General features: G+C 66.1%; 46 protein-coding genes and 1 riboswitch (2 of these 47 cut by a window edge). Of the genes, 10 read left to right on the top strand and 36 right to left on the bottom strand.

Annotated features, from left to right (window positions below):
- The 4 genes from RZO50_RS09255 to RZO50_RS09240 all read right to left on the bottom strand — a co-directional run.
- Window positions 1-236, bottom strand: the 5' end (the start) of a protein-coding gene (locus RZO50_RS09255) for a sulfatase family protein (protein ID WP_322599421.1). The gene continues 1,285 nt to the left of window position 1, outside the view; 236 of the gene's 1,521 nt are visible here — the first part of the coding sequence; the start codon lies at window positions 234-236; the stop codon falls past the left edge of the window.
- Window positions 237-298: 62 nt separating this feature from the next.
- Window positions 299-1,123, bottom strand: coding sequence for a carbohydrate ABC transporter permease (locus tag RZO50_RS09250; protein WP_322599420.1), 825 nt, complete (start codon window positions 1,121-1,123; stop codon window positions 299-301).
- Window positions 1,120-2,064 carry a carbohydrate ABC transporter permease gene (locus tag RZO50_RS09245; protein ID WP_322599419.1) on the bottom strand — a complete coding sequence of 315 codons (945 nt, stop codon included), beginning with the start codon at window positions 2,062-2,064 and terminating at the stop codon, window positions 1,120-1,122. The genes RZO50_RS09250 and RZO50_RS09245 overlap by 4 nt, the downstream gene beginning before the upstream one ends.
- Window positions 2,064-3,395 (bottom strand): ABC transporter substrate-binding protein, encoded by a 1,332-nt coding sequence (locus tag RZO50_RS09240; protein WP_322599418.1) that lies wholly within the window; start codon window positions 3,393-3,395, stop codon window positions 2,064-2,066. The genes RZO50_RS09245 and RZO50_RS09240 overlap by 1 nt, the downstream gene beginning before the upstream one ends.
- 184 nt (window positions 3,396-3,579) lie before the next feature.
- Between RZO50_RS09240 and RZO50_RS09235 the strand changes: the two genes are divergently transcribed.
- From RZO50_RS09235 to RZO50_RS09225, 3 genes are read left to right on the top strand one after another with little or no spacing between them, the layout of a single operon-like run.
- A complete protein-coding gene (locus RZO50_RS09235; protein WP_322599417.1) occupies window positions 3,580-5,082 on the top strand; it encodes a sulfatase family protein in 1,503 nt (500 codons plus the stop codon).
- Window positions 5,079-6,122: a family 43 glycosylhydrolase gene (locus tag RZO50_RS09230; RefSeq protein ID WP_322599416.1), complete on the top strand. Its 1,044-nt coding sequence runs from the start codon at window positions 5,079-5,081 to the stop codon at window positions 6,120-6,122. Before RZO50_RS09235 ends, RZO50_RS09230 begins: the two co-directional genes overlap by 4 nt.
- Window positions 6,122-6,967 (top strand): aldo/keto reductase, encoded by an 846-nt coding sequence (locus tag RZO50_RS09225; protein WP_322599415.1) that lies wholly within the window; start codon window positions 6,122-6,124, stop codon window positions 6,965-6,967. The genes RZO50_RS09230 and RZO50_RS09225 overlap by 1 nt, the downstream gene beginning before the upstream one ends.
- A gap of 57 nt (window positions 6,968-7,024) precedes the next feature.
- Here the strand turns inward: RZO50_RS09225 and RZO50_RS09220 are convergent, their stop codons facing one another.
- The 19 genes from RZO50_RS09220 to RZO50_RS09130 form a co-directional block, all read right to left on the bottom strand.
- On the bottom strand, window positions 7,025-8,386 hold the full coding sequence (locus RZO50_RS09220; protein ID WP_322599414.1) for a cellulase-like family protein: 1,362 nt from the start codon (window positions 8,384-8,386) through the stop codon (window positions 7,025-7,027).
- On the bottom strand, window positions 8,376-9,863 hold the full coding sequence (locus RZO50_RS09215) for a sulfatase (RefSeq protein ID WP_322599413.1): 1,488 nt from the start codon (window positions 9,861-9,863) through the stop codon (window positions 8,376-8,378). The genes RZO50_RS09220 and RZO50_RS09215 overlap by 11 nt, the downstream gene beginning before the upstream one ends.
- On the bottom strand, window positions 9,860-11,959 hold the full coding sequence (locus RZO50_RS09210) for an ABC transporter ATP-binding protein (protein ID WP_322599412.1): 2,100 nt from the start codon (window positions 11,957-11,959) through the stop codon (window positions 9,860-9,862). The genes RZO50_RS09215 and RZO50_RS09210 overlap by 4 nt, the downstream gene beginning before the upstream one ends.
- 21 nt (window positions 11,960-11,980) lie before the next feature.
- The gene (locus tag RZO50_RS09205) at window positions 11,981-12,841 is read right to left on the bottom strand and encodes an ABC transporter permease (protein ID WP_322599411.1); all 861 of its coding nucleotides are present in this window, start codon (window positions 12,839-12,841) and stop codon (window positions 11,981-11,983) included.
- Complete coding sequence (locus tag RZO50_RS09200) at window positions 12,838-13,791, bottom strand: ABC transporter permease (protein WP_194423502.1); 954 nt, start codon at window positions 13,789-13,791, stop codon at window positions 12,838-12,840. The genes RZO50_RS09205 and RZO50_RS09200 overlap by 4 nt, the downstream gene beginning before the upstream one ends.
- A gap of 96 nt (window positions 13,792-13,887) precedes the next feature.
- On the bottom strand, window positions 13,888-15,444 hold the full coding sequence (locus RZO50_RS09195; protein WP_322599410.1) for an ABC transporter substrate-binding protein: 1,557 nt from the start codon (window positions 15,442-15,444) through the stop codon (window positions 13,888-13,890).
- Window positions 15,445-15,520: 76 nt separating this feature from the next.
- Window positions 15,521-17,071, bottom strand: a complete 1,551-nt coding sequence (locus RZO50_RS09190) for a sulfatase family protein (RefSeq protein ID WP_322599409.1) — start codon at window positions 17,069-17,071, stop codon at window positions 15,521-15,523.
- The gene (locus RZO50_RS09185) at window positions 17,068-18,444 is read right to left on the bottom strand and encodes a GH1 family beta-glucosidase (RefSeq protein ID WP_322599583.1); all 1,377 of its coding nucleotides are present in this window, start codon (window positions 18,442-18,444) and stop codon (window positions 17,068-17,070) included. Before RZO50_RS09185 ends, RZO50_RS09190 begins: the two co-directional genes overlap by 4 nt.
- A gap of 102 nt (window positions 18,445-18,546) precedes the next feature.
- A complete protein-coding gene (locus RZO50_RS09180) occupies window positions 18,547-19,560 on the bottom strand; it encodes a LacI family DNA-binding transcriptional regulator (protein WP_322599408.1) in 1,014 nt (337 codons plus the stop codon).
- Window positions 19,561-19,613: 53 nt separating this feature from the next.
- Window positions 19,614-20,660 (bottom strand): LacI family DNA-binding transcriptional regulator, encoded by a 1,047-nt coding sequence (locus RZO50_RS09175; RefSeq protein WP_322599407.1) that lies wholly within the window; start codon window positions 20,658-20,660, stop codon window positions 19,614-19,616.
- 84 nt (window positions 20,661-20,744) lie between these two features.
- On the bottom strand, window positions 20,745-21,263 hold the full coding sequence (locus tag RZO50_RS09170) for a gluconokinase (protein WP_322599582.1): 519 nt from the start codon (window positions 21,261-21,263) through the stop codon (window positions 20,745-20,747).
- 55 nt (window positions 21,264-21,318) lie between these two features.
- Window positions 21,319-22,557 carry a D-mannonate dehydratase ManD gene (manD, locus tag RZO50_RS09165; protein ID WP_322599406.1) on the bottom strand — a complete coding sequence of 413 codons (1,239 nt, stop codon included), beginning with the start codon at window positions 22,555-22,557 and terminating at the stop codon, window positions 21,319-21,321.
- Window positions 22,554-23,987, bottom strand: coding sequence for a mannitol dehydrogenase family protein (locus tag RZO50_RS09160; RefSeq protein ID WP_322599405.1), 1,434 nt, complete (start codon window positions 23,985-23,987; stop codon window positions 22,554-22,556). The genes manD and RZO50_RS09160 overlap by 4 nt, the downstream gene beginning before the upstream one ends.
- Window positions 23,984-25,369: a glucuronate isomerase gene (uxaC, locus tag RZO50_RS09155; RefSeq protein ID WP_322599404.1), complete on the bottom strand. Its 1,386-nt coding sequence runs from the start codon at window positions 25,367-25,369 to the stop codon at window positions 23,984-23,986. The genes RZO50_RS09160 and uxaC overlap by 4 nt, the downstream gene beginning before the upstream one ends.
- Before the next feature lie 148 nt (window positions 25,370-25,517).
- Window positions 25,518-26,534: a hydroxyacid dehydrogenase gene (locus RZO50_RS09150; protein WP_322599403.1), complete on the bottom strand. Its 1,017-nt coding sequence runs from the start codon at window positions 26,532-26,534 to the stop codon at window positions 25,518-25,520.
- Window positions 26,534-27,382, bottom strand: coding sequence for an ATP-binding cassette domain-containing protein (locus RZO50_RS09145; RefSeq protein WP_416211590.1), 849 nt, complete (start codon window positions 27,380-27,382; stop codon window positions 26,534-26,536). Before RZO50_RS09145 ends, RZO50_RS09150 begins: the two co-directional genes overlap by 1 nt.
- 2 nt (window positions 27,383-27,384) lie before the next feature.
- Window positions 27,385-29,229, bottom strand: a complete 1,845-nt coding sequence (locus RZO50_RS09140; protein WP_322599401.1) for a dipeptide/oligopeptide/nickel ABC transporter permease/ATP-binding protein — start codon at window positions 29,227-29,229, stop codon at window positions 27,385-27,387.
- Window positions 29,226-30,167, bottom strand: coding sequence for an ABC transporter permease (locus RZO50_RS09135; RefSeq protein WP_322599400.1), 942 nt, complete (start codon window positions 30,165-30,167; stop codon window positions 29,226-29,228). The genes RZO50_RS09140 and RZO50_RS09135 overlap by 4 nt, the downstream gene beginning before the upstream one ends.
- Before the next feature lie 85 nt (window positions 30,168-30,252).
- A complete protein-coding gene (locus RZO50_RS09130) occupies window positions 30,253-31,800 on the bottom strand; it encodes an ABC transporter substrate-binding protein (protein ID WP_322599399.1) in 1,548 nt (515 codons plus the stop codon).
- 258 nt (window positions 31,801-32,058) lie between these two features.
- Between RZO50_RS09130 and RZO50_RS09125 the strand changes: the two genes are divergently transcribed.
- Together RZO50_RS09125 and RZO50_RS09120 are read left to right on the top strand one after the other, a co-directional pair.
- Complete coding sequence (locus RZO50_RS09125) at window positions 32,059-33,540, top strand: sulfatase family protein (RefSeq protein ID WP_322599398.1); 1,482 nt, start codon at window positions 32,059-32,061, stop codon at window positions 33,538-33,540.
- Window positions 33,541-33,751: 211 nt separating this feature from the next.
- Complete coding sequence (locus RZO50_RS09120) at window positions 33,752-35,371, top strand: hypothetical protein (protein ID WP_322599397.1); 1,620 nt, start codon at window positions 33,752-33,754, stop codon at window positions 35,369-35,371.
- A 55-nt stretch (window positions 35,372-35,426) separates the two neighbouring features.
- On the opposite strand, the gene RZO50_RS09115 is transcribed toward RZO50_RS09120, so the two are convergent.
- The 8 genes from RZO50_RS09115 to RZO50_RS09080 all read right to left on the bottom strand — a co-directional run bounded on the left by RZO50_RS09115 (window position 35,427) and on the right by RZO50_RS09080 (window position 47,800).
- The gene (locus RZO50_RS09115) at window positions 35,427-36,962 is read right to left on the bottom strand and encodes an ABC transporter substrate-binding protein (protein ID WP_322599396.1); all 1,536 of its coding nucleotides are present in this window, start codon (window positions 36,960-36,962) and stop codon (window positions 35,427-35,429) included.
- Window positions 36,963-37,083: 121 nt separating this feature from the next.
- The gene (locus RZO50_RS09110; RefSeq protein WP_322599395.1) at window positions 37,084-38,607 is read right to left on the bottom strand and encodes a sulfatase family protein; all 1,524 of its coding nucleotides are present in this window, start codon (window positions 38,605-38,607) and stop codon (window positions 37,084-37,086) included.
- 75 nt (window positions 38,608-38,682) lie between these two features.
- Window positions 38,683-41,706 carry a family 78 glycoside hydrolase catalytic domain gene (locus tag RZO50_RS09105; RefSeq protein WP_322599394.1) on the bottom strand — a complete coding sequence of 1,008 codons (3,024 nt, stop codon included), beginning with the start codon at window positions 41,704-41,706 and terminating at the stop codon, window positions 38,683-38,685.
- Between the two features lie 80 nt (window positions 41,707-41,786).
- Window positions 41,787-42,644 carry a sugar phosphate isomerase/epimerase family protein gene (locus RZO50_RS09100; protein WP_322599393.1) on the bottom strand — a complete coding sequence of 286 codons (858 nt, stop codon included), beginning with the start codon at window positions 42,642-42,644 and terminating at the stop codon, window positions 41,787-41,789.
- On the bottom strand, window positions 42,641-43,834 hold the full coding sequence (locus tag RZO50_RS09095) for a Gfo/Idh/MocA family protein (RefSeq protein ID WP_322599392.1): 1,194 nt from the start codon (window positions 43,832-43,834) through the stop codon (window positions 42,641-42,643). The genes RZO50_RS09100 and RZO50_RS09095 overlap by 4 nt, the downstream gene beginning before the upstream one ends.
- Window positions 43,831-44,880 (bottom strand): Gfo/Idh/MocA family protein, encoded by a 1,050-nt coding sequence (locus RZO50_RS09090; RefSeq protein ID WP_322599391.1) that lies wholly within the window; start codon window positions 44,878-44,880, stop codon window positions 43,831-43,833. Before RZO50_RS09090 ends, RZO50_RS09095 begins: the two co-directional genes overlap by 4 nt.
- The gene (locus RZO50_RS09085) at window positions 44,877-45,716 is read right to left on the bottom strand and encodes a sugar phosphate isomerase/epimerase family protein (RefSeq protein ID WP_322599390.1); all 840 of its coding nucleotides are present in this window, start codon (window positions 45,714-45,716) and stop codon (window positions 44,877-44,879) included. Before RZO50_RS09085 ends, RZO50_RS09090 begins: the two co-directional genes overlap by 4 nt.
- Before the next feature lie 362 nt (window positions 45,717-46,078).
- Window positions 46,079-47,800 (bottom strand): BNR-4 repeat-containing protein, encoded by a 1,722-nt coding sequence (locus tag RZO50_RS09080; RefSeq protein ID WP_322599389.1) that lies wholly within the window; start codon window positions 47,798-47,800, stop codon window positions 46,079-46,081.
- 430 nt (window positions 47,801-48,230) lie between these two features.
- On the opposite strand from RZO50_RS09080, the gene RZO50_RS09075 reads away from it, so the two are divergent.
- Window positions 48,231-49,415, top strand: coding sequence for an ROK family protein (locus tag RZO50_RS09075; protein WP_322599388.1), 1,185 nt, complete (start codon window positions 48,231-48,233; stop codon window positions 49,413-49,415).
- Window positions 49,416-49,542: 127 nt separating this feature from the next.
- Here the strand turns inward: RZO50_RS09075 and RZO50_RS09070 are convergent, their stop codons facing one another.
- From RZO50_RS09070 to RZO50_RS09050, 5 genes are all read right to left on the bottom strand, one after another.
- Window positions 49,543-50,718 (bottom strand): sensor histidine kinase, encoded by a 1,176-nt coding sequence (locus tag RZO50_RS09070; protein ID WP_322599387.1) that lies wholly within the window; start codon window positions 50,716-50,718, stop codon window positions 49,543-49,545.
- A 46-nt stretch (window positions 50,719-50,764) separates the two neighbouring features.
- On the bottom strand, window positions 50,765-51,085 hold the full coding sequence (locus tag RZO50_RS09065) for a DMT family transporter (RefSeq protein ID WP_322599386.1): 321 nt from the start codon (window positions 51,083-51,085) through the stop codon (window positions 50,765-50,767).
- A gap of 12 nt (window positions 51,086-51,097) precedes the next feature.
- Window positions 51,098-51,162: riboswitch (guanidine-III (ykkC-III) riboswitch) on the bottom strand.
- Window positions 51,163-51,219: 57 nt separating this feature from the next.
- Window positions 51,220-52,089 (bottom strand): CPBP family intramembrane glutamic endopeptidase, encoded by an 870-nt coding sequence (locus tag RZO50_RS09060; RefSeq protein ID WP_322599385.1) that lies wholly within the window; start codon window positions 52,087-52,089, stop codon window positions 51,220-51,222.
- Window positions 52,090-52,094: 5 nt separating this feature from the next.
- A complete protein-coding gene (trmB, locus tag RZO50_RS09055; RefSeq protein WP_322599384.1) occupies window positions 52,095-52,829 on the bottom strand; it encodes a tRNA (guanosine(46)-N7)-methyltransferase TrmB in 735 nt (244 codons plus the stop codon).
- Between the two features lie 9 nt (window positions 52,830-52,838).
- Window positions 52,839-53,693: a DUF3097 domain-containing protein gene (locus RZO50_RS09050; protein ID WP_322599383.1), complete on the bottom strand. Its 855-nt coding sequence runs from the start codon at window positions 53,691-53,693 to the stop codon at window positions 52,839-52,841.
- Between the two features lie 151 nt (window positions 53,694-53,844).
- Here RZO50_RS09050 and RZO50_RS09045 point away from each other — a divergent pair, with 151 nt between their 5' ends.
- The 4 genes from RZO50_RS09045 to RZO50_RS09030 all read left to right on the top strand — a co-directional run.
- Window positions 53,845-55,794 (top strand): TPM domain-containing protein, encoded by a 1,950-nt coding sequence (locus tag RZO50_RS09045; RefSeq protein ID WP_322599382.1) that lies wholly within the window; start codon window positions 53,845-53,847, stop codon window positions 55,792-55,794.
- Between the two features lie 73 nt (window positions 55,795-55,867).
- Window positions 55,868-56,605: a PspA/IM30 family protein gene (locus tag RZO50_RS09040; RefSeq protein ID WP_322599381.1), complete on the top strand. Its 738-nt coding sequence runs from the start codon at window positions 55,868-55,870 to the stop codon at window positions 56,603-56,605.
- A gap of 98 nt (window positions 56,606-56,703) precedes the next feature.
- On the top strand, window positions 56,704-57,519 hold the full coding sequence (locus RZO50_RS09035; RefSeq protein WP_322599380.1) for an arginase family protein: 816 nt from the start codon (window positions 56,704-56,706) through the stop codon (window positions 57,517-57,519).
- Window positions 57,516-57,671 carry the beginning of a Fe-S oxidoreductase gene (locus RZO50_RS09030; protein WP_322599379.1) on the top strand. The gene runs 255 nt beyond the window's last position, so 156 of the gene's 411 nt are visible here — the first part of the coding sequence; its start codon is at window positions 57,516-57,518; its stop codon lies off the right edge, out of view. The genes RZO50_RS09035 and RZO50_RS09030 overlap by 4 nt, the downstream gene beginning before the upstream one ends.

Here is a 57,671-nt window from a genome sequence, read left to right as displayed (position 1 = left end):
GTGGCCGATTCGTTCGAACGCACCCCGTTCTGCGACGGGTACATCCCGGTCATCAGGGAATGACGACTCGGCACGCACATCGGCGCCTGACAGGTCGCCTGGGGGAAACGGATCCCGGACTGGATCAGCCGATCCAGGTTCGGGGTCTTGACGAGGGGGTTCTGGACGCCGAGGGCGTCCCAACGCTGCTGGTCCGTCATCAGGAAGATGATGTCGGGCCTGTCATCCGCGGTCATCGTGGATACCTTTCAAGAACATGGCACGCTCACGCGGGCCGGTGCGTCGGTCACGACAGCGGTCACTCGAGGCCGGAGCCGACGATTCCGCGGGTGAACCAGCGCTGGAACAGCACGAAGACCAGCAGGACCGGGATCATGGCCACGACCGCGGCCGCGAACCCGACCGACGGCGAGATATTGCTGAACTCTCCCTGCGCAAGGGGGGCGAGGGCGAGGGTCAGCACGCGCGTGTCGGGTCCGGGAGCGGCCACGAGGGGCCAGATGTACATGTTCCACGCGGTGAGGAAAGTCACCACCGAATAAGACGCGATCACCGGCTTGGCCAGGGGAAGCGCGATCGAGAAGAACGTGCGGAACCACCCCGCGCCGTCGAGCCGCGCTGCCTCGATGAGGCCGCCCGGGAAGGTGACGAAGAACTGCCGGAACAGCAGGATGCCCAATGAAGCATGCCCCACGACCGGCAGGATCAGTCCGGCGAAGGAGCCGACCAAGCCCAACTCGAGCGTCACGATGAACGTCGGGATCAGGGTGAGGTTGGCGGGGAGGAAGATCGGCACCACGAACATGGCCAGCAGCACGCCGGCGCCGCGGATTCGGATCTTCGCCAGCGCGAAACCCGCGGGCAGACAGATCGCCAGCTGAAGCACGAGCACCGATATCACGAAGATGAAGGTGTTCAGGACCGTGCGCGGTGTCAAGTATGCCCAGGCATCGGCGTAGTTTTCCCACACCAGCTCGCTGGGCAAGAGCTTCGGCGGGTACTGCGAAATCTCCTGGAAGGACATCAGCGAACCCGACAGCAGATAGAGCAGCGGGAAGGCGGTGATCAAGCCGAAGACGACGATGGTCGTGTATCGGCCGAACCGCATGGTCGTGGGTTTCATCGGGTCGACCTCGATCCCAGGACGCGCCCCAGGGCGACGATCCCGACGATGAGCAGAAGTTGGAAGATCGACAGGGCGCTGGCGTAGCCGACGTCCTGGAAACTGAAGGCCTGTTCGTATGCCAACAGCGCGAGGCTCCGGGTGGCGCCGAGAGGACCGCCACCGGTCATGATCAAAGAGACGTCGAGAGAGTTGGCGACGAAATTGATGACTTGCAGCACGACGACGACATATGTCGTCGGCATGACGTTCGGCCAGGTCATCGACCACAGCATGCGCCACGGTCCGGCGCCGTCAAGTGCCGCCGCGGAGTAGATGTCCTCGGGGACACGCTGCAGTCCGGCGAGGTAGAAGATGATCACGATGGGCAGGGCGAGCCAGATCATCATCAGCACCAGCGACGGCAGCGCGAGCACCTCGCTGTTGAGGAAGTCGACCGGGGGAAGTCCGAGGAGCCGGAGCAGGGCCGCGATCGGACCCTGTCGAGGGTCGTACATGAACGACCACAGCACGGCCGAGACCGCCACCGAAAGCACCACCGGCACGAAGTAGAGAACGCGCAGGACCGGGACCCCCGGCATGTTCACGTTGATCAGCACGGCGAGCATGAAGCCGACGAGTATCGTCGGAATGACGCCGAGGAAGACGTACTGGATGGTCACGCCCAGCGCCTGCCACATGTCCGGGTCGGCGAACAATCGGCTGTAGTTGTCGAAACCCACGAAAGTCGGGGGATTGAAGAAATCCCACTCCATGAAGCTGAGGGCGATGCCGACCACGGCGGGAATGATGACGAAGACGGTGAACATCACGATGGCCGGGGTGAGCATGCCCCAGGCCGCCATGACGTCGAATCGGCGCGCTCGGCCGCCCGCCGGGCGCGGGGGTTTCCCCGCGCCCGAACGAGTGACGATGCGCTGTGTCGCGCGGGTGTCGGTCATCACGGAAGGAGGGCGTTGAGCTCGTCCTGTGCGGCGGTGAAGGCGACCTCGATCGACTCATCACGCAGCATGACCATCTGGATGGCTTCCTGAAGGGCAGGCAGCACCTCAGGCGCGACCTCAGCCGGGTAGGGCTTCTGCAGGATGGCGTCCTCGATGGAGATCTGGACGGCCGGCACGAAGTTCGACGGTACGGGCGGCGGGTCCTGCTGCCAGGTACCGTTCTCGATTCCGTCGGTGGTCGCCGGAATGACGCCGTCGTCCTTGGCGACCTCGAAGCCGCCGTCGACCGAGTAGAACCACGCGAGGAACTCCCACGCGGCGCTCTTGTTCTCGGACTTCTCGCTCAGTGACAGCGAGTAGGCGCCGCCGCCGGTGGTGCGCACCCCGTCGATGATCGGCATGGGCGCGACATCCCACTCGCTCTGCATCTGCTCGCGCAGGGCGGCGATGCGGGCAGTCGAGGCCACCTCCATCGCGGCCTGCTCGCTCGGGAAGAGATTCTTGCCGGGGTCGTTGGCCAGCGCCGAGTAGGGCACGCCGAACCCGTCCATGTAGGGCTCGAGGAGAGTGGTCCACGCTTCGATCCCCGCGGCGTCGGCGAAGATGAACTCGCCTGCCGCCTCGTCGTACATGTCGCTGCCGTAGGCGCGGATCACCGGGTACCACTGGAAGGGGGTCTCCGCCACACCCAGCGGGGTGACGATACCGTACACGTCGCCGCCGGACCCGTCATAGATCGTGCGTGCGGCGTCGTACATCTCCTCATAGGTCCAGTCGTCGGTCGGCAGCTCCGCACCGTACTCCTCGAACTGGTCGATGTTGTAGACGATCACGCCGCTGTCCGCGCTGACGGGAAGGCCGGTGATACGACCGTCCTCGGTCTCGAACAGACCCAAGAAGTTCGGGGAGAATTCGGCGGAGTCGAGGCCCGAACGGCCCTCCCCGAGCCATTCCGACATGTCCCAGAGAAGTCCGTTCGAGTCGAGGGTCTGGTTCAGTCCGCCGGTGTTGAACAGGACGTCGGGAACGGAGTCGCTGAGGTTTTCCGTGGCGAGCTGCTGAATGTAGTCCGCCGGGGATTCGGCCACCGACTGCACGGTGACCTTGATGTCGGGGTGAGACTCCTCGAAGACCTTGGCGTACTCCTCGAACTGCGGGGTGAGCGACGCGATCATACCCACGCGGATCTCACCGCTGGCTTCCGACGGGTCGGTGTCGTCGGTTGAGGAGGAATCCCCCTCGGTCGAGCATGCGGCGAGCGAGACCGCGAGAGCGAGTGCTCCGGTGCCGGCGACGAGCCGGGATGCTGACTTTCTTGTGGTGGCCACTGTGACAACCTTCTTTGCTTGGGACAGGGATCCGATCATCAATGAATCGGTTCACGAGACGGTAGCAGACAAGTGGCCGATTCGCCTAGCCCCGACACGACCCGAAGGCGACTCGCGTATTGCTTCAGCGTAAAAACGGACGAAACTCCGCTTCTCTCGCCGCGCGTATGACATGATGCAGAATATGAACCGGTTCACAGACGAACTTCAAGGACCCGGCCCGACGATGGACACGCCTCCGCGACCCAACCTCGTGTTCATCTTCTCCGACCAGCAGTCACGCGACATGCTCGGCGCTTACGGACTCAGCGACGTCAAGACGCCGTACCTCGATCGACTCGCCGAGAACGGGCTGCTGTTCGACCACGCCGTCTCCAACTCCCCCGTCTGCACCCCTGCCCGGAGCATGCTGATCTCGGGCGAGCACCCGTTCTGGAACAACTGCTTCACCAATGACCGGCGCCTCGCGACCGACCTCGGCGAATCGTTCGCCGAGGTCACCGGCCGGCACGGCTACCGCAACGGCTATGTGGGCAAGTGGCACCTCTACGGCGGCGACCGGAATCGACCGATCCCGGCGGGCCCCGACCGTCACGGCTTCGACGACGAGTTCCTCTCGAACAACTGCGCCGTCAACTACGACCCCGACAACGCGTTCTATTGGGACGGCGACCGGAAGGTGCTCTTCAACTGCTGGGAAGTGGAAGGGCAGACCGATCAGGCGGTGCGGTTCATCGAGGACCAGACGCCCGACGACCCCTTCACGTTGTTCGTCTCATACCACGCACCGCACAATCACAACGGCGGAGACGACGCGAAGTACACCTCGTTCGATGCCCCCGAGGAGTTCAAAGACCTCTACGACCCCGAAGATCTGACTCTCCGCCCCACCGTCCCGGTCAACGAGCGGACGCGTCTCATGACGCAGGGCTACCTCGCGCTCTGCAGCGAGGTCGACACGAACGTCGGTCGCATCCTGACCGCTCTCGAGGAGCAGGGCCTGCGCGAGAACACGATCATCGTGTACACGAGCGATCACGGCGAAACGTTCGGGGCGTTCAACAACCACGCCCACAAGTCCAGCCCCGAGGACGTGTCAGCCCGTGTTCCGCTGATCATTTCCCTGCCCGACGGAATGGTCGCACCTCGGCGCTCCGAGCTCATCGTCGGGACGATCGACCTGATGCCGACTCTCCTCGGCCTCATGGGGCTGGACATCCCCGACCACGTGCACGGCAAGGACCTGTCGGGGGCCATCCTCGAGGCGGACGACGACGCGGTCGAATCGGCGCCGATGTTCTATTTCACGACGCCTTGGCGCGGCGTGTACACGAAGGACTGGACCTACTCGATCGAGAACATCGATCGCGCGAACCCACGCGAGATCAATCGCGAAGGCGACGTCGGGCGCACGATCCTCCTTCGTCGCATGGACACTCTCTTCCGCCGAGCGGATGATCCCCACCAGCTCGACAATCACTTCGGGCGGATACCGCTGCCCGGGGTGCCCGGGACCGAGGAGATCCAGGCGTACCTGCACAAGAAGACCGAGGAGTGGCTGGCTTACTTCGAGGACCCCTTCCCCGACCAGCACGAGCTGTGGACATACGTCGACTCCGACACCACCCCGCCCATCCACCGGATGCGTGAGCTGAGCCCGATGACGCGCGGTCCTCAGCCCCGATGAGCACCGGCGCGAGGATCACGCCGGGACAGCCGTGGCTCGACACGTCAGGGAAGCGAATCCACGCTCACGGCGGATCGATCATCGCCGTCGACGGAGTCTTCTACTGGTATGGCGAGAACAAGGAGCACTCGTCGCCCGGCAGCGGAATCTGGCATTGCGGTGTGCGGTGCTACTCGTCTGTCGATCTGATGACCTGGGAGGATCGCGGGCTGATCATCCCGCCGTCCGATGATCCGACGTCGCCGCTGCACCCGTCGCAGGCATTGGACCGTCCTCACATCGTCTTCAACGCGAAGACCGGAAAATATGTGTGCTGGGTGAAGGTGATGACCCCCGGGGTCGGTCAGCGATCGACCGTGCTCACGGCCGACACTCTTCTCGGGCCCTACACGATTGTGCGGTCGTGGATGCGTCCGTTGAACATGAACGCAGGTGACTTCGACCTGGTGGTCGACCCTGTCGACGGACGGGGCTACTACTACTTCGAGCGGGTCCACTCCGAGATGATCTGCGCTGACCTCGCCGATGACTACACCGCGGTAACGGGCCAGTACTCGACGCACTTCCCGCATCCGCATCCGCCGGCGGTGCGAGAGGCACCGGCGCACTTCACCCGCAACGGGCTTCACTACCTGGTGACCTCGGGGACGACGGGTTACTACCCCAACCCGAGCGAAGTGGCTGTTGCCCCGACGTATCACGGCCCGTTCACGGTCCTCGGTGACATGCACCCCGAGGATGAGAGTCGTTCCTCCTTCCAGTCGCAGATCTCCTCGGTGTTCCGCCATCCCGGGAAGCGCGACCTGTACATCGCCCTCGCCGACCGGTGGCTCCCCCACTACCGTGAGCACGGTGCGATCGCACAGCGTGCCTTCGCGGCGCACTTCGGACCGAGTGGCCCGGGCGGGCCGATCGAGGAGCTGACCGTGACCGATACGTCGAAGGCCGACTACGTGTGGTTGCCGCTGACGTTCGACGGCGAGCGCCCCTCGATCGCATGGCGCGACAGCTGGAGTCCTGACGAGTACGAGGACGCCTGATGGGCACCTCGGTGACACCTCAGACGCTCCGCGGCCACATCGCAGAGGGCTGCGGGCGCTTCTCGACCGCCGATGCGCGCGACGATGCCAACGCCCTCACCACCATCCGAGCCGCCTACGACGCCGGCGTGCGCGTGTTCGACACCGCGCGCGCGTATGCGACCGTCGACGACGATCTGCACAATGAGCACCTCCTCGCCGAGGCGCTCCGCGGGCGGGAGGACGTGGTGATCATGACCAAGGGCGGCCACTTCCGTACCGGACCCACCACCTGGGGGATCGAGAACACAGTCGATCGCGTTCGGCGCGACGTCGAAGCGAGCCTTCGCGCACTGGGGCGCGAGCGTCTCGACATGTATTACCTGCACCGCGCCGACGGCGCCGGCGACCTCGAAGGCGTCTTCGTTGCGCTGGAGGCTCTTCGACGCGATGGCACGATCGGCGCCATCGGCATCTCCAATGCCACCGTCGAGCAGATTGACCTCGCACGCTCTGTGTGTCGCCTCAGCGCCGTGCAGAATCGCCTGGTGGCCGTCGAGCGCACCGCCGAGCTCGCTCACGCTGAACGCCACGGGCTGGCCTTCTTCGCATACTCGCCGCTGGGCGGGCCGGCACACGCCCGTGATCTGCCGGCACGCCTTCCGGCGCTCGCCTCGCTCGCCCGTGAACGTGGCGTGGGGGTGCACCGCCTGGCGCTTCGCGGGATGCTCGCGAACTCGCCGGCGCTCTCGGTGATCGTCGGGATGGGAACCCCCTGCCGAGCGGCTGAGGGCGCCGCTGCGATGACCGAGGAGTGGGATGCCGCATGCGCTACGGCCTGGAAATCCGACACCGCGCGGGCATGAAGGCCGGCCCGCGCGTGCCCGACGTCACCAGCCGGCAGACACTGCGCGGGAGCTACATCACGAACCCGCTCGTTCGGAGGAGAATCGGGCATTGCACTGCTGCTGGAGTTCGACATCTCCCCACATCGGGTGCTGCGGGGCCGCGTTGGAGCAGACGATGGTCCCCCAGGCGCCCACACGGATCGACTCCTCGACGGCGTGCCGACAGAACGCAGATCCGATCGGACCTTCCTCGAACGTGCCTTCGAGGGGCGTGTAGCCGATCCACCCCTCAGCAAACACCAGCGGAACGTCTCGGGCTGCGGCGAAGTCAGCCGCGACATCCAACCAGAGGCGGAGAATCGCTCGCATCTCGAAGTGGTGCACCTGGTATCGCTCGTAGAGGAACCGGTCGAATGCCCCCTCGTCGATCCAGTCCATGAGGAACGTTTCCGGCTTCCCCATGATCGTGGCATCCATCTTCCACGCGTCCTCCCCCGACAGGACCCACGTCTGCGCGGGCGGCGCGTCGTCGCGAAGGAGACCCAGGGCGCGGACCTGCTGCTCGGGAAACGCCGCGAGATCACCGCGAAGGTCGAAGGCGGCCGTCACTTCGTCGAGCACGCCGTAGACGTACGGGTGAGCGACGAAGACATCGATGTTGCGGGGAACGTACCGCATGGCGTCCACCGGCACTCCGGAGTAGTTGACGGTCACAGGATGTGCCGGATGCCTCTCATGGAAGGTCGAAAGGCCGGCCTCGAGCCTCGGCCGGAGCGCGGCCATGAGGCCGACGGGGTCCTCATACCAATTCGGCAACCCTTCCGTGAGATGTCCGCCCTGGACCTCGTTGTGCAGTTCGGTGAATGCGATGCGGTGCCCCAACCCGGCTTCCTCGACGACGTCCACGAGCGACGCCAGCGCCTCGGCGAGTGCCGTCGGACGGTCCTCGGCGGGAACGCCACGAAGGGCGTCCCACCAATCGCGGGACTCGGCGAACGCCGAAGACTGCTGATATTCCCACGAGGAGAGGATCACGAACAGATCGTGCCGCTCGAGCGTCTCGAACAACTCGAGAAGATGTCGACGCGCATCGATCAGCGTGCGCTCTTTCACGTTGTACCAGCGAACGCGCTGGCCGTACTCGCCCCCCAGCGGCCCGAGCGCGAAGGCCGACGTGTCGATCCCCGAACCGAACAGCAGGAAAGGCATCGCGCAGATGCGCACCGTGTTGTAGCCGCGCTCGACAGCCTCCGCCGCCGCACGATCGAGATCCTCGAATGGTTCACCGGGCCCGGTGCGCACGTACCAGGAGAAGTCCCACAGCGTGATGGTCAGCCGCTCGGGCAGCCCCGGTCGAAGCGGAACCGGGCGATACGGCGCATCGGCGGCGAGGTTCTCCGCCGCGACGGCAGGGGCGAGTGCATCGCTATGAGACATGTACGTCAGCATCCTTTTCTCGTGCGGAGGGGCTTTCCTCAGACGGCGTGGCGCTGGTTGCCGGTGGCCAGATGGCCCGACCCTCAGCGTCTCTCAGCGGGATCCGCCGTCGCGGGATCAAGCCGCCGACGTCCTCGATCCAGGTGTCCATCAGGCGTCGGAGTCGATCCGCCTCCCCGGGGAGGACCGCACAGAGATCATGCTGCTCCGAGACATCCGCTTCGAGGTCGAACAGCAGTTCGGTGTCGTCCTCGTAGAGGCGGATGAGCTTGTATCGCCCGTCGCGAACCGCTGCCCCGGGGGTGCCGCCCTGGTTGGCATAGTGCGGGTAGTGCCAGAAGAGCGGACCCCGCTCCGCTGGTCGCCCCCGCCAATGCGACGACAGGTCGACTCCGTCCACGTGCTGTTCCGGGAGAAGCGGCAGTCCGCACATCCCCAGCACGGTTGGGTAGATGTCTGCGGAGATCGCCGGCACCTCGGAGATGCTCGCGTGCGGCACGACGCCGGGCATGCTGACCAGAAGCGGGATACGGACACCTCCCTCCTGCATCCATCCCTTGCCCTCCACGAAGGGAAGGTTCGAGGTCGGCGAGCCTTCGGCGGTCGCCAACCCGCCGTTGTCCGACGTGAAGATGATCAGCGTGTTCTCTCGAATGCCCTCGTCGTCAAGCGCATCGAGCAGTCGACCGACGCACGCATCGAGGTGTTCGACCATGGCGGCGTAGTCGGGATCTCCTTGCCGTTGACGACGTCGTACATGAACGCCGCGCAGGTGCCAGGTCGGCATCTCCTCCTCGTCTCGCAGGACATCGAGGTCGCGCCCCATCCGTCGGGCCTTCGCCTCGTACTTCGCCGACAGCCCACCCGGGGGCTCGATGGGGGTGTGTACCGCGTAGTGCCAAAGGTTCAGGAAGAACGGACGCGCGTCACGCTCACGGATCAACGTGATCGCTTCATTCGTGAGCCTGTCCGTCAAGTACTCTCCCTCGGGGCCCTCCTCAAGAGTCTCGATGCCGTAAGGCGAGTGATAGGTCGTCGGGGAACCCATGTGACACCCGCCGATGTTCACCTCGAATCCGTGACGGTCGGGCCACGTGCGTCTCGGACCGAGATGCCACTTGCCGACGTGCCAGCTGGCGTATCCGGCGTCGGCAAGGGCGCGCGCCAGCGTGTACTCGTCCTCCGGAAGCTCCCGGAAATAGGGTACGTCTCGCAACGCACCGGTGGCGAAACCACCGATGTACTGTGTCACGCCGACACGCGCCGGACTCTTGCCCGTCAGCAGGCTCGCCCGTGTCGGGGAGCACACCGGTGCGCTCGCATACGCGTCGGTGAACCGCATTCCCGACGCGGCCAGCGCATCGAGGTGCGGTGTCTCATAGAAATCCGAACCCGTGCAGGCGAGGTCCACCGCCCCCAGGTCGTCCACGACGATCAGGATGACGTTCGGGCGATCCGGTGCCGTCTTCTCGCTCACGCCGCGTGCCCTGCGGGCGCGACACGGCCGGTGCTCCGCACCGGTCCGAGGCCTTCCGGACGCTCGGGCGACGCGAGAGCGCCGGGGCGGAACTCGCCCGCGAAATGACACGCGACCCCGTGCAGGTCGGCATCGTCCACCATCGGACGCTCGGTCCGACAGATCTCCCGGTCGGTGTTCACCATCGGCCCGATGGGACACCGCGTGTGGAAGCGGCATCCGCTCGGCGGATCGAGGGGGGTGGGAACCTCGCCCTGCAGCACGACACGCTCACCCTTCGCCTGAGACGGATCCGGGTCGGGTACGGCCGAGAGCAGGCTGGCCGTGTAGGGGTGCAGCGGTCGCGCGATGACGTCTTCGGAGGGTCCCGACTCCACGATCTGCCCGAGGTACATCACAAGGATCCGATCAGCGACGTAGCGCACCGTGGCAAGGTCATGTCCGATGAAGAGGTAGGACAGGCCGAGGCGCTCCTTCAGCTCCTTCAGCAGATTGAGGATCTGCGCTTGAAGGGAGACGTCGAGAGCGGCAACCGCCTCATCGCAGACGATGAGTTTCGGCTCCATCGCCAGAGCTCTGGCGATGACCAGTCGTTGCTTCTGCCCGCCGGAGAACTCGTGCGGGTACCGGTCGAGGGCCGAGGCATCCAAACCGACGAGTTCGAGGAGTTCGCGACTACGCGTGTCGATGTCCGTCTCCTTCACGCCCTGACCCCGCAGGGTGAGTCCGAGCATCTTCCGGACGACCATGCGCGGGTTCAGCGCCGACATCGGGTTCTGGAAGACGATCTGCACGTCGCGGTTGTAGCGACGCCGCGCGGCGGCGTTGAGGCCGGTCGCATCCTTGCCGTCGTAGACGATCGCCCCCGAGGAAGGCTCATCGATACCGAGAACGAGCCGCGCGATCGTCGACTTGCCACACCCGGACTCGCCCACAAGGCCCACCGTCTCCGAGGCGCGGATCTCGAAGTCCACTCCGTCGACGGCGCGCACTTCACGTCGGGAGAAGAAGCCCTTGCGCGGACCGGGGAAGTGCTTGACGAGGTCGCGGACCTCGAGGACCACCTCCTTCTCCGTCGACGAGATCGCGGACTCCGCGGAGCCTTCCTCCACGCGTGACGCCGGGAGGGGTGCGTCACCGAGCCAACACGCGTGTGAACGCCCCTCGCCTCCTGCCGTCAGCGCAGGGTCAGACGCGAAACACTTCTCGAACGCGAGCGGGTCGCGCGGCGCATAGGCACAGCCTGTGATCTCTTCGCGCAGCGACGGAGGCCTTCCCTCGATCGAGGTCAGCGGAAGGTGCCGCGGATGCGTCAGCGTGGGGGTGGCCTTCAAGAGATCCCGCGTATACGGGTGACGCGGGTCGGCGAACACCGACGCGGTGTCGCCGATCTCGACGATTCGCCCCGCGTACATCACCGCCACGCGCTGACAGAGCTGCGCGACGACGCCGAGGTTGTGGGTGATGAACAGGACGCTGGTGTTCTGCTCCCTGTTGAGCTTCGCGATGAGTTCGAGGATCTGCGCCTGTACGGTGACATCCAGCGCCGTGGTCGGCTCGTCGCAGATGAGGAGCTCCGGCTGGTTCGCCAGCGCGATGGCGATCATGACGCGCTGCGCCATTCCCCCGGAGAACGCCAACGGGTAGTCCTTCAGACGCGCGGCGGGATCCGGGATTCCGACCATCTCCAGGAGGTGCACTGCCTCATCGTGGGCGACCGTGTCGCTGACTCGGCGATGCGCGCGGATCGACTCGACGACCTGGTCCTCGATCTTCATGAGCGGGTCGAGCGCGGCGACGGAGTCTTGGAAGATCATGCTCATCCGGCGACCGCGAACGCCGCGTAGCTCGTCTGCGCCCATCGCGAGGACATCGCGCCCATCCAACATGACCTGGCCGGCCTCGATGACGCCCGGCGATCGCACCATGTTCATGATCGACATCGCCGTCACCGACTTGCCCGAGCCGGACTCGCCGACCAGGGCCAGTGACTCGCCTCGGCGGAGGTCGAAGGAGACGCCGCGCACAGAGGTGACGGGGCCACTGCTGGTGTGGAACGTCGTCGCGAGGTCGCGGACGCTGAGAAGAGTCGACACGTGAATTTCCTTCGTTCTGGGTCAGCGCTTCAGCAGACCGCGGTTGAGCCCGTCGCTGATGACGTAGAAGCTCATGACGAGCGCGGTGAGGACGATCATGGGCGCGAGCGCGTATTGAGGAGAGATGGACATGAAGTCGGTGCTGCTGCGCAGCAGCGCGCCGAGCGACGGCTCGGGTGGGACGACGCCGATACCGACGAAGCTCATCCCACCCTCGATAAAGACGGCGATCGAAAGGCTGAGCGCTGCCTGAACCACGAGCGGGTCCACCGCGTTCGGAAGCACATGCTGTCCGAGGACCCGGACGGGCCCCGCGCCGGTCACGCGCGCGGCGACCACATAATCGCGACTGAGCTGCGCACGCGCGGCGCTGCGGGTGAGGCGACCGAAGAGCGGGATGTTGATCAACGTGACCGTGACGAGAACGGCCATGATGCCCGGCCCGAGGATGGCGGCGACGGTGACACCCATGACGATTCCCGCGAAGGCGAGCGACACGTCGAAGATCCGCTGCAGGACGATGTCGAGATACTTCGATGTGGTGCTCACCAGGCCGAGCACGACGCCGATCGCCGCGCCGAGGGGAACCGCGATCGCTCCCACCAGTGCGTCCTGCCGGATGCCGTACACGACGCGGCTGAAGAGGTCACGCCCGAATTCGTCCGTGCCGAGCCAGTGCTGTGCGCTGGGTGGCAGGAAGGCGTCGGGGCTTTGCGCGTACGGAGAGGGGATGGGCAGGATCGGCGCGAGCAGTCCGATGGCGATGATGGACACCGCGACGACCACGCCGACGATGGTGGACGGATAACGCAGACCGCGCAGGAGTCCGTTGCGGTCGCGCGCAGCCCGGCGCACGGGCCGGACGACGGTCGGCTCGCTCATGCCGCCAACCTCAGTCGGACGCGGGGGTCGATGGCAGCATCGGCCAGATCGGTCAGCAGCTGGGTCGTGATGAACACGGCCACAGCGAGCAGCAGAAGCGCTTGAGTCAAGAGGTAGTCCCTCGTTTGCACGGATGTGAGGATGAGCTGCCCCACCCCCGGCCAGGCGAAGATCACCTCGACCAGGATCGCGCCGGCCAGGAGGTTGGCCACCTGGAGTCCGACGATGGTGAGGACAGGCGGGAGCGAGTTCGGCAGCACGTGGGTCCGGAACAGTCGGCCTGCTCGGAGACCACGCGCCGTCGCCGCCACGACGAAGTCTTCGTCGCGCTGCTGTCTCATCGAGACGGCGAGGAATCGGGCGATCGTCGCGCCCGTCGGAATCGCCAATGTCACGGCGGGGAGGACGAGGAAGGGAAGCATCCCAATCGGGTCGTCCAGGCCCGGCCCGATGCCGACCGACGGTAGCCACCCGAGCTGCACGGAGAACACCAAGGCGAGCAACAAGCCGACGACGTAGGGCGGGATGGCGAACGCGAAGGAATTGACGGCACCGACCAAAGCGGCGGTGTTCTTCCGTCGGGTGACTCCGAGGAAGATCCCGACCGCACCTCCGAACACCAGCGAGAGGATGATCGCCGCGCCGGCGAGCACGGCGGTGTTGGCGAGTGCTTCCCCCATGAGCTCGCCGATCGACGCGTTCAAGATGTAGGAGGTTCCGAGATCACCCGTGACGACGCCGCCGATCCAGAGCAGGTACTGCAAGATGAGTGGTTGGTCGAGACCGAGATTCGCGCGGATCGCGTCGACGGTTTCGGGAGAGGCATCCGGCCCGGCGAGGACCACCGCCGGGTCACCGGGAACGAGTCTGAGAATGAAGAAGATGACGATCGACGCGAGGAAGAGAACGACGATCGCCGACGGGATGCGTCGAAGGGTGTAGTAGAGCATGGAACTCCCGGGTAGGGAGGTCTCCAGCGGCGATGCTGAGACCCCGTTTCATCCGGGCCGGCGCGACGTTCGGATCCGCACCGGCCCGGAACGCCATCAGTCGAGATACGCCGTGTCGAGGATGGGGTAATCGAGGATCGTGAAGTCCATGTCCTTGAGCTTCGCGGTCGTCGTGTAGGTGTGATAACTGGCGATCAGGTCGGTGACGAACTGCTGGTCGATGAGGAACTCGTTGACCTTCTCGATGTTCGCCGACACAGCCGCTTCATCGGTTTCGACCCACAGGGCGTCCGCCAGCTCGATGTACTCATCGTTGACGAAGCCGGACACGTTCGAGTCCGCGCGGTACGGGAAAGCACCCTTGATGAGGCTGGCGGGCGCCATCTGACCGAAGCCGTGCGGGCTCAGCCACGCGCCGCCGAACGATGACCCGAGGAACTTGGTCTGGAAGTCGGCTTGCGGCAACGGATCCGCAACGGCCTTGAGGCCCGCTTCTTCGAGGTCGAACACGATGATCTGCGCGAACGCCGATAGGATGCTGTTGCCCGAGGGGTAGGAGATCGTCAGCTCTTCTCCGACGACACCGGCGGCCTCGAACAGCTCGCGCGCCTTGTCGAGGTCGTACGAGTAGTAACCATCGAGCTCGGCGTCATATGCCGGTGAGACCGGGCTCCACGGAAGGGAGGCCGGCGCACCGTTGCCGAGGAGCACCTGGTCGATGAGCCGCTCGCGATCGATGGCGTACGCAAGACCTTGCCGCGCCCGCTTGTCCTGGAGAACCGGGGAGTTCACGTCGGAGCCGATGTAGTACGCAGCGTCCTGCGCGGGGGCGTTGACCACGACGAAGTTCGAGTCGGAAGACACCGAGACGGCGTTGCTGGGCGCGAGATCGACCGCCATGTCCACCTCGCCCGACCGCAGCGCGGTGACGGTGGACTGCGGGTCCGGGATCACCGTGACCTCGACGCCGTCGAGGTAGGGCGCCCCGGCCCAGTAGTCCTCGAACTTCGATAGCGACAGGCCCTGACCGGGCTTGTAGTCATCCACCGAGAACGGACCGGTGCCGTTGAAGGCCGTCCCTTCGAGAAGACCCTCGATGCTCTCATCGTCGACGATCGGAACCAGGGTGAACACGTCGAAGAGGTTGGTGACGGAATGCTCCAGCGAGATCGACACCTCCGTGTCACCGAGCGCCTCGACCTCCGTGATGATGTTCGCCACCGACTTCATCTGCGACGGCACCTCTGGAAGCTTGACCGTCTCCATGCTGGCGATCACGTCAGCGGAGGTGAGCGGGGTGCCGTCGTGGAAGGTCACGTCCTCCCGCAGCTGGAAGGTGATGGTCCGCCCATCCTCGGAGAGCTCCCACGCCTCGGCGAGGGAGGGCTTGGGCTCCTTGGTCTCCAGGTCGAGTTCGATGAGGGTGTTGAAGATCATCCGCTGCACGGCGAGGTTCCCCTGCGCCTGGCTGAAGAAGCTGGCCGGCTGGATGTCCGTGCCCTGCGCAACCGTGAGGGTTCCGCCCTCCTTGGGCTCCGAGGCCTCGCCCGAGTCGCTCTGTCCCGCGGCGCAGCCGCTCAGGACGAGCGCACCGATAGTGGCGGCGGCAGCGAGCATCGTCCCCGCCTTCGGTCGACGTGTGCTGTTTGTCATGTGACTTCCTTGTCTGGTAGCGATCTTTCAATCGATTGAAATGACTGTATAGAGGGATCAATCAGCCGTCAAGGCATTATTCGTCGCGACCTGCGAGAGCCCGAGCGCCCATCGTCATCCCGCCGTCGATACGCACCGTGTGAGCGGGCAGGGTCTCGGTCTGTGGGACAGAACGCAGAAGATCGCTGCGATGCACAGGCCAGGCCCCGAAGGCGGTCGAGACGTGCGCGATGAGGTCACGCACCAGCGCATCACGGATCGAGGCGGATTGCGGATCCTCGTAGATGTTCACCCACTCGTTCGGGTCTGCGACGAGATCGTACAGTTCGCCCTGCGCCGTCCCCACGGCCGGGTCGACGAAGTAGATGAGCTTGTGACGCTCGGTTCGCCACATCCAGGCGGGCGCCGGCTCGTGCATCTCTGCGAAGCTGCCGCGACGGGCAGGTCCCGTCAGAAGCGACCGACTCGGATGGCCCGGCGCGTTGCCACCGGCGCCCGCCACGTCAGAGAGCGTGGCGTAGAGATCCAGGATCTCCGTCGGGCGAGGGTCCACCGTCCCCCGGAGCGTCGCCGGCAGAGCCGTTCCCGACAACACCAGGGGAACGCGCACGCTGCTGTCGTAGAGGCAGTACTTCGAGAAGTGGAAGAACCGCTCCCCCAGAAGCTCACCGTGGTCGCTCACGAACACGATGAGGGCGTTTCGAAGCCGCCCCCGGCGCTCGAGACGCTCCATCGCCTCGCCGAACAGCGAGTCCAGCCAGGTGCAATTCGCCCAGTACCGCAGCGTCGCCAGACGTCGCTGCTCCGACGACATGCCCTGCCATATCGTCCGCCAACGCTCGCTTCGCCCGCTGAGGAACGGCGAGTTCTCGTCGCGCACGCGGATGTGGTCGTACCGCGTGTGATCCCACGGAGGCATCTGCAGATCGGGAGTGTCGGCGATGTCATAGAACTGCTGGAACTCGGCAGGCGGGATGTGCGCCGCGTGGGGCTTCGCGAAGCTCAGATAGAAGAACAGGGGCTGGTCGGTGTCGAGGTCGGGCCCCTCCAACCACTCGACCGCCTTCTCCGCGATCCACCCGTCGATATGACGACGCGAGGGCAACTCCCCCGGCGTCCCCACGTACCCGGCCGGCTCCTCTTCCCCCGGCCCGTAGTCCTTCACCGCCGCGGCGTACTGCGCATAGCCCTCGGGATCGTCTTCGTGCTGCCAGTGCGTGGCACCGTCCTCGAGCCCGAGATCAGGATCGCCGACGACGCGCACGTCGAACCCTCGTGTCGACGGCGTATGCGCGGTCGTGCCCCAGTGAGTCTTACCGAACCCGGCGGTCAGGTATCCGGCGTCTCGCATGACCTCGGGAAGGACCCGAACGGGCAGTTCGTCGTCGTCGGGCGTCGACCACCAGTTCGCCCTCACTCCGGACTGCGAGGGATACAGTCCGGTCATCAAGGAGAATCGGCTCGGCACGCACATCGGCGCTTGGCAGGTGGCCCCCGTGTAGCGCACGCCGTCACGCGCGATGCGATCGAGGTGGGGAGTCAGGACGCGAGGATCCTCGACACCCAAGGCGTCCCACCGCTGCTGATCCGTCATCAGGAAGATGATGTCCGGCCGCTGATCCGTCATGCCTGCACCCCTTCGCTCTCCCGGCCGGCCCGATCGTCATGCCGGGCATGGTGGGCTGCGATCACATCGCGGTACCAGTGCGCAGAATCCTTGGGCCATCGGTCCAAGGTCTCCGGGTCTATTCCATAGATGCCGTACCGTTTGGTGAATCCCGCGTTCCACTCGAAATTGTCCATGAGGCTCCAGAGGTAGTAGCCGCGGACATCCGCACCGTCCTCGATGGCTCGAGCGATCCACTCCAGGAACCCTTCGATGTAGCGGATGCGATCCCCGTCTCGACGCGGATCATGTCCTTCCGAGTCGGGGTCGAAGACGCCGTTCTCGGTGATGACGATCGGCTTCTGCCACCCGTACTCATCACGCGCCATCATGATCGCGTCGTACACGGACTTCGGGTAGAACTCGTTGCCGTTGTCGAGGAAGTTGCCGCCTGGTTCGGGATCGCTCTGCGCCCATCCCGCCTGGTCCTGCTGCGAGTCGACGACCACCCGGGAATACACGTTCAGACCCAGGTAGTCGATCGGACGCGAGATGGCCGCCACGTCACCGTCACGGATGTCCGGCAGCTCGTCCTCCTCCTCGAGCCTCTCCAGGAGGTCAGCGGAATAGGCCCCTCGGAGCAGAGGATCCATGAAGAAACCGAACCCGTCTTGATCACCTCGACGCGCAAGCACACGATCCGCGAGCGAGTCGGTCTTGGGGTGCCGCTTCCACACGTCGAGGACGATTCCGATCTCACCCTGACGCGCGGCGGAGGAGCGGAAGGCGGAGACGGCTTCGCCGTGCGCGAGCAAGGCGTTGTGCATCGCCTGCCGGCCCGCACGCCGATCCGACCGCCCGGGCGCGAACCAGCCCAATCCATAGCCCGCCCAGAGCGCGATCGGCTCGTTGAGGGTCGCCCACGTGTCGACACGGTCGCCCAATGCGTCGAACGCGACGGCCGCATACTCTCCGAACCACGAGGCGACATCTCGGTTCGGCCACCCGCCGAGGTCTTCCAGCGCCTGCGGGAGATCCCAGTGGTAGAGCGTCACATTGGGGCGCACCCCCGCCGCCAGCAGCGAGTCGATCAGGCGCTTGTAGAAGTCGAGGCCGCGCTGATTGACCGCCCCCACACCGTTCGGGAGTATCCGAGCCCAGCTGAGGGAGAGTCGGTACCGGTCCACCCCCAGCTCCGCGAGCAGCTCGATGTCTTCGGGGTATCGGTGGAAGTGATCGCACGCAACATCGCCGGTACGACCGTCGACCACATTCCCCTCCCCATGCGTGAAGGTGTCCCAGATGGACGGCCCCTTGCCCTCTTCGGACCAGGCCCCCTCGATCTGGTAGGCGCTCGTGGCCACCCCGAACTCGAACCCCTTCGGCAGACGCATACTGGTCACCGCAGCCTCCTTGCCTGGCAATCATCAGCGATCGCAATCTCAATCGATTGAAATCACCATAGTCGGGCACGGTGACCGGGTCAACCGAACACCTCAGGAGTGCTCTGCGCACCCGCAGGATTCGCGCACGATGAGCTCGAGCGCCGGCTCGAGCGTCGGCTCGAACGTGCTCCCCATCAGCGTCAGCAGCGTTCGCCCTGCCAACTCGCCGAGGCCTCGAGCGTCTGTTCGGACCGTGGTCAGCGACGGCGTCATGTCGGCCGCGAAATCGAGGTCGTCGATCCCCACCACCGGGATGTGAATCCCCATGTTCGCCAGTGCCCGAAGGACCCCCATCGCCACGGTGTCGCTGTGGCAGATGACGGCATCGATCTCCATGCCGCGCTCCGCCACGAGGGCCATGAACGTGTCGCGTGCCTCGCCGGTGCTCGTCGACGGTGGCGAAGCCCAGGCCGGGAATGACGGCAATCCCGCGGCGGCCACGCGCGACGCGAAGTGTTCGAGACGGTCTCGTCGGGGCGAGGCGTCGATGAAACCACCGAAGTAGGCGATACGGCGAGCGTTGTGCTCGACGTAGAGGTGATCGAACGCCAGATCGACGATGTCCGCGGCGGAACGCTCCACGACGGGCGCCGACGAACCCTCGACCGTTCTGTTGAGAAGGACGGTAGGGATCTGGGCTTTGGCCAGGCCGGCGAGTTCTGCCGCGGTCGTCCCGATGACCGACGCGATGATGACTCCACCGACCTGCTCCTCGATGAGAGAGCGAAGCACGCGACGTTGGATCACGCTGTCCTCGAACGTGCTCGAGACCAGCAGGACCCGCTCCTGCTCACCGACGACCCGCTGCAAGCCGGCCGCGGTCGCGGCGACCAAGGGGTTGGCGAAGTCTGGGACCACCAGGCCGACCAACCGACGCTGATGCGTCCGCAGCCTCGCGGCGCTGCGGTTCGGCACGAACCCGAGGCGGTCAGCTTCCTCTCGTACCGCCTGTCGCGTCGCCTCAGCGATCACCGGAGCTTCGCGAAGAGCAAGAGATACCGTCGATCGGGAGACCCCGAGGGAGTCCGCGATCGTCTGCATCGTCACCGCACGCCGGTCGACCATCCGGCCTCACCCTCCTCACGACGCTCCGTGGCACCGTTTCGGGAGTGACAGTATCAGCCGCGGTGTGCGCGCGCTTCGCGTCCGGCGGCCGGTCCGGTCGACTCGCGCACGATCAAGGTGGTCTTGAGGAGCTCTGTCGCATCCGCGACCGGCTCCTCCTGAAGACGGGCGAGCAGGACTCGCACGGCGCGACGTCCCGCAAGTTCCAGCTCCGACGCGACGGTAGTGACAGCAGGGCTCATCAGCTCACTCCCGAACACGTTGTCGAATCCCACCACGCTGAGGTCTCGCGGCACGTCGATCCCGCGCTGAGCAGCCGCCTGCATCAGCCCGATGGCGATCAGGTCATTGAACGCGACGACGGCCGACGGTCTGGCCGCGACCACCCTTCGCAGGGCGCCCCTCCCACCCTCGATCGTCGGTGCTGTGGGGCCGATCTCGACGATGGCGATGCCCGCTGCCTCTGCGGCCTCGAGCAGGCGCTCCCATCGCCGCGCGCTGACCCACGAGATGTCCGGCCCGGCGAGGTAGGCGATCGACCTGTGCCCCAATCCGTCGAGGTGTGCGATGACTTCTCCGACGCCTTTGTCAACGTCGGGCAGGACGCTGTCCACGCCCGCGATCGCGCGGTTGATGAGCACCGTGGGCTTTCGACGCGCCGTCGCACGAATGGCCCCGTCGTGCAGACGGGTGGACGCGAGAATGATTCCGTCCACGCTTGGCATCAGCCTCGCTGTTGCCTCAGCCTCAGTCTCGCCAGACTCCTGCGACTCCGCCACGATAAGGGTGTAGCCGGCCTTCGCAGCCTCATGCTCCGCGCCGCGGACGACCCCGAAGACGACGGGATTAGTGATGTCGGCGACAAGCAATGCCAACGTCTGCGTGCGCCCTGTGTGAAGGCCCCTCGCCATGGGGTTGGCCCGGAAGTCGAGCCGATCCGCCGCCTGGCGGATTCGCGCCTCCGTTTTCGCGCTGATGCGTCCCGGCGTCGAGAGCGCCCGCGACACGGTGGACGGGCTCACGCCCGCAACGTCGGCAATATCGTAGATCGTCGCGTTCCCACCCCGCCGGACGATACGCTCGGCGACGTCGGCCGGCACATCAGGGCCAACCGGAGTCGTCCCCGCTGATCGACCCTGAGCCGAAGGGATGCTTGGGAGTCCGTCGTTCACGACTTCATCTTGTCAGGCAAGCCGGGGCGTCGCAGCGGGGCGCGGATCAGGGGCGGACCGTCGGATGAATGCGATCGCGCTCTGCACAAGCACCTCCACCGGTTCCACGATGTTCACAGTCAGCCCCAGCTCGTCGCCGGCGAGCGGTTCGAGGTCGACAAGCTGCGAGTCGAGCAGAGACGCGGGCATGAAATGCCCATCGCGGCTGGTTGCGCGCCCGACGATGACCTCTCGCGCTCCGTCGAGGTGAACGAAGAGCGTGGCAGGGCACGCGGCGCGAAGCCGGTCTCGGTATCTTCGTTTCAGCGCTGAGCAGGCGATCACGATTCCCCCCTCCGCAGCTCCCCGATCGAGATGGGAACCGATCACGTCCAACCACGGCGCACGATCATCGTCATCGAGTGGCGTGCCCGAGGCCATCTTGAACCGGTTCGCGGAGGAGTGCAGGTCGTCGCCGTCACGCCAGGGGATGCCCAGACCGGCGGCGAGGCGCTCAGTGACGGTGGACTTCCCCGAGGCGGACACCCCCATCACGACGACGGCTGGCGCGCCATATCGGCGATTCCCCACTCGATCACTCCCCCCGTCACCAGTCATGCACCGTCCCATCGACGAGCCGGTTGAAGGGCAAGTAGGCCTGCTCGTAGGGGTACTTTCCTGCCTCATCGACGTTCAACTCCACACCGAGACCGGGTCTCTCACCAGGGTGCAGCATTCCTCCCGACCATGTGAATGACTGCTCGAAGACCTGATCGGTCCTCGATCCGTGACGCATGTACTCCTGTACACCGAAGTTGTGAATCGCCAACCCGAGGTGCATCGCCGCAGCCATGCCGACCGGCGAGATGTCCGTCGGGCCGTGCATCCCCGACTTGATCTGATACATAGCCGCGTAATCGAGGACCTTCTTGAGTGGGCTGATGCCGCCCATATGCGTGACCGCACCTCGTACATAGTCGATGAGCTGCTCGCGAATGAGGTCTTTGAAGTCCCACACCGTGTTGAAGATCTCTCCGATCGCCAACGGCGTCGTGGTGTGCTGACGCACGAGCCGCAGCGCCTCGGGATTCTCCGCGGGAGTGCAGTCCTCGAGCCAGAACAGGTCGTACGGCTCCAACGCCTTGCCGAGCTTCGCCGCCTGTATCGGAGTCATGCGGTGATGCCCGTCGTGCAACAAGGGAATATCAGGCCCGAACTCGTTCCGCACAGCCTCGAACACCCCCGGCAGATGGTTCAGGTACGCGCGGGTGTCCCAATCCTCCTGCACGGGCTTCGGGCCGCGACGAGCCGGCTCGTGATCGTAACGAGCCTCGCCGCCACCCGCCTCGGCCGATTGCGATGCGATCCCGTAAATCGCCTTCAACCCGGGCACACCTGTCTGAATCCTGATTGCTCTGTACCCGTGCTCCAGATGAGATCGGACGCTGTCAAAAAGCTCGGGCAGTTCCTTGCCGGACGCGTGGCCGTAAGCCATCAGACCCGCGCGAGAGGCGCCCCCGAGAAGCTGGTACACGGGCATACCCGCGACTTTGCCTTTGATGTCCCACAAAGCCATGTCGACCGCCGCCGACGCGGCCATCGTGACCGGGCCGCGTCGCCAGTATGCGGAGCGATAGAGGAACTGCCACGTGTCTTCGATCCGCGTCGCATCCGACCCGATCAGCAACGGCACGACGTGGTCGCGGAGGTAGGCTACGACGGCCATCTCGCGACCGTTGAGCGTCGCGTCTCCGAGCCCCGTGACGCCGTCCGCAGTCGTGATCTTCAGCGTCACGAAGTTTCGGTCGGGGCTGGTGACGATGACCTCCGCCTTGTCGATGATCACGATCTACCTCCGAGTGTTGTGCTGTTCTGCGGTCGTCTTGCGCGATCGGCCTCGCCTGGACTCGCCTCGGCTGCCACCGCGCGGCGAATCCGGTCGACGGCAGCGGCAACCGCGGCCATGAAGGTCGGGTCGTGAGCAAGTCCCGTATCCAGGCACGCGACGGCGCGATCGAGACCGTTCGAGCCTCCCTCGCGGGGAGCATCTCCGGTGTCGCTCAGCCACCACGCCGCGACCGCCGCCGCACACCCCTCCGCAGGTCGGCCGGCCGCACGCTCGCGTAGCGCGACGGGGACGATGCGCAGTCGCATCTTGGTCGTGGCGTCCGTGGCGATCTGAACGAGTCGGTGCTCGATACGCGGGTTACGGAAACGTGCGATCAATTCGGCGGCGTAGTGCGTGACCTCGACATCCGGCAGGTGACGCGCCGCTTCCTGCCACAGCGCGTCGACAACCTCGCGGCACACCGGATCGTCGATGGCCCCACTCACCAGAGCGTGCCCGCGGAGCGTGCCGAGAGCGGCGAGCACACTGTGCGCACCGTTCAACATCCACAGCTTCCGCGCTTCCCACGGCGCGATGTCCGCGACAAAGCGAGCGCCGGCGGTCTCCCAGGCGGGGCGCCCGGATGGGAAGTCGCCGGCAAGCACCCAGTCCGAGAACTCCTCTGTCACGACCGGCGCGAGATCGACGACCCCCGTCTCCACGAAGACCTCGTCGGAGTCCTCCGGCGACATGCGAGGAGTGATGCGGTCGACCGACGTCGAGACGACCGATATCCCCGTCTCCAGCCACACGCGAAGAGGCGCGCTCGTCATCTCCGCGAGCGATGCCAGCGCCTGTCCGACCAGGTACCCGTTGTGGGGGAGGTTGTCGCAAGGGATGATCGCGAGCGGGGGCGCGCCGGACCGCCGGCGCCCCTCGAGCGCCAACAGCACCCGCGCGAGAGCGGATCGTAGAGGCGGAACCTCGTCGAGTGCGGATCCCTCCGCAAAGACCGCGCGAAGGATCGTGAGATCGTGACACACATGAGGGTCGTCCAGGTCGAGCACCCCCTCCGCATCGAGGTGATACGCGGCCTCGGTGATCGTGAGGGTCAGGACCACGACGTCGTGCGATCCGAGGACCGCGACGAATGCGGCGATATCGACGCCGGGGTACGCGGCGACGATGCTGTCGACGGTTTCGAAGGAGTCCGCTGCGCTGCCGCGGACGATGAGCGTGTACACACCGCCTTGTGCGTTGAGGCGCTCAGCGACATCCAGACTCTGGCCGGTGAAGGCGGCGATTCCCCAGTGAGCCGAGTCCGCGGCCCGCGCCGTGTACCAGGCTTGATGAGATCGATGGAACGCTCCCAGCCCGACATGAACCATTCTGATGGGCGGCGGTGCACCGCAACGACGAAGCTGAACTCCCCGGGCGATGTCCGTCACAGCTTGAACACCTCCCGCGGGATCGCGTCGACGAGATCCCGCGCGATCCGTTCTGCGAGCTCCAGGGTTATGCGTCGCTCCATGACCAAGCGAGACAGGTACGCGACATCCGCGCGGCGTGCGACATCATGTCGTGCAGGGATGGAGAGGAAGGCGCGGGTGTCGTCGATGAACCCGGAGGTACGGTAGAAGCCCGCCGTCTCTGTCACCGCCGAACGGAAGCGCAGAATCGCATCGGGTGCGTCGAGGAACCACCACGGCGCGCCCACGTAGACGCTCGGGTAGAACCCCGCCAACGGGGCAAGCTCTCGCGAGAAAGTCGTCTCGTCGACGGTGAAGAGCACGAGGTGGAGGTTCTTTTCAAGGCCGTACCTTTCGAGCAGCGGCTTCATTCCGCGTGTGAAGGTGGTCGGCACGGGGATGTCGTGGCCGGTGTCCGGGCCGAACGCCGAGAACGTGGCGCTGCTGTGGTTGCGGTGGATCCCGGCATGGACTGTCATGACGAGGCCGTCGTCCACGCTCATTCGTGCCATCTGCAGGAGCATATGTCCACGGAAGGCACGATGATCAGCAGCGCTTGCCTCCCTCCTCATCACCCGCTGGAACAGAGCGGCCGCCTCATCCGCGTCGATGTCGAGCGTGTACGGCTCTTCGACGCCGTGATCAGTAGACACGCCCCCGTGGCGCACGAAATGCTCTCGACGGTTCTCGAGCGCGGCGAGATATCCCGAGAAGGTGGCCGGCTCTGCGGTCGTCGCGAGGAGGGCATCGACGGCAGACCCGAACGACGCGGCATCTGGATCGAGATAGATGTCGGGCCGAAAGGTCGGCAGGACGTGACCCCCGAGGTCCGCCTCACGCAACTGCGCGTGGGCGGAGAGATCGTCCAGCGGATCGTCGGTCGTGGCGAGCACGCTCACGCCGAAACGCCGGAAGAGCTCGCGAGGCCGGAACTCCGGGCTCGCGAGCACCACGTCGACAGCGTCATAGATCTCATCCGCGGTTTCTGCGCAGATCGGAATCGTGATGCCGAGCACATCGGACAGCTCGGTCTCGAGCCAATAACCCGATGCGGTCCCGGCGAATCGGTGCCAGTTCTCGGCGAGGTGCCGCCATGTCGACCGCGGCTCCGCACCCGAGAGCTCGGAGAGGCTGACACCGGCAGCATGCAGCATCCGGGTGATGTAGTGATCCTTCGTCACGAAGAGCTCTGCGGCATTTTCGAACGCGTGATTGTCAGCGAGCATGCGCGCAGGCACATGCCCGTGCGGCGAGATGATGGGGGCGTCGGCGACAAGGGAGTACAGCTGTTCTGCCACGCCACGTATGGCCGGGTCCACAGGGAGGAGCCTCTCCCCTACGCGTCCGACGTTAGATCGCATGCCGCTCATCCAATCCGATTCCCTTCCAGGTGTCAACCGATTGCCATTTTCTCTGCGATTCCGCCCGAGAACGTTTTCTTTAAGCGCGGCGCGAATGGCCTCAATCGATTTCCATTGCGCCTTTCGCCGCCCGCTCCCCCGCGTCTCTTCAGGCGCGGGTCGCCGAGCTCGCGCGCGTCACGGTGTGCCGCAGCGCCTCGCCCCGTCGATGCCGGTCGAGTTCTTCGGCGACGAGCTCGCCGAGCCGCTGACGCTCTGTACCGTGGGAGCCGGCGGTGTGGGCGGTCAGGAACACATTGGGCAGGCCTCTCAAGGGGGATGATTCGGGCAGAGGCTCTCGTTCCGTGACGTCGAGTACGGCGGTGAGATCTGGCCGCTCGTGCAGAACGCCGATGAGTTCGTCCTCCCTCACCACGGCGCCACGGGCTGTGTTGAGGAAAGTGGCACCGTGCTTCATCGTCCGCAGCAGAGCTCCATCGATCGCCCCCCTCGTGTCGGGGAGCAAGGGAAGGTGACAGCTGACCACATCGCTCATCGCGAAGACGTCGTCAAGACTCGTCGGAGTGACATCCTCGAGGTCGGGCTCGCGGGAGCCGAGTGTCGGGTCGTGCGCGAGGAGGTGAACCTCGAACCGGCGCAGCTGCTCGACAACGAGACGGCCGATCGCCCCCAGCGCGACCAGCCCGACGGTGCGGCGATACACCCCGGGGACCTCCCGCCGCGAAGGAGGAGGCCACGGCGCACCGGCAGCCATCTCCCGCGCGATTCTATGGGACCCCTTCAAAGCCAGGACGACATGCGCGATCGTGAACTCCGCCACCGGGATGGCATTGGCCGACGCCGCACTGACGATCGGAATCCCCCGCTCCCAGAACGCATCCGTCACAATCCCTCGAATGCTGCCTGCGGCCATGAGAACCAGTTTCAGACGGGGGGCGTGCGCGAGCAGCGTCTCATCGAGGACTGGGGCTCCCCAGCCGACGAAGAGGTACTCCACCTCGGCGAGGACGTCGAGCCGCGCGGCGAGACCGGCGCTGTCCAGTGGCTCATGCACCCAGGTGCAGTGTCGCTCGATCGATGCGAGCACGTGCGGGGCGTAGACATCGTCGCGGCGGTCGTGCTCCATCACGATGAGCGCAGTCGCCCGTTGGCGTGGCGCGACCATCATTGCGCGCTTGAGGACGCGAGCGCGAGGTACCGCTCTCGCCTTTCCTGTTGACGGTCCGGATCGGCGACCGGAGAGGCGAGCAGCAATTTCTGCGAGTAGGGATGCGCGGGCGACTCGGTCACCTGCGCGGCCTCGCCCTCCTCGACGATCGAGCCCTTGAGCATCACGGCGACACGGTGACTGAGATGCGCGACGACGTCGAGGTCGTGAGAGATGAACAGATAGGAAACACCGGTGTCGCGCTGGATCTGAAGAAGTAGATCCAGCACACGCGCCTGCGTCGACAGGTCGAGCGCGCTGACTGGTTCGTCGCACACGATGAGGCGGGGTGACATCACCAGCGCGCGCGCGATCGCGATGCGCTGCCGTTGCCCGCCGCTGAACTCACGCGGCCGCCGGTGTGCACTGTCGACGGGCATGCCGACCTGGTCGAGGGCCTCGCGCACTCGTTTCCGAGAGTCCGCTCTCCCCATACCCTGCACAACCAAGGGTTCGGAGAGGATCTCGACGATTGTCAACGAAGGGTTGAGAGAAGTGTACGGATCTTGAAAGACGACTTGGATGTCGTTGCTCAATGACCGACGCTGCCGGCGCTTGGCGTGGGTGATGTCGTGCCCGTCGAAGAGGAGTCGACCGCTGTGAATGGGGACCAGTCCGAGGACGGCGCGCCCCAGCGTGGTCTTCCCCGACCCGGATTCTCCGACGAGGCCCAGCGTGCGCCCCGCCTCCAACGTGAGATCGATGTCGGAGATCGCGCGGAATGGCTTGGCGAACAGATGCTTCCGCGGATACTCGACGCTCACGGTGTCCAGCGCGAGAAGCGGTGCGCCGGCCTTTTCTGGGATCGTCACTTGCCCTCCTCCTTCCGAGGGTTCTGCGCCGACGACAGGAGCATCGTCATCGGCGGCTTTCCTTCCAGCACGGAATCCAGCAGCCGGCGTGTGTATGCCTCGCGTGGGGCCTTCAAGACGCTTCGCACATCGCCCTGCTCCACGATTTCGCCGGCCTTCATCACCACGACGCGATCGCAGATGTCAGCGACGACACCGAAATTGTGCGTGACCAGGAGCACGCCCATGTCAAGTTCGTCGCGCAGGCGCCGCAGCAGCGCGAGTACCTCCGCTTGCACCGTGACATCGAGCGCTGTGGTCGGTTCGTCGGCGATGAGCAGGTCAGGCTTGCAGCTGACGGCCCCGGCGATGAGGACGCGCTGAGCCATCCCGCCTGAGATCTCGAATGGGTACGCGGACATGGTTCGCTGGGGATCGCGGATCCCGACGATGTCGAGAAGCTCGAGTGCGCGTTTGCGCGCATCCGAGCGCGACAGTCCGAGTACGCGCATCATCGGCCGCATCAGCTGATGCCCGACCGTGAAGTTCGGATCGAGATTACTCATTGGCTCTTGGGGCACGTACGCGATCTTGGCCCCGCGGAGCGCCGCGACGGTGCCCGACGTCGCGGATTCTCCCCCCGGCGCCACGAGGAGGTGTTGGTCGAACCGGACGTATCCGTGGTCGATCGATGCACCGTCGGGCAGGAGGCCCAGGATCGCGAAGGCGGATTGAGACTTGCCCGAACCGGATTCGCCGACAACGCCCACCACTTCGCCGCGATTGACGTGACAGGTGAAGTCGCTGACCACGGTCTTCTGCGAGCCATCTGGTTCGGTGTAGGAGATCCGCAGCCCTGCGACGTCGAGGAGCGCGCCCGCCTGACCCTCCTCCGGCGAACCAATGGGAGGAGATGCGTCGGCTGAGTCGTCGCGCATGGCGGCTGCCTGCGCACGAGCCTGCTTGCGGACACGAGCCGAGACGGTCGGGCTGTCCTCGAGTGCATCTCTGATCGCGCTGCCAAGCACGATGAATGAGCCCACCGTGAGCGAGATGATCAGGCCCGGCCACAGTGCCAGCTCGGGCGCCGTGTAGATGTTGAGGAACCCTTCGCTCAGCATCGCGCCCCATGTCGGCACATTGGGCTCGCCGAGCCCCAGGAACTCGAGACCAGCCTGGATGGATATCGCCACTCCGCACAGAAGCGCGACCTGGATCACCAGCGGCGCGCGCACCGCGAACAAGACATGACGCCCGACGATGCTCAGGTCGCTCAAGCCCGACACCCGAGCCGCATCGACATAGAGCTCGTTACGGACGGCACGGACGGTTGTCCTGGTCAGCCGGAACAAGCCCGCCGACATCATGACACCGAACACCGTCATCGAGATCCACACGGCCTTGCCGAGCGAGGCGCTCGCGGCCAAGAGCACGATGATCGCCGGCAGCGACATGAGGATATTCGTGGCCCAGCTCGCCAGCCCGTCGAACCAGCCCCCGAAGTACCCGGCGCTCAGCCCCGTCGGCAAGGCGATGACCACCGCGACGCTGGCCGCCAGCGCGGCCGCCAGCAGAGTGCTTCGCGCGCCGATCATCAGACGGCTGAGGATGTCGCGTCCGGCACTGTCGGTGCCGAGGAGGTGCTCCGCGCTCGGCCCCTGGAACGCATTGCTGAGCTGGGCGAAGTTCGGATCGTACGGGGCGATCCAGGGACCGATGATCGCCACAAGCACGACGAGGCCGAGGAAGCCCATCGAGAACGCGCCCAACGGGTTCTTGAGGATACGCCGGATGAGACCCGAGCGACTTCTCCGCGTCGCCTTCGACGTCGGGCGTGATGTCAGTTCATCGGGGATGGTCATGCGACGCGCGCCTTCGGGTTGAGCCAGCCGACGAGAAGGTCGACGAGCAGATTGACAATGATCACAACGAGAACGACGTAGACGAGCACGCCCATGAGAAGCGGCATGTCGCCGATGATCGACGCCTGCAAGGCGAGGAATCCGACGCCGGGAAGCGCGAAGATCTGCTCGATCACCACGGCACCGCTCAACATGTTGATGAAGTGGAGGGACAAAATCGTCAGGCCGGCCGGAGCGGCTGCCCGAAGGACGTGCCGGTACAGGATCTCGTTGCCCGAGAGCCCTCGACTTCTCAGCGTCCGAACCCAGTCCATACTCAGCATGGAGATCATCGAGCTTCTGATTTGCTGAGCCGTCGATGCGATGGCGCTGATCGCCAGAGCGGCGACGGGAAGTGTCAACGAGTAGATCCATGGTCCGACGCCGCCCGCGATCGGTTCGTACCCGATCGCAGGAAACCACCCGAGTTGAAGAGCGAAGAGGGTCACGAGCGCAACCGCCATGACGAACTGCGGAACCGCGTCCCCCGCGATTGCCACGCCCTGGAGAGACCGGTCGACCGCGCCGCGTTTGACGGCTGCGGTGACGCCGACCAGGACCGCGACCACGGCGGTGACGATCGTGGTGAGCACAACGAGCGAGAGCGTGACAGGAAGTCGGAGCAGGATGCTGTCGAGGACGGGCTGACTGGTGAACCATGACGTGCCGAAATCGCCCGTGAGCGCGGACGAGAGCCAGTCAACGTAGCGCTCCACCAGCGGACGATCGAGTCCCAACTCGACGGTCTTCTGCTCGATCTGCTCCTCCGTCGCGACTTCGCCGAGGATGTTCTGCGCGACGTTCTGCGAGGAGAAGTAGAGCAGGAAGAAGGCGAGGGTCGACACGACGAAGAGGACGGCGATCCCCGAAAGAACTCTTCGGATCAAGAAAAGGATCATGAATGACAATCTGGTTGTGTGAGGTGGGCCGGACGATGTCCGACCCACCTCACTTGGTGGATGATCTCCAGCCGGTGTGCGGAACTTATCCGATCGGGGTGTAGTAATACAGCGACGGAACCGCCTGACCGACCTGCGACTCCACGTCGGTCTCCGCATTCGTCACGTAGACCATCGCTGGACGGTAGACCGGCGCGAACCAGGCTTCTTCGGTGATGAAGGCGTTCAAATCCTGCTGAGCGGCGACCGACTCTTCTTCGGAACCGAACTGGATCACTTCGAGCGCCTCGTCGATCCGCGGATCCGTGTTGCGGAACGGGTTGTAGATGGCGTCCGGCGTGATGAGCTGATTGGCCATGATCCAGGTCGGGCCCTGTGCGTTCGGCTTCAACGACGCGACGTAGTCCCCGGACGATGCCACGGACGCTCCTTCGCTCGCGGGCCGCTCATTCCAGGTCACGCGGATCCCGACATCCCCGAGGTACTGGCTCATGGCCGCCAGGTAGGCGGGATCTGTGTTGACCGAGGGGATCTCGATATCGAACCCGTCCGAATAGCCGGCCTCGGCCAACAGCTCGCGTGCTTTATCCGGATCGTACGCGTAGAAGTCCTCGTACTCCGGGTTGAACGCGTCCGAGTCCGGCGGGAAGATCTGCGAGGTGGTGGTGCCCAGGCCCGCTTCCACCTGCGCGACGAACTCTTCACGGTTGATGGCGTAGTTGATGGCCTGGCGCACCCGGACGTCGGCGAGGGGCTCGACAACCGTCCCGTCGCGATCGAGCAACATGATTCCGCCGATGTTCACCTCGTACAGGTGGTCGACCAGGCCGCCGGACAACGCCTGTTCCTGCGCCTTCGGCGAGAGCAGAGCGCCGTCGATCTGCCCCGCGAGGAGTGCGTTGAGGCGGGCTGTCGCGTCCGGAATGACGCTCAGCACGATCTCGTCATAGTGCTGGAGGGAAGGATCCCAGTAGTCCTCGTTGATCGTGAAGGTGTACTCCGACCCCGGAATCGATGCCGAAGCGTCCATCACGTACGGTCCGCTTCCGACGGGCATGGTGTCGATACCCCCGGCCTCGATTGCCGTCGGGCTGCCGATGAAGCTTGCCTGGACGGACATGTTGTAGAGCAGACCCGGGTCGGGAGCTTCCAGCTCGATGACGACGGTGTCGTCCGCCGGCGCCTCGATCGAGGACACCAGACCCAGCGTCGATGCAGCAGGTCCGTTCTCCTGCTTCAGCCGTTCGAGGTTGAACTTCACCGCCTCGGCATCCAGGTCGGTGCCGTCGGTGAACGTCACGTCATCGCGGATCGTCAGGGTCAGCTCCGTGGAATCCTCGTTGTACTCCCACTCCGTCGCGAGCATCGGCACGATCGTCCCGTCAGGCTCCTGGCGCAGCAGCGAATCGTAGGTCGGCTGGAAGAACTGCCGGTGATGGGCGAAGTGGGCTTGAGCCGGGTCGAAGGAATTGACCTCGAGGACGGTACCGAGCGTGAGCGAGTCACCCCGCGGCGACTCGGCTGAGTCGCTATCGGTCGGATCCTCCCCGGCCGATGTACACCCGACGACGAGAGCGGTCGACGCGAACGCGACCGTCGTCGCGAGGATCGCCCGGCGGACTGGGAACTTCATTGTTGCCTCCTTTGGCGCGGCTTCGGCGCCGCAATCGGGAATACGCTTTCCCCAGCTTCAGTGACTGCCTTGTGCTGAAGTTGTCAACCGATTGTCACCTGCCTCCTCTCGATCTGTCAACGGCCATTCCCGTCACGATCGGGTAACGCCCGGCGACCATAGGGTGCACCGATGACCGGGATCCCGTTGCCGGACGCGACCTGCAGGCTCTACGATGATGAAAATTCCGCGTCAAAGAAGCAAGATGAAGGCAACGCAATGGCTGCGACCGACCAACCCAACATCGTCATCCTGTTCGCCGACCAACTGCGTGCTGATGCGCTCGGTTGCTATGGCAATCGAATGACAGATACTCCGGCGTGCGACTCGCTCGCCGCGTCAGGCACGCGCTATGACGCCGCCTACACACCTTCGCCGGTCTGCGTTCCCGCGCGGTCTGCGTTCATCACGGGACTCGAGCCGCAACACGGTGAGTGCTTCGACAACGAGATGCCGATGTCGCAGGCGACGACATTCATGGACGAGCTGACGACGGCCGGGTACCGGACCCACGGGGTCGGGAAGATGCACTTCACCCCCGACGGCGCTTCCCTGCGGGGCTTCCAGACACGGGACACCGGGGAGGAGTTCGGCACTCCCGAGACGGATGACTACCTCGACTTCGTGGCCTCCCGCGGCTTCGACCATGTCGAACACCCCCACGGGCTGCGTGACGAGATGTACTACGTCCCCCAGCTGTCACCGGTTCCCGAAGAGCTTCACCACTCGCACTGGGTCGCCGACAGAAGCATCGCGTTCCTCGACCAGCACGACCAGAACCGACCGTTCCTTCTCTGGTCCAGCTTCATCGCACCCCACCCGCCGTTTGCCCCGCCGTCTCCGTGGCACCGGAGGTTCGAGCCCTCGGCCATGCCGGATCCCTTCATCCCGCAAGGCAGTGACGGTCTGCTCACGGTCTTCAACCGCCTGCAGAACCGATACAAGTACCGAGACGGCGGCACCGACCGCCGGCTCGAGCAGCTACGGTCTGCCTACTACTTCGCCTCCGTGAGCTACCTGGACTCGCAGATCGCACGTATCCTCCGCGCGCTCGACGACGTGGGATGCCGCGAGAACACCGTGATCCTGCTGTCAGCCGACCATGGCGAGTTCCTCGGTGACTATGGCGCCTACGGCAAACGGTCCTTCCTCGACGTCGCCGCTCGCGTGCCCTTGATCATCAACGGCCCGGGTTTTTCGGAGGAGGTCCGCAACGAACCGGTCAGTCTGATCGATGTCCGACCGACCCTTCTCGAACTCGCCGGCATCGACTATGAGGAACGCGACGGAGCTGCACTCGTGCCGCAGCCGCCCGCCCAGCGTGCCATCTACGGCCAGTTCCAGGACGGAGAGCTCGGCCTGTACGCGGTTATCACCCACGAGTGGAAGTACATCTGGTCGGCCTTCGACCGCGCCGAGTTCCTCATCGATCGCATCCGCGACCCGCGCGAAACGAGGAACCTTGCATTCAACCCCCGCCGCCGCGAGGTCGTCGAAGACATGCGCGCGCGGGCACGCGCACACTTCGACGACCTGACCGACACGGACTTCGCCGCGCTCAGCGCGAACGGGCCTCTCCCGCTCGGCGAGCGCCCCAGTGAGGATCTCCTACGGGCGCTGCGGGCGCTGGAGCGCGACCCGGAGGCGTCGACGCTCGTCGTGCGTGGCGGTCCGTGGATTCCTGACCGGCCGGGCGCGTGACGGCATGACAACTGCTGATGCAACGTCGGCGGCCCAGCTCCTCGACATCTGGTGTGAGGCGCTGATCGCCCACCAGATCACCGACGGCGAATCCACGCTTCGAGATGGCGGCCTCGAATGTCCTGCCTGCCCGCGAATCCATGGACGCTGCTGGGAAGCTCTCTATCCGTTTCTCTCTCGCGCTCGCACCACCGGTGAGTCCCGGTGGGTCGTGGCCGCACTGCGCCTGTACGAGTGGTCCAAGAACGTCAGCCAGGACGATGGCTCGTGGTCGAACGACCTCGATCCATCATCCTGGCGAGGCACCACGGTGTTCGGCGCGATCGCCCTGGCGGAGGCGCTGCATCATCACGGTGATCTTCTCTCCGAAACGGATCGCTCGGAGTGGGCAGCGCGGCTCGCGCAGGCTGCCGATGGCTACCTGCGCGAGACTTTCACCGCGATCGACATCACCAACATCAACTACGGTGTGTCCGCCGTCTATGCATTCGACCTGATCGGGCGGGTCCTGAACAGGCCGGACCTTCGGAGCCGCGCCCGGTCCCTCGTCGATCAGATCGTACCGTTCTTCACGGAGCCGAACCGTCTTCTCTCCGGCGAGGGCAAGCCCGCTCGGAACGTGAGCGGGCGCGGCCTGCCTCCGGTCGATCTCGGGTACAACGTGGAGGAAAGCCTCAACGCTGCAGTCCTGTACGCACTCGCGAACGACGACGACCGCCTTGCATCCCTCCTCACCGTGTCGCTCAGGCGACACCTGGAGTTCATGCTTCCCGATGGCGGATGGGACAACAGTTGGGGCACCCGCCAATTCAAGTGGACCTACTGGGGAAGCCGCACGACCGACGGGTGTCAACCGGCCTACCTCGCCATGGCCGATCGCGACCCCGCTTTCGCACTTGCCGCTCAGCGAAACCTCGACCTTCTCGCGAGGACCACCGAGGGCGGCCTCCTGTACGGCGGCCTGCACTACACGACGCGCGGAATCCCCGCGTGCATCCACCACACGTTCGCGCACGCGAAAGCCCTGGCTTTCGTGGTCGACTCCGGTCTTGATGCCAACCTCACGAACAACGACGAAGCGCTCCCCCGCGAAGCCGCGGATGGCGTGCGAGAATTCACCGAGATCGCGGTGTGGCTCGCCGCACGCGGGCCTTGGCGCGCAACGGTCTCAGCGTATGACGGGTCCTATCTGGCGGAGGCACGGCACGACGACGTGCTGCACACGATGGGTGGCGCTCTGGGCGTGCTCCATCATGAGCGCCTCGGTCTTCTGACCGCCTCGAGCATGCCCCGGTACGTTCTGTACGAGCCCCGCAACCAGCAACCGAATCCCGACGAGGATGTCGCCCTCACCCCTCGTGTCGAGCTGATCACGGGTGGGCACTGGTTCACCCATCTCTATGACCCATCGTCGCGGGTGGAGTGGACGGATGACGGCGGAACCATCACCGTACGCGTTCGCACCACCTTGCTGGCGGCAGACGGTTGCGCCCCTCCCGGCGGTCACGCCGATGTCGACCTACTCTATCAATTCGCCGACGACGCCCTGACCGTCCGAGCGTCCTGCGGGCCCCTGTCGGCCTCGAGCAGCCCCGCCCTGGTGGTGCCGATCGTCTCCCCTACCGGAGAAGATCTCCACCAGGTATCAGAACGACGGATCGAGATCGAGAAGTCAGGCGGCACGCTGATCGTAGAGAGTAACGGCGCGATGACCGTCGCAGACAGGGTCTTCAACATGGTTCCCGGCGTCGAAGCCCTCCCTCTCCGCGTGGCGATGGACGGTGCCGAGGACAGGGTTGTCGAAGTGCACGTTCGCGCACGTTCTCATTGATCCGAACGAGCGTGGGGGGTGGGTTGTGCGGCAGCACCCACCCCCCACCCAGGTGTCAGCCCGCGGGCCGGTAGGAATAGATCGACGGCACGGCCTGGTAGGTCTGCACGTCGACCTCGGTCTCCTCGTCCGTGACAAAAACCAGCGCCGACCGGTAGAAGGGCACGAACCATGCGTCTTCCGTCACTACGGCGCTGAGGTCCCGCTGCGCCTGCGCCGACTCCTCTGCGCTGCCGAACTGGATGGTTTCGAGCGCCGCATCGATGCGCGGGTCGGAAGTCCCGAACGGATTGTTCGATGCGTCCGGGGCGAGCATCTGCTGTGCCATCCACCACGTGTTGCCCAGACCGTTCGGCTTCACGGCGGCGACAAAGTCTCCCGATGTCGCCACCGATACGCCCTCGCTCGCCGGTCGCTCGTTCCAGACGACATTGATCCCGACGTCTCCGAGGTTCTGACTGATCGCAGCCTGGAAGGCAGGGTCCACGTTGACCGCGGGGATCTCCATGTCGAATCCGTCTGCGTAGCCGGCCCCAGCCAACAGCTCTTTGGCCTTCTCAGGGTCGTACGGATAGAGGTCCTCGTTCTCCTCGATGAAAGCGGGAGAGCCCTCGGGGAAGATCTGCGACGTTGCCGTGCCAAGGCCCTGCTCGATCTGAGCCAAGATCTCCGATCGGTCGATCGCATAGTTGATCGCCTGCCGCACATCCTTGTCGCCGAGCGGTTCCAGCACGGTACCGTCCCTGTCGAGAAGCGTGATTCCGCTGAAGTTCACCTCGTTGAGGTGCTCATCCAGCCCGCCGGCGACGGCTTCATCGCGAGTCTTGGGCGTGATGAGTCCGGCGTTGAGCTGCCCGGTCAGCAAGCCGTTGAGCGTCGCGGTGCGGTCGGGAATCACTCGGAGAATCACTTCGTCGTAGTGCTGAATCGACGGATCCCAGTAGTCCTCGTTCGCGGCGAACGTGTACTGCGAACCCGGTACCGACGCGGCGACATCCATCACGTACGGCCCGCTCCCGACCGGCTGCGTGTCGATGTTGCCCGCCTCGATCGCGGTGGGGCTGGCGATGAAGCTCGTCTGGACGGCGAGGTTGTCGAGCAGAGAAGGATCCGGGGCATCCAGAGAGATGACCACCGTCGTCTCGTCCGGAGCCGACACGCCGCTCACCAACGAGAACAACGACGCAGAGGGGCCGTTTCCGTCTTTGAGCCGCTCGAGGTTCAGCTTGACCGCTTCGGCGTCGAGCGCCGTGCCGTCCGTGAACTCGACGTCGTCACGAATCGTCAGCGTCAGCTCGGTTGCATCGTCGTTGTACTCCCAGTCGGTGGCGAGCATCGGCACGAGCGTCAGATCCGGTTCCTGTCGAATCAACGTGTCGTAGACGGGCTGATAGAACTGGCGATGGTGCGCACCCTTCGCCTGCGCGGGGTCGAAGGACTCGACCTCGAGAACGGTGGCGACCGTCAGCGTGTCGCCACGGCCCGTCGCGTCCTCGCCGTCGTCAGTGCTGCCGGCCGCGCAACTGGTCACGGCGAGAACGGCGGTCAAGGCGACCCCCGCGGTGAAGGCCTTCCGGCTTGGGAACTTCATTGATTCCTCCTTGTGCGAATCGGTGCTCACCCGGCGATTCGGAGCACGCAGCGTGTGGACTGGCTCCTGGAGCGGTCAAGGGTGGGAGCCCGAATCAGGCTGTCGATCCGGACACTCGCGACTACGACACTCCCGCCGGCGGTTCGTAGTGCACGTCTGCGGGTGTGTCGGGGAACCCCGTCACTCCGCGTGACATGTCGAACTGGTCAATTCTGACGAGAGGCCGCACCGTGTAGTCGAACGTGCGCAACCCCGCATCGTCGAAGGCGGCGTCCACTCCATCTCGCCGCAGTTCGGCCTCGAGCTCATCCAACAGCTGGGCGACCAGTGTCGGGTGATCGTCCTGGATCGGGTTCAGCTCCTGCGGGTCGGAAGCCACATCGAACAGCAGTGCGTTCGGGCCATTCGACATCCAGATCAGCTTGTATGGACCACAACGCACCATGGCCTTGAACCGCTCGGTGCCGGGTTTGCCGTGATAGCCGAACAGCAGATCTCGGCGGAGCGTCGCGTCATCCAACCCCCCGAGGATGTCAACTCCCTGCCGCAGCTGCGCGGCCCCGGCTGCGCCCGTCGCTATCCCGAAGAGGTCGACAAGACACGCGAGTTCTTGGCGCCGCTCGCCGGGCGTGATCCGCCCAGGCCAGCTCAAGAGGAACGGGATGCGTGTGGATGCCTCGAAGAAGCTCTCCTTCTGCCACGCACTGTGGTCGCCGAGGTGATCGCCGTGATCGGAGTAGAAGCAGATGACGGTGTCGTCTGCGTCACCGCTCGCCTCGAGTGCGTCGAGCATTCGTCCGATGCACGCATCGATATAACTGATCTCACCGTAATAGCGGGCCTTGAGCGCACGGGCACGATGAGCGTCGACGTCCTCGGCGTACACCGCGTGGTTCATCCACGGGATCTGCTGGTCGAGGTGATCGACGGCGAGGTCGCCGGACACGGGCAGCGGCATGCGATCGGGGTCGTACATGCGGTTGTAGGGCAACGGCGGCGCGAAGGGCGGATGGGGCCCGATGTACGAGACATAGCCGAACCACGGCCGCTCATCGTCGACCTGGATCTGCTCGATCGCGCGATCCGTCGCCCATGCCTCGACAGTGATCTCGGCGGGCAGAGCACTCATCTGCGGCATGTAGTACATATCCGTGCGCTCACCCATGAGCGCCTCGATCCAGTTGTACTCGGGATGCTCGTCGGCGATGAACGCGGCGTAGTCGTCCCCCGCGCGCGACGCCTCGGTCCGGTACATCTCCTCGCTGCGCAACTGGAACTCGAACCCAGAGTCGGCGTCCCACGGGATCGTGTGGAACTTGCCGATCCCCCAGGTGCGATAGCCGAGATCACCCATGGCGGTCGCCAGGTAGGGGCCGACACGTTCGACGATCGCGTCATGGGTTCCCGGCTCGACGCTGTTCTCGTACACGCCGGTGCGCGTCGGCTGCGCCCCGGAAAGGATGGAATACCGCGACGGCACGCACACCGGGCAGGTCGCGTAGGCGTTGTCGAAGACAGCGCCGCGATTGACGAGGCGGTCGAGGTTCGGGGTCGAGATGTCCTCGTTGCCGAGAGCGGCCAACGTATCGAAACGCTGTTGATCGGTCATCACGAAGAGGACGTTCGGCCGCGTGGAATCACTCATGACGCGCTGACCTCTGAGACCTCATCGACGGTCTGGTTCTTCATGTGACGTATCTCCTTCGAGGTTCGGGACGTATCAAGCGGTTGCATCGGAGCGAGGCGAGCGCGTCCTCGGCGCGATCGCGACGGTGATCTGGCGATGGTGTCGGCCGGGCCCGAGTTCGCACTCGTCTCCCCCCAGGCGAAGTCGGGCCGATGTGGCAGGGGGCACCTCGATCTCTGCCGAGATCCCGCGATCGTTTCGTCGGAGTTCCAGCGAGATCCGACCGGACGAGGTCGGCAACGAGACGGAGAGGCGCCCGATGCGGTTCGGCAGCGACGGCGCAACCTCGAAGGTCCGATATCCAGGCTCGAGCGGTCTGATTCCCGCGAAAGCCTCGACGACGAGGAAGAGGGGCGATGCGGCCCACGGGTGAGCGCAACTCACATTCGGCTTCAGCGACTCGCTCCAGGCTTCCATCGTCGCCCCCGAGCCCACACGGAGCATCTCGTTCCATGACCGCAACCCGTCACCCACGAGGAGCCCATACGCCGCCTCCGCCCGTCCGAGGCGGATCAGGCCCGACAGCAGGAACGGTGCTGCATAGACACTGACCGCCATTCCGCGTTCGGCCAGGTAGCGTCCGGCGCGTTCCGCTCGATCCTGCGGCACGACCCCCATGGCTGCCGAGAACGCCGTGGCATGGGCCGCGCAGTGGTCGACAGGGAGCCCGGAAGCATCGATACCGTCTCGGTAGGCGCCCGTCCGATCATTCCAGAGCAGGCGGTTGATCGCCTCCTTCATGCGGGCGGCCGTCCGCGCGTGACGATCCGCAGACGGGAGCCCCAACGCCGCATCGATGCGAGACATGGCAGAGAACGCGCCGCAGGCGAGTGCATTGACGACGGTGTTCACGGGGCCGAAACGGTATCCGTCGCGCTCGGATTCGGGCCAGTCGACGATGTCGTCGTCCAGCCTGCCGAAAGAGCCGTCGTTGCCGTGATCCTTCGTCACCAATCCCGTCGTCGCATCCAGGAGAGCCTCCGGCAGAAGCGCGCAAAGCGCCTCCCGACGGCGCCGCAGACCGTCGGCGTCTCCCGAGCGGAGGTACAACTCCCACGCATACATCACCAGGTAGAAGGGCCACTCGGTCGGCCACGTGCGTCGCTCGAGAAGGTAGTCGAGCGAGTACGACGCCAGTTGGTGGTCGGCACTCAGGGCGCCGTTGCTCCGCGATTGCAGGTAGGCGTCGGCCTCGTACGGCTCGCGTTCCCGACTCCACGAGTCCACGAGAAGGTTCCCGTTGTTCTGCTCCATGGTCGTTTCGCACAGCGCGAGAATGTCTGCGAGCACAGCGTCATCGGTCTCGAGCATTGTGCGCTCCCCGAGCGGGTAGACGTGCCCTCTGGCATGGAAGACCTCGAGCGGGAACTCTTCGGGGAGGCCTTCGATCTCGACGTACCGGAACACGCGCAGACCCCACGTGGAGACGGCCGCGGATGCCGGCGCCGACTCCCAACGATCGGCGAAGTGATTACCTGTGGACATGCGGTGGCGTACACGACCGTCGGACGTGAGCATTTCGCCGTAGCGGATCGTGATGTCCACCGCCATCGGCATCGACATCACCTCCAGACCACCGACCTGGGTGAACCCGAAGTCGAGCAGAACGGTGTCGGCAGCGGTGCGCCGCACCACCCGCGGAGCAGTCCGTGTGACGGTCACCTTCTCGGCGGGGTTGGGCTCGAGGGCGGCGAAGGCCGGCCGCTCCAGAGCCGCCGGCCAATCGGCCCCGACCTTCTCGTCGACATCGAACCCCCAGGGGTACGCTGAACCGACGAGGTGCTCGCGCGGAGCTGCGTAGTGACCGGTGCCGATGCTTCCCAGCGTCGTCAAGGCGCGGAACCCGTCGAGAGCTCGCCAGCTGGAGGATGTGCCGACGACATCGACGGACCCATCCGTGAAACCGATCACCAGCTCCGCCTGGACTCGTTGATCCGCGGTGGTCCATGCGTGCACGCCGACCACATTGCCTCCCGGGCGCAGATGGGCAGTCGCATCGAAACCGTCGTACCGCGCTTCGGCGCCGATTGAGCGGACCGGCCCGGTCCCCAGTTCGAAGCCGTTGAGGCTCGCGCGGTAGACGAACTGTCTGGCCGGCTCAGCTGACGACCCCGTGATGAACAGCGTCGCCCAGGCCACCGGAGTCTCCGACGGCACCTCGAACGCGTGACGAAGAAACGCCCACTCGCCGCCGGGCGGCGTCAGGCCCAACGAACTCTGGGCCACCTGGAGGACACCGGCCGCATCCCGTTCGCCGGAGTTGACGACAGCTCGATCGTCTCCACCGGCGAGAAGCCGGCCCGATGCGTCCACGACCGCGAAGTGAGACACCCGGGGGCGAGAGTGCCCGGGTGCTCCGAGTCCGGCCCGCCCCTCCGTCCAGGTGGCGTCGGTGATTCGGTGGACGATGACGCCGTCGATGCGAGTGACGATCTGATCGCCGCGGGCGGCCACCTCGACGCGCGTCGAAGCGTCGCCCCCGGGAGTCCACCGGGCGCTGCCGAGCAATATCTCTCGCCCCTCGGATCGCCGGGATGCGATGAGCTCGCCGACGTCCGGATCGACCGTCCATACGTAGCCGTTCCGCTGGTCGGGGGCGCGGAAGTGGACATCGAGCCGGCTACCCGCTGCGGGCTTGCGCCCATTCGGAAGGCGAGGTGCCCGGCATATCACGACGGTGACGTCGTAGTCCTGCCATCCGACGGGTGCGGGTGTCGGCAGCCAGATCGGCGCGCTGTTCTTCCACACCCGCCCCGGTCCGGTTCCGATCACTCCGTGCGCCGTCGGCGCCGAAAGCACGTGCCACCGATAGCGGCAGGACGGCTGAAGAAGGTTCGGGGGGACCGCATGCTCGCGTTCTCCCCTCCGGACAACACACTCGTAGACCACCGTGCTTCGAGCGACATCGCAGATCCGCACGAGAGACTCACCATCGATCTCAGCCAACCAGCGCAATCGGACGGGCGAGCCCACGTCGAGATCGAGGGGATCGCGGCGATCGTTCGCCCAGGCGCGGACGCCGGTCGTCTCCTCGATCGGGGCGTCGTTCTCAAGCATTCGTCGACGCTCCTCGCGTTCTGTTCGTGGTCCAAGGCATGCAGATGACGGGATGGGATGGGATCCGGGCCGCGCGGCCGTCAGAATCTGTCGCCGAAGCCCATCGCCACGACGTTCGAATACGACGTCTGCAGTGCCTCGAGTGAGGTGCGACCGTAACGCTGATCCTGCTCGACGAATGCGTGTTGCACGCCGATGCGCTCCGCCTCCGCGATGATCGCAGGGAAGTCGAGGGTGCCCTCCCCGATCTCCGCGAACTGGACGAGTGTGGGAAACGTCTCGTGGACCGCCCCCCGTTCTCCCGCGAAGTACCGAGCGAAGGCCTCCTCTGGAACATGGCCGATGCGGTAGTCCTTGAGATGAACGAGCGCCACGCGATCGCCATATGCCGCGAGAGTCCGCACCGGGTCCAGGCCACCTCGCTGGACCCAGTGCACGTCGATCTCCAAGAAGACATTCGGGCAACGCTCGACGATCACGTCGAGGACGGCGTCGCCGTCGAATCGCATGAAGTCGACGTGATGGTTGTGGTAGCTCAGGGTCAAGCCCTCGTCCGCGAGCCGCTTCCCATACTCCTCGATCGTGTCGCAGAAGTGCTCAAGGCGGGCCCGCGAGGCGAGCGCCTCGTATGTCAGGATGCCGATTCGAACGTGCTGGGACTCTAGAGCCTTGGCATCGGCGACGATCTTCGCGAAATCGGCATCCAATGCATCGAAGGGAGACCCCTCCGGCGCCGCGAGGAGGCAGGAGATCGCGCTCACGTCCATGCTCAGCTCATGTTGGGCGCGCGAGAGCTCGGCAACGGTCTCAGGGACCATGGGTACTTGACTGACCTCGATCGACCGATACCCGATCGCCGCGAGCTTCTCGAGAGTGCGGAAGACGCCATCGCGGGCGAACTCCTCCTTGAGCATCATCGCCTGTGCTCCGATGATCACTTCCGTACTCCTTCGATCGCTGCGGTCGCGAGGGTTGCGTCGCCGCCCTCTGCGTGAACCCGCTTCTCAAGCTCGCTGAGATAGGTCTCTTCGTCGAAGTCCATGTCGACTTCCACCCCGAGCCAACTCGACAGATGTATGGCATTCGCCAGACGCACCCCGTCGATGCCATCCGCGCCCGGCGCGATCAGGGGCGTACCGTCGAGGATGTTCCGGGCGAAGTTCTCCAGCACTCCCGCATGCTGTTCGCCCCAGCGCGACGTGAACTCCAGGCGCTCGGTCGTGTAGAACTGCGACGGGTCGAGCTCGCCCGAGAAGACGCGCTTGACCGCATCGGAATCGATCGACGCGCTGATCTCCCGCTCGAGGCGTTCGTAGCGGGTGACCTCGGCGACCCGGCTGCCCTCGACGACGATCTTCCCGCGTTCGCCGACGATCTCTAGTCGGTCGGTTCCGCGCAGGTCATGCGTTGAGGTCGTGAACGTACCCGTGACGCCCTCTCCGAAGTCGACCAGAGCGTTGACCTCATCCTCCACGACGATGTCTCGCTGGAACCCGTAGGCCACCTTCGCGAACACCTTCTGCGGAGCCCCGCACAGCCACTGCCAGAGATCAAGCTGATGCGGTGCCTGGTTGACCAGGACCCCCCCGCCTTCGGACCCCCAGGTCGCCCGCCAGGCACTCGAGTCGTAGTACCCCTGCGGCCGCCACCAGGTCGTGATCACCCAGTTCGTTCGCAGCACACTGCCGATCTCACCCGCGGCCAGAATCTCCCGCAGGCGGCGGTAGAGCGGATTGTTGCGCTGGTTGAACATGATCCCGAATGTCACGTGGGGATGCTCGGCGGCGAACGCGTTGAGTTCGGCGACTTGACGTGTGAAGACGCCCGCAGGCTTTTCCACGAGCACATGGATGCCGCGCTCGAGAGCCGCCATTGCGTAGGCCGGGTGGAGGTAATGTGGCACGCAGGTGACGACGGCGTCGACGGCACCACTGTCGAGCATCGAGATATGGTCGGTGAAGACCTGCGCGGATGGGAATTCTGCTGAAGCCCGATCACGCGTGGCCTCATCCGGATCCGCGATGGCTGCGACGGCCAGGCTCGGAACGAGCCCTTGGTCGATGAGCCGTGCGTACATCGATCCCTGCGTTCCGTACCCGATGATTCCGAGCCTGACGACGTCCCTCATGCGTCCGCTTCCTTCCTCTCTTCCATCCCGCGGGCGGGATGCTCGACGACGCCGACCGCGGGTCGACCCGCCTGGCGATAGACGTCTTTGATGACCGCGATCGACGTACGCGCGGTTCGCCCATCGATCCAGAACGATTCACGCGCGTTCAGCGAACGATAAAAATCGTCGATGAGCGCTCGATGCGACACGCCCCAGTACGACCGGGCCCCGGACGATACGTCGGCGTCGACAGTCTCGGTCCGCCCATCGGCCCACTCGACGTGCAGACCTCCCGCCAGCCGCAGGCACGCCGACTCCGCCTGAATGACCAACGCGACGGGATCGTTGGCCCCATTGGCCACGGTCGCGAAAAGCACGGATCGCACGTCGCTGTCGTGGGTGATCACCATGTCTGCGGTGTCTTCGACATCGACAAGCGGGTGCGCGCGATTGCCGATACCTCCCTGCACCGACCGGGCTGGGCCGAAGAGCCACAGGAGCAGATCGACTGTATGGATCGCCTGATTCATTAACAGGCCGCCGCCGCCGCACTCCCAGCGGCCGCGCCACGGACGGGAGGCGTAATAGTCGTCCGTCCGACTCCACATCACCGTCGCGTTGACCGAGCGGACCTCGCCGATGGAATCGCAGGAGAGCAGCTCCCGCAGTCGCTGAACGGGAGGGTTGTACCGGTTCTGGAAGCACACACCGAGGGTCGCCGACGAGCGGTCTGCCGCTCGGATGATCTCGTCCGCAGCGAACAGCGACTCGGCGAGGGGTTTCTCAAGCAGGACGTGGATGCCGCGATCGAGCGCCTCGATCGCAGGACCGGCGTGTTGGTCATGAGGTGTGCAGATGTGCACGGCATCAGGCGCGACGTCGTCGAGGAGTGACCGGACGTCGGGGTATCCGGGAACTCCGGTCGCCTGCTCGGCGGCAGTACGCCGTCCGTCGTCCGGGTCACAGACCCCGACGAGCTCGACCGCATCGTTCTGGTCAATCGCAGCCAGATGCACGGCTGAAACGTCCCCGCACCCGATGACGGCGACACGGTGACGACTCACGAGAGCGCGATCTCGAGGTCGTCGGCAAGATGACGGAACGCTCGCGCGGCCTCCCCGAAGGCCACGGGCCCGGAGAAACCACCCAGCTCATGCGCCGAAGCCAAATGGGGTTCCAAAGATGCAAAGCCTCGATATCCGCTGTCACGCATGGCGATCATCGTCTCGCGCAGCTGCCCGTCGCCCGTGCCGGCTGGAACGACCGCGCCGTCCTGCGCTCGCGCATCCTTGACCTGAAAGTAGTCCACGTACGGACTCAGCAACGCCCACCCGTCGGAGTACGGCCGGACGCCCACTTGCACGAAGTTCGCGTTGTCCCACGCCAGACGAAGGGCGGACGACCCGACCGACTCGACCACGTCCAGCACTCGATCGGGGATGTCGCCATAGATGGCCTTCTCGTTCTCGTGGACGAGCACGACGCCTTCACGTTCCGCGACGCGCGCCATCGCATGCATCCTCGAGAGCACGTCGTCGCGGACGGATTGCGGGGACCGCCCGGGCGGGGGGTAGAAGGAAAAGACGCGGATGTTGGCGGCCCCGAGCGCGTGCGTCACGCCGATGACCTTCTCGAGCCGCGCGACTTCGTCCTCGATCGACGAGTCGGAGGCCACCTTCCCGATCGGTGAGGCGATGGCCGACACCTTCATTCCACGGTCCTCGAGGAGCTTCCCCAAGCGTGAAATCTGCTCTTCATCGAGATCTACGACATTGACACCCCAAGCGCTGCGCACCTCGACGTGAGACGCACCGAGCGCTTGCAGCACGGCCACTTGCGTGTCGGGATTCGGATCGACTTCATCACCGAAACCAGACAGTGTCCACGTGGCGCGTCTCATGAATGCAAACCTCTCTGTATGCGACTGCCGGCCTCGACGAGCGGTCGTGTGCGCGCTCAGTCCGCAGGCAGGCTTCAGGTAGTCTCCCGACCAATCGACCGTTTGTCAACCGATTGCCGAATTATCTCTCGATCCAGCAAGCCCGCGCCTCTCATACATCGTTATCAGCGATTCCCCGGGCCGTGAGCAGCGCCGGATCCTGATGCGAATCGATTGCCAGCTGTCCTCCTGGATTCCCACACGAGGGCCCGGCATTCACCATAAGGTCCGCTGTCGGACCACGCGAGAGAGACGGAGCACGTGGCGCGACGGCGGCCCAACCCCGGGAGTTCCTCCGAGAGGCTGGGCCACCGTATCGGCACCTATCGCGTTCCGGCCCGATTCCGCGCACGCGCGATGACGACCGCCACGGCACCGAGGAGAGCCAGGATCGCCGCTCCGATGGCGAAGGGAGCCGGGCTCGATCCTCCGGTCGCAGCGAGGTCACCGGTTGCCGTCGCCGATGAGGGATTCGCCGTGGAGGTCGGAGCCGGTTCAGCCGATGCGTCCACGGTCGGGGTTGACGTGGGTTCGACGGTCGGAGTTGACGTGGGCTCCGGTTCACTGGCATCGGCCGGGACGGTGAGGTCGACGTAACCCGTGACATCGACACCGTCCAGCGCCACGGTGAGCCGTCGCTCCCCCGCCTGACCCAACCTCACTTCGCGTTGCGAGATGACGTCACTGGCGTCGGAACTGGTGATGAGGACATCATCGTCATCGATCGCCCCCACCTCATTGCCGTACTCGTCCAGCGCGCGAACGGAAACGATGATCGAAGCATCGATCGCCGGCTCGCCCGAAACAGAGACCTGCAGGCTCGAGACAGGGTAGGAGAACGCGAAGTCCTTCACGTGAATGACTCCCGTCGACGGCGCGAATCCGCCGGGAAGGACCTCCGGGATGAAGACCGAGAGCAGACCCTGGTCAGCAGCGAGGACGGGATCGAACAAGGGCTCGGGGCCCAGACCGGCGACAGGCTCTCGAGCGACGCGCCAGTCGGCATAATCCGCCTCGCTCGTGGCAGCCAGCACCTGCAAACCCGCCGTCAGGATGAAGGCGTTGCCCATTTTGTCCGTCACGATCTTCGAGCGGCCGGTGTGAGCGATTCCTGTGCGGTTCTGGTGCCACGTTCCCTCGAGGTCCCGGAAATAGTGCACGTGCTCCCTCACCCCCGAGTCATCGTCCCGCATGGTCACGTGCACACGGCCCTCCTGGTCGACCCATTGGCCTTCCTGGTTTCCCACGTCGCTGCCCTGCGGGATCTCCCATACGGTGACACCCGGCGTGTCTGGGCGGACCGGGTCCACACCTGTCACCGCCGCCCGCTCGCCGTCATTCCGATGCCATGTTCTCCCATCGTCGTCGCTGTAGAGATACATCAGATCGTGGTTCGTCACCGGATCAGGCGTCTCCCGCCACGTCCAGGTCGCGTGCAGACGGCCATTGCCGTCGTACTGGATGCCGTTGTAGTAAGCGTTCTCGTTGGGTCGCGTGGTGTCGCTGGAGGTGCCCGACACGAATACGCCTCGAGCCTCCCACGCGCCGTTCTCGTAATCCCAGAGCAGGCTGTCCCCACTGCCCGACCCGCCCTTTCGAAGCTCCAGGAGGAGCCCGCCACTCGGCTTCATCACGAAGCGCGGGTAGGTGACGACATCGACCGGGGCACCCGGCTCCTCGAGGAAGTCCTGAACGGGCCCGAACAGTTCGGGGGTCCACGCGGTGGCGGCAGGATCTTCGAGAACGCCGGGGAGGGACTGCCGATAGTGCAGTGGCTCGGCATGCATGTCGAACGCCAGGTGGATGCGTCCATCGGAGGCGCTGAGACCGATTGCCACCACATTGTGCGGGTCGTTCTTCGTCTGCGCGTAGTCGCGCAAGGTCATCACCTCCCACTCTCCGTCCGGGAGCGCTCTACGGCCCAGCGAGACGTTCCGGATGGGCGCGCCCGCGCCGTTGATTTCGCCGGATTCGGTATAGAAGGCCGTGTACTGCCATCCTTCGTGGCTGACGATCGGCCCCTGCTGGTGGGCGTTCCCGTTCATCCTTCGCGTGAGGCTCGTCTGGGCGTTCCCCGTCAGGACGGTCGATCGCGTCTCGGTCACACCTGGCGACGGCGGCGCTTCCCAAGCCACCGCAGGAACGACGCCGATAACGGGCATCACCACAGCTATGGCTCCGATCAGAGCGAGCGGCACCCGCCAGCTTCTTCGCGAGTCCTTCGTTGAGTTGTTAGGCATTCAGTCTCCTTTGACGACATGTCCAGGCATCCGCAGGGGCGGCGCAGAATCAACATAGTTGCAAGTGAGAATTAAGACAACCGGTGTGTCGTGGTAGGCCCGCAACCCATGAAAGTATGGGGTTTACGCGACGACGCGGTCCTCGCTCACGCGACCGCCGGTCCGAGACGGCGACACAGCGGGAGGCGATGGAAGGGTGAGAAGCCAGGAGCGCACACCGGGCTCGGTCGCCGACGTGGCACGGGCGAACGCGAGCACGGTCCTCCAGACGATCCTCGCCGGCGGGCCGATGAGTCGGGCTGCGATCTCGAATCAGGTGGCGCTCGGCAGACCCACCGTCACGCGCGCGGCCGCTCGCCTGATGGAGATCGACATCATTCGAGAGCGCTCCCCCCTTCCAGCCACGACAGGACGCCCGGAAGTTCCGCTGGAGATCTGTTCGGCCGGCCGTATGGTGGGCACGATCGCGTTCGGGGCCTCCGATTTCCGGCTGGGTCTGGTCGATCCGCGCGGGAGCGTGCTAGCCGAGTCCCGCGAGTCATACCGCGCCAGCGACGTCGAGTCCACGGTTGCGCGCGCCGCAGAAGGACTCGCCCGCCTTGCAGAGCGAGCCGGATCCGGTCGGCGCATGCTCGGCGTCGGCGCAACGATAGGCGGCTGGGTAGACCCAAGCACGGGCACCCTCGTCCGGTTCGCGCCTCGGGACTGGTACGACGTGAAGCTTGCCGACATCCTCCGCAGTCGACTGGACACTGCTGTGATGTTCGACCAGTCGATACGCGGACTTGCGCTGGCGGAGCGGATGTTCGGGGTGGCCCGGGGCGCCGATGACTTCGTCGAACTCTGGGTGGGTGATGTCATCGGCGCCGCCATCGTCGATCGTGGCGTTATTCGCCGTGGCCCCCGCGGCGGCGCAGGACAGGCTGCACACCTTCCGGTCCGCGAAGGAGCTCACCGGATGTGCGTGTGCGGCCGGCGCGGCTGTGTCCAGGCCTCAGCGTCGCATGACGCGCTCGTCGCAATGGGACGTGAGCGAAATATCCTCGATCAGGCCGCCGGAATCGACACACTCGTAGCTCTTGCCCACGCTGGCCGCCCGGATGCTACCCGTCTCATCTGGGAGGCAGCGACCCAACTCGCGTCGAGCTTTGCCGCAACTGTCGATATGTTGAATCCGTCCATGGTCGTCGTCGGCGGCCTTCTGACCGAGACTCCGCAGTTCCTCGAAGCATTCCGCTCTGCTCTCATCCATGAAGCGGACAGGTTCATCGACGGGCGCTCGTGCGTCGCGGTGTCCTCCTTCGGCGACGGCGGTCCGACGATCGCCAGCGCGTCGCTGGTGCTCGACGCGTTCTACCGCGACCCCTTCCGGATCGATGCCGCTGCGAGGCCCGCTACGTCGGCGCTCTTCCGGAGATGACCCATGCGCCGAAGACCCGTGGCGACCGAGAGGCTTCTTCGGCAGAAACGAGGCTCGCTCCGACAACGCGGCGCAGGTGAATGACACTCAGGAGGAAGTCACCACCACGGTGTGAACGCCGAGCGGATCAGGCGGCGTCGGGGATCACCATCCAGACGCTCGTCCCGCCGGTCTCCGATTCGTCGATGCCGACGCGCCCGCCGTGCGCATCGACGATGCGCCGACACGTGGACAGGCCGATCCCGAGACCCGGAACATCGTCGACGGCGCCGCGCTCCATGAGTTCGAACACGCGCTCGCGCTGATCGGGCGGCACGCCCGGCCCGTTGTCGTCCACGGTGATGCGCCAGCCGCCGGTGAGGCGGTGAGAACGGACGACCACTCGAGGTGCGACACCGGATGCGGCGGTGAACTTCACCGCGTTGGCGATGAGGTTCTGCATCAGCGCGCGCAGGAGAGTGCGGTCCCCGGTCAGCCGGCACTCGAGATGGACATCCACCCGCCCCTCCGTGGTCACCAGGGCGGCCTCGAGATCCTCCACGACCCCGGAGACGAGCTCGGAGAGATCGATGTCCTCGCGCCGCGGCTGCGCCCCGCCGATGCGGGCGTAGGCGTAGAGATCGCCGATCATCGCCGCCATCCGGTCCGCGACCGACTCGGCGCGGGCGAGGGCACGGGCCGCCTGGGGCGCCCCGACCATCTCCGGACTGTCGACGGCGAGCTCGATGAAGCCGGCGAGCGCCATGAGGGGGTTCCGCAGGTCGTGGCTGACCTGACCGGCGAATCGTTCGAGCGCGGCATTGGACTGACCCAGCTCGCGGGTGAGTCGGCGCAGCTCCAAGACATCCACGACCTGGTGCGCGAGAAGGGCGAGCGCCCGACTGTCCTCCGGTGCGAGGTCCCCGACCTCCTCATCGAAGACGCAGAGTGTTCCGATCGGCACCCCCTCCGGCGTCACGAGAGGACTGGAGGCGTAGAACCGCACCGCGGCGATGTCGCCGGTCACGAAGGGGTTGTCACGGAATCTCGGGTCCTGTCGCGCGTCCCGCACGACGACGTGGCCGGGATCCTGGAACACCACGGCGCACATCGAGTCCTCGCGAGCGCAGACGGAAGGGGCCAAGCCGACCGCCGCGATCTGATGCTGGAAGCGGTCGTCGATGATGTTGATGACGGCCGTCGAGACCCCGCATACCGTCGCCGCAAGCTGCACGAGCCCCTCGAGGTCCGGCTCGGGTGGCTGCCCCACCACACCGTAGGACGCGATCACATCGCGCCGGGCCGCATCCTGAACCGCCGTCATGAGTCCCCCTGCGTTCGCTTCCGAATGTAGCGGCACGGCGCGCCGCTCAGTGGTCGCCGACGAGCTTGAGTCCGACGACGCAGCCGACGAGCCCCAGGATGAGGAGCATCCGCACCAGCGAGAACGACTCCTCCCCCGTGATCATGGCGTAGCCGACGGTGAGTGCGGCCCCGATCCCGACCCAGACCGCGTAGGCCGTGCCGATCGGGATCCCGCGCATGGCCCACGCCAGACCGCCCATGCTCGCGGCGAGAGCGACGAGGAAGATCACCGAGGGCCAGAGCTTCGTGAAGCCCTCGGACTTGCCGAGCGCGGTGGCCCAGACGGCTTCGAGGACTCCCGAGACGATGAGGATGATCCACGACATGACGACCTTCTCCTTGGCCAGTCTTGTCGCGCACCGGGTACTGAACCGTCGTCCGGGGATCCGGGGGGGGATCCACCGGAGACCATACCCCGCGGACCTGATCGGCGCGTGTGCACCACGTGCGCACAACGCGATCAGACGAGGAAGATCCCGTCCAGCAGGCCGGGGTTGTGCGCGTGGACGAGCACGCCGAACACCACGGCGTCGAACAGGAGGTGCACCGTGACCACGTACGTCAGCGAGCGGGTCTTCAGGAAGATGAAGCCCTGCAGCAGCGCGAAGGGAACGGTGAGGAGGGGCCCCCATTCCCGGTAGCCGAGTTCCCACAGGAAGGACACGAACACGATCGTCTGCAGCACGTTGGCCTGCCAGAACCGGAAATGGCGCAACAGCAACGCGAAGCACGTGCAGATGAAGAACAGCTCGTCCCAGATCCCGACCGCGCCGACGCCGACGAACAACCGCGCGATGAGATTCGGGGTGTCCACCACCGGCCAGTTCAGATAGACACCCGAGGTGATGAAGTAGAACGGCAGGATCAGCCACCCGAGGACGAGGACGACCACGAGCCACGTCCACTGAAAGCGCGTCCACCGGCCGCCACCCCGCCACGGGAACCGAATCGCGCGGTCCCGGTAGGCGAACCGGGAGACGAGGTAGGGCACGAGCACCGCACCGCCGAGTGCGACGGTGAAACGCAGCATCCCGAGGTCGTCGAGCTCCGCCTTCAGCGGGATCGCGCTGACGATGAGCATGCCGAGCGCGATCAGCGAGAGGTCCCGGACCAGCGACGGGATGCGCCGGTCGGGCTCCTCCGCGCGCCGGTGAGCTGCGGCCAGCGGCCACGCGGACGCGAGCCCGGCGGCGAGGAAGGCCCAGCCGAGCCACGGCACCATGAGCACGAAGAACGCCGGAGCGGCCAGACAGGTCAGCAGTGCCGGTACGAGACGCCAGGTCCAGGCGGGGCGCACGATCGCGTCCGTCGAGAGGGCGGCGGAGGGCATCGTCGTCAGGCTCCCGGCGTCGCGACGCGGCGATAGGCGAGATCACGGATGTCGCGTCCCACGCGCTCCCCCTTGCGTTCGAAGGCGGTGAGCACGCGGCCCTCGAACCGGGGCGCCCAGTCGCCGGTGAATTCGCGGACGAAGCCCGTCGCGGCGTCCATCACCTCGCGCATCTGCACGGCGTAGTCCTCCCAGTCCGTCGCCAGGCGCAGCACTCCGCCCCGCCGCAACGCCTGGGCCACGATCGGGGGGAACGTCGGGTCGACGAGTCGCCGCTTGGTGTGCCGCTTCTTGTGCCACGGGTCGGGAAAGAAGATCCACACCTCGTCGACGGAGCCCTCGGGAAGCAGATGCCGGAGCACCTCAGGCGCGTTCGCCTCGACCAGACGAAGATTGCCGATGCCGGCGCGGTCGGCGTCGAGCATGGTGCGCGCGAGTCCCGCGCGGAACACCTCGACGGCGAGGAAATCGGTCTGCGGATCGGCGCCGGCCGCATGGACGATCGCGTGCCCCTGCCCCGATCCGATCTCGACGACCAGGCGCGCCGCACGCCCGAACGTCTCCGCGGGGTCGATCGCGGTGCCCGGCAGGATGCTGGTGGCCGCGACGTCGCGCTCGACGGGCACGACATAGCGGGCCGACAGGTCGCTCCACGCGCGCTCTTGAGCCTCGGACATCCGGCCGCTTCGGCGCACGAAAGACACCGGTCGCTCGCGGAAGCCGCGGGAGGGTTCGATCATCGCTCCAGCCTACGAGGCGCGCTCCTGCGTGACGAAGTCGATGAGCTCCTCCACCCGCCCGAGCAGGGCGGGCTCGAGGTCGCGGTAGCTGTGCACGCGGGCGAGGATGCGCTGCCACGCACGGGCGAGGTCGGCCTGATCCCGCGCGGGCCATCCGAAGGCCCGGCAGATCCCGACCTTGTAGTCGATGCCGCGCGGGATCTGCGGCCATCGCTGGATCCCCATCGCCTTCGGAGTGACGCACTCCCAGACGTCCACGTACGGGTGCCCGACGATGAGCACATGCGCCCCGTGCGGACCGCGGGCCACGGCCTCCGCGATACGCGACTCCTTCGAACCGGGCACGAGGTGGTCCACGAGCACGCCGTAGCGGCGGTCGGCGGAGGGCGGTTCCTGCGCGAGGACCTCTGCGAGCACGTCCACGCCCTGGAGATACTCGACGACCACCCCTTCGGCGCGCAGGTCGTCACCCCACACCTTCTCGACCAGTTCCGCGTCATGACGGCCTTCCACGAGAATCCGGCTGGCGCGCGCGACGCGTGCGCGTTGCTCGGCCGCGGCGAAGGATCCCGATGCCGTCCGCGAGCGCCCGGCCGAGGGCTGCCTGGCGGGCGCATCGAGGATGACGTCCGTTCCGTCGATGAGGAAGCCGGCGCCGAGGGGGAACAGCCGCCGCTTGCCGCGCCGGTCCTCCAGCTCGACCAGACCCTGCGAGACCTTCGTCACGGCGCCGCAGAACCCGTCGCCCGCCACTTCGACGACCAGTCCCTCCTCGGCCGCGACCCGCGCGACCTTCTTCGCGGCGCGCTGCCGCCACCCGTCCGCGAGCACGTCCGTGCCGTACCGGTCCTCACCGAAATCCATCCGTGTCTCCTCGCCAGCGCGACAGGCTACCGCCGGTCGCGCACCCCGCCGGGCAGCGCCACGCGCACCGCACCGATACCCCCGCGGCCTACCGCCGCATGTCGCAGCCTGCATAGACTCGTTCCGGGGACAGGCCGAGAGGGGATTCCGGATGCGCGCTCGATCACTGTGGGCTCTCGCGCTGGCCGCGGGCCTGGTCGCGACGACCACTGCACCCGCCGCCGGGACCGACCCGGTCGACCTGGGCTCGGGCTACATCGTCGACACGGTCGACGTCATCTCCGACGACCAGGAAGCCGCTCTGTTCGATCGACTGAGCGACCTGTACGACGCCACCGGCGTCGACCTGTACGCGGTGTTCGTCGACGAGTTCACCAACCCCGCCGATGCGCAGTCGTGGGCCGACGACGTGGCCGCCGCCAACGGTCTTGGACCGCAGCAGTACCTCCTGGCCGTGGCGGTCGACGGCCGCCAGTACTACATCTCCGCCGACACCGCCGGCCCCCTCACGGATGCCCAGGTCGCCGCGCTCGAGGAGTCGATCGTGCCCGATCTGCGTGACGGCGACTACGCCGGCGCGGTCGAGACAGCCGCGGATGGCATCCAGGGGGAACTCGAGTCGGGGATCTCCGTCTGGGTCGTCCTTCTCCTGGTCGCCACCGTGATCTCGATCGGGGTGCTGGTGTGGCTGATCATCCGCCGGCGGCGCACGACGCGGAGCGCCGCAGGATCCACTCCGGCCACGACCATCGCCGACCTCGAGCGGCAGGCGTCGTCGGCACTGGTCCAGACCGACGACGCGGTCAAGACCAGCGAGCAGGAGCTCGGCTTCGCCCGCGCGCAGTTCGGAGACAAAGCCACCGCAGAGTTCGTCGACGCCCTGGCCACGGCCAGGCGTCTGTTGGATCAGGCGTTCACCCTCAAGCAGCGCCTCGACGACGAGGAACCGGACTCCGACTCGCAGAAGCGCGAGTGGAACCAGCAGATCATCTCGTTGTGCGGGCAGGCCAACGCCGGTCTCGATGACAAGGCGGAGGCGTTCGACGAGTTGCGGCGCCTGGAGCAGGACGCCCCGCAGGCGCTGTCGCGCGCCCAGGACGCCCACCGCGACACCACCGCGGCCCTGGACGACGCGCAAGAGCGCGTCTCCACGCTCGCCGGGTCCTACGCCCCCGAAGCCCTGGCCACCGTCGCCGACAACCCCGAGCAGGCGCGCGAGCGACTCGCGTTCGCCGGGGAACGCCTCTCCGCCGCCGACCGAGCCATCGCCGCCGGAGATCGCGGGGACGCCGCCGTCGCCATTCGCGCCGCCGAGGACGCCATCGCGCAGGCCGATCTGCTCGAGCAGGCCGTCCACCGCCTGGCCGCCGACCTCACCGAAGCCGAGCGCGGCGCCCAACACCTCCTGGCAGACCTCGAACAGGACGTCGTGACGGCGGCGACCCTTCCCGACCCGGACGGCCGGATCGCCGGCGTGATCGCCGCCACCCGCGCCGCGGTCGAGCAGGGTCGCGACGCGCTCACCGGTCCGCAGAAGCGCCCCCTCATGACGGTGCAAGCCCTGGAGGACGCGAACGCACGCATCGACGGAATCGTGCAGGAGGTGCGTGATCGGCAAGAGCAGGCTCGACGGGCCACTCAGATGCTCGACCAGCAGCTGACCCGCGCTCAAGCGCAGGTGTCGGCGGCGGAGGACTACATCACGGCACGGCGCGGCGCGGTCGGAGCCGAGGCGCGCACGCGTCTCGCCGAAGCCGGCGCCGCCCTGGTCCGGGCGCAGCAGCTGCGCACAGCCGACCCGGCCCAGGCGCTTCCGCACGCGCAGCGAGCCGATCAGCTGGCGGCGCAGGCGATCCGGTCCGCCCAGGGCGATGTCGGGTCCTTCGCGCCCACGATGAGGGGTTCACGCTCGGGCGGCGGCGACATGATGGGCGCCGTCCTCGGTGGCATCGTCATGAACTCGCTCCTGAGCGGTGGAGGCTCCGCGCGGGGCCGCCGGGGGGCGTCGCGCTCCCGGGGCGGATCATCACGCGGGGGCTTCCGTCCCGCCAGCTTCGGAGGCGGCGGCACCCGCGGCCGCCGGGGCGGAGGCCGCTTCTGACTGCGCCACCCCGCACTCGACCCCCATCCTCTCCCCATCCCGACCAGACCCATCGACAGGAAGGAACCTCGTGATGGCAAAGCAGTCCATCTTCGGCCGCATCTCCACCCTCATCAAGGCGAACGTCAACGCCCTGATCGACTCCGCCGAAGACCCGCAGAAGATGCTCGACCAGCTGGTGCGCGACTACACCAACAGCATCGCCGACGCCGAGTCGGCCATCGCCGAGACGATCGGCAACCTGCGTCTGCTCGAGCGCGACCACCAGGAGGACGTGCAGGCGGCCGCCGAGTGGGGCAACAAGGCCCTCGCCGCCAGCCGCAAAGCGGACGAGCTGCGGCAGTCCGGCCACGCCGCCGATGCGGACAAGTTCGACAACCTCGCCAAGATCGCGCTGCAGCGCCAGATCAGCGAGGAGAACGAAGCGAAGGCCATCGCCCCCACGATCGCCACGCAGACCGAGGTCGTCGAGAAGCTCAAGGACGGGCTGAACGGCATGAAGCAGAAGCTGGAGCAGCTGAAGGCCAAGCGCAGCGAGCTGCTCGCCCGGGCCAAGACCGCCGAGGCGCAGGTGAAGGTCCACGACGCGGTCCGCTCGATCGACGTCCTCGACCCGACGAGCGAACTCGGCCGCTTCGAAGACAAGGTCCGCCGCCAGGAGGCCCTCGCCGCCGGCAAGCAGGAGCTGGCCGCCTCGAGCATCGACGCGCAGTTCGAGGCTCTCGAAGATGTCGGCCAGCTCACCGAGGTCGAGGCGCGCCTGGCTGCGCTCAAGACCGGCGGGTCGTCGCAGGGTGCGCTCGGCTCCTGACGACTCCGCACGACGGCGGCGCCCGGCACCGGCCGGGCGCCGCCGTCGTGTCGGGGCAGGCGGATGCGGAGACGTCACCGGTGCGCGAGGATGAGGCGATGAGCCGTTTCGTCGTCGTGCCGCAATGGCAGGGGTCGGGTTCGTCGCGGGCGATGCAGCTCGTGGACGGAGCCGCCGCGATCGCGGGCGATCTCCCTCGCGCCGCAACGACTCCCGTGGAAGTCCCGCTGGAGGCGGGCGAGTCGCTGGGAAGCGGCGTGCGGCGACTGAGTTCGCTGGTGCGCGTGCGCGAGTGCGTCGAACGCGAACTGGAGTCCGGCGACGGACCCGCGATCGTCATCGGCGGGGACTGCGGGGTCGCGATCGGAGCGGTGTCCGCTGTCGCGGCACCCGACCTCGCTCTGGTGTGGTTCGACGCCCACGCCGACCTGCACACACCGGAGTCCTCACCCAGCGGCGCATTCGGCGGCATGGTGCTGCGGGCGATCCTCGGAGATGCGCCCGCGGCGCTCGCCGTGCCATCGGGCGTCATGGCCGATCATCGCGTCGTTCTGGCGGGAGCGCGCGACCTCGACCCGGCTGAGTCGGCGTTCCTCGACGCGTCTGCGGTAAGCACCCTCGGGCCGGACGCCCTCCGCGACCCGGATGCGTTCGCCGAGGCGGTGCGGGCCACGGACGCGTCGCGCGTGCACATCCACGTCGACCTCGACGTGCTCGATCCGGCCGCGATGGGCGGCGTCTCGCAGCCGGTGCCTTTCGGTCCGTCCGTCGCCGAGCTCGTGGGGGCGATCCGCGCCGTCCGCGATGTCCTTCCGATGGCGGGGGCCACCCTCACCGGTTTCTCCCCCGCATCCCCCGACGCCGCCGTGGACGACCTCGGAGCGATCCTGCGGGTCATCGGAGCCCTCGCGTGACCGACTCGATCTCGCGCCGCATCGAACGACGCCTCCCGCCCGTGCTCCTCGACTCGCCACTGAGTGCGATCGGCTTCCTCTACGCGACGGTCGTCGGCATGGTGTGGGGATTCCTCTGGAGTACCGGGCCGGTCGAGCGTCGCGGGCGCCTG

Source organism: Microbacterium xanthum (genome assembly GCF_034531355.1).
In the GTDB taxonomy this organism is placed as follows: Bacteria; Actinomycetota; Actinomycetes; order Actinomycetales; family Microbacteriaceae; genus Microbacterium; species Microbacterium xanthum.
This window is presented reverse-complemented; position numbering and strand designations above follow the sequence as displayed.

Excerpts from the sequence above, each read along its gene's own strand:
- RZO50_RS09235 (WP_322599417.1), top strand. The coding sequence starts at position 3,580 with ATGAACCGGTTCACAGACGAACTTCAAGGACCCGGCCCGACGATGGAC.
- RZO50_RS09245 (WP_322599419.1), bottom strand. The coding sequence starts at position 2,064 with ATGACCGACACCCGCGCGACACAGCGCATCGTCACTCGTTCGGGCGCG.
- RZO50_RS09080 (WP_322599389.1), bottom strand. The coding sequence starts at position 47,800 with ATGAACGGGAACGCCCACCAGCAGGGGCCGATCGTCAGCCACGAAGGA.
- RZO50_RS09065 (WP_322599386.1), bottom strand. The coding sequence starts at position 51,085 with ATGTCGTGGATCATCCTCATCGTCTCGGGAGTCCTCGAAGCCGTCTGG.
- RZO50_RS09040 (WP_322599381.1), top strand. The coding sequence starts at position 55,868 with ATGGCAAAGCAGTCCATCTTCGGCCGCATCTCCACCCTCATCAAGGCG.
- RZO50_RS09045 (WP_322599382.1), top strand. The coding sequence starts at position 53,845 with ATGCGCGCTCGATCACTGTGGGCTCTCGCGCTGGCCGCGGGCCTGGTC.
- RZO50_RS09070 (WP_322599387.1), bottom strand. The coding sequence starts at position 50,718 with ATGACGGCGGTTCAGGATGCGGCCCGGCGCGATGTGATCGCGTCCTAC.
- RZO50_RS09110 (WP_322599395.1), bottom strand. The coding sequence starts at position 38,607 with ATGAGTGATTCCACGCGGCCGAACGTCCTCTTCGTGATGACCGATCAA.
- RZO50_RS09150 (WP_322599403.1), bottom strand. The coding sequence starts at position 26,534 with ATGGTCGCGCCACGCCAACGGGCGACTGCGCTCATCGTGATGGAGCAC.
- RZO50_RS09115 (WP_322599396.1), bottom strand. The coding sequence starts at position 36,962 with ATGAAGTTCCCAAGCCGGAAGGCCTTCACCGCGGGGGTCGCCTTGACC.
- RZO50_RS09095 (WP_322599392.1), bottom strand. The coding sequence starts at position 43,834 with ATGAGGGACGTCGTCAGGCTCGGAATCATCGGGTACGGAACGCAGGGA.
- RZO50_RS09220 (WP_322599414.1), bottom strand. The coding sequence starts at position 8,386 with ATGTCTCATAGCGATGCACTCGCCCCTGCCGTCGCGGCGGAGAACCTC.
- RZO50_RS09085 (WP_322599390.1), bottom strand. The coding sequence starts at position 45,716 with ATGAGACGCGCCACGTGGACACTGTCTGGTTTCGGTGATGAAGTCGAT.
- RZO50_RS09170 (WP_322599582.1), bottom strand. The coding sequence starts at position 21,263 with ATGGGGGTGTCCGCCTCGGGGAAGTCCACCGTCACTGAGCGCCTCGCC.
- RZO50_RS09250 (WP_322599420.1), bottom strand. The coding sequence starts at position 1,123 with ATGAAACCCACGACCATGCGGTTCGGCCGATACACGACCATCGTCGTC.
- RZO50_RS09105 (WP_322599394.1), bottom strand. The coding sequence starts at position 41,706 with ATGCTTGAGAACGACGCCCCGATCGAGGAGACGACCGGCGTCCGCGCC.
- uxaC (WP_322599404.1), bottom strand. The coding sequence starts at position 25,369 with ATGCGATCTAACGTCGGACGCGTAGGGGAGAGGCTCCTCCCTGTGGAC.
- RZO50_RS09060 (WP_322599385.1), bottom strand. The coding sequence starts at position 52,089 with ATGCCCTCCGCCGCCCTCTCGACGGACGCGATCGTGCGCCCCGCCTGG.
- RZO50_RS09225 (WP_322599415.1), top strand. The coding sequence starts at position 6,122 with ATGGGCACCTCGGTGACACCTCAGACGCTCCGCGGCCACATCGCAGAG.
- RZO50_RS09185 (WP_322599583.1), bottom strand. The coding sequence starts at position 18,444 with ATGCGTCTGCCGAAGGGGTTCGAGTTCGGGGTGGCCACGAGCGCCTAC.
- RZO50_RS09190 (WP_322599409.1), bottom strand. The coding sequence starts at position 17,071 with ATGACGGATCAGCGGCCGGACATCATCTTCCTGATGACGGATCAGCAG.
- RZO50_RS09130 (WP_322599399.1), bottom strand. The coding sequence starts at position 31,800 with ATGAAGTTCCCAGTCCGCCGGGCGATCCTCGCGACGACGGTCGCGTTC.
- RZO50_RS09050 (WP_322599383.1), bottom strand. The coding sequence starts at position 53,693 with ATGGATTTCGGTGAGGACCGGTACGGCACGGACGTGCTCGCGGACGGG.
- RZO50_RS09200 (WP_194423502.1), bottom strand. The coding sequence starts at position 13,791 with ATGCTCTACTACACCCTTCGACGCATCCCGTCGGCGATCGTCGTTCTC.
- trmB (WP_322599384.1), bottom strand. The coding sequence starts at position 52,829 with ATGATCGAACCCTCCCGCGGCTTCCGCGAGCGACCGGTGTCTTTCGTG.
- RZO50_RS09135 (WP_322599400.1), bottom strand. The coding sequence starts at position 30,167 with ATGATCCTTTTCTTGATCCGAAGAGTTCTTTCGGGGATCGCCGTCCTC.
- RZO50_RS09180 (WP_322599408.1), bottom strand. The coding sequence starts at position 19,560 with ATGGTCGACCGGCGTGCGGTGACGATGCAGACGATCGCGGACTCCCTC.
- RZO50_RS09230 (WP_322599416.1), top strand. The coding sequence starts at position 5,079 with ATGAGCACCGGCGCGAGGATCACGCCGGGACAGCCGTGGCTCGACACG.
- RZO50_RS09205 (WP_322599411.1), bottom strand. The coding sequence starts at position 12,841 with ATGAGCGAGCCGACCGTCGTCCGGCCCGTGCGCCGGGCTGCGCGCGAC.
- RZO50_RS09195 (WP_322599410.1), bottom strand. The coding sequence starts at position 15,444 with ATGACAAACAGCACACGTCGACCGAAGGCGGGGACGATGCTCGCTGCC.
- RZO50_RS09140 (WP_322599401.1), bottom strand. The coding sequence starts at position 29,229 with ATGACCATCCCCGATGAACTGACATCACGCCCGACGTCGAAGGCGACG.
- RZO50_RS09035 (WP_322599380.1), top strand. The coding sequence starts at position 56,704 with ATGAGCCGTTTCGTCGTCGTGCCGCAATGGCAGGGGTCGGGTTCGTCG.
- RZO50_RS09125 (WP_322599398.1), top strand. The coding sequence starts at position 32,059 with ATGGCTGCGACCGACCAACCCAACATCGTCATCCTGTTCGCCGACCAA.